The following is a 42959-nucleotide window of genomic DNA, read 5'->3' on the forward strand; positions in this document are numbered from 1 at the left end:
GCCGCCGCGAACGGAGCGATCTTCGCCTCCGCCAGCGCACGCACCGACTCCCGGAGCATCTCGTGCTCCTCGGAGGTCCGGTACAGGTCGAAGTCAGCCGATCCCGCCACGTTCGTTCACTCCCACGTCTGCTAACTACCGTTAAGTAACCCAAAGGGTAGGGCGTGACCGGGGCCCCTGTCAGGGCCCGACTATGCTCGGGCAGGCAGTTTCGCCCGACGTCACTGGAGTCCCGCATGGCCCTGAAGATCACCGTGATCGGCACCGGATACCTCGGCGCCACCCACGCCGCGGCCATGGCGGAGATGGGCTTCGAGGTGCTCGGCCTGGACGTGGTGCCCGAGAAGGTCGAGCTGCTGGCCTCCGGACGCGTCCCGATGTACGAACCCGGCCTGGAGGAACTGCTCGCCCGGCACGTCGCCGGGATCGAGGGCTCCACCGGCCGGCTGCGCTTCACCACCTCCTGGGAGGAGGTGGGCGCCTTCGGCGACGTCCACTTCGTGTGCGTGAACACCCCGCAGAAGCACGGCGAGTACGGCTGCGACATGAGCTACGTCGACGCCGCCTTCGCCTCGCTCTCCGCCGTCGCCCGCGAGGGCTCCCTGGCCGTCGGCAAGTCGACCGTCCCGGTCGGTTCGGCCGAGCGGCTGGCCGGCGTGCTGCCGGAGGGCGTGGCACTGGCCTGGAACCCGGAGTTCCTCCGCGAGGGCTTCGCCGTCCAGGACACCCTGCACCCGGACCGGATCGTCGTCGGCGTGCGCGGCGACGACGACGGGCGGGCCGAGAAGCTGCTCCGCGAGGTGTACGCGGTCCCCGTCGCCGAGGGCTCGCCCTTCGTCCTCACCGACTTCCCCACCGCCGAGCTGGTCAAGACGGCCGCGAACTCCTTCCTCGCCACCAAGATCTCCTTCATCAACGCGATGGCCGAGATCTGCGAGGCGGCCGGCGGCGACGTCGCCAAGCTCGCCGAGGCCATCGGCCACGACGACCGGATCGGCAACAAGTTCCTGCGGGCCGGCGTCGGCTTCGGCGGCGGCTGCCTGCCCAAGGACATCCGGGCGTTCATGGCCCGGGCGGGCGAGCTGGGCGTCGACCAGGCGCTGACCTTCCTCCGCGAGATCGACTCGATCAACATGCGGCGCCGCGGCCAGATGGTCGAGATGGCCCGCGAGGCGCTCGGCGGCGACTCCTTCCTGGGCCGCCGGGTCGCCGTCCTCGGCGCCACCTTCAAGCCGGACTCGGACGACGTCCGCGACTCCCCCGCGCTCAACGTCGCCGGCCAGATACACCTCCAGGGCGGCCAGGTCACCGTCTACGACCCCAAGGGCATGGAGAACGCCCGCAAGGTCTTCCCGACCCTCGGCTACGCGGACTCGGCCCTGGAGGCCGTCCGGGGCGCGGACGTGGTCCTGCACCTGACGGAGTGGCGCGAGTTCCGCGAGCTGGACCCGGCGGAGCTGGCCGCGGCCGTCTCCTCCCCGGTCCTCCTCGACGGGCGCAACGCCCTGGACGGCGAGCGGTGGCGGGCGGCCGGCTGGACGTACCGCGCGATGGGCCGCCCGCGGGCCTGACGCACGGGGGAAGGGGCGCACCGGACGGATCCGGTGCGCCCCTTCCTCCTCGTGGGCCCTTCACGGGCGTACGGGTGCGGCTCAGGCGGCCACGGGCCTGATCCGGTTCGTCCGGGACAGGAACTCGGTCTCGCGCAGGGCGCGGGTCGTGTTCCCGTGGGCCAGGCCCACCAGGTCCCGGGCCGGCCAGCCGCGCCGCAGCAGCTCCGCGAAGAGCGGTACGTAGCCGGTGCCCGGAGCCGTCAGGTGCGAGAGGCCCGTGGAGGCGGGCCCTGCCCCGTCGCGCACCCGGTCGAGGAGGTCGGCGGCGGCCCCGGGGTCGTCGCCGACGGTGACCATGCAGACCGCGCCGTTCTCGCCGAGGAGCCGCAGCACGTCGTCCGCCAGGGTCTCCGGGGCGGCCCGGGTGAGCAGGACGGGGGCGCGGGTGACGGCGAGGACCTTGCGGACGGTGTCCTGGTCGGCGCCGGTGAGGTCGACGGCGAGGCCGATGCGGTTCATCTCGCGGACCGCCTCGCGGGCGAAGCGGTCGAAGCGGGTGAGGTTCACGGCCCGCACGCCGAGGGCGTGGTAGGCCCGCAGGGTGGCGGCGGAGCCGCCGAGGGCGGTCCAGCTCACCGGCCCGAGGAGGGCGGCGACCCGGCCGCAGTTGCGGGCGTGGACCATCTCCGAGGTGGTGTGCGCCAGGCGCAGGTCCTCGGGGCAGGCGGCGACGAGCGCGCGGACGGTGTCGAGGCGGCGCAGGGTGCCGATGACGTCGTCCGAGTCCACGCGCAGCGACCAGAACTGGGCGCCGGCCTCCTCGGCCCGGGCGGGCGGCAGGTCCTCGGGGTCGAGGAGCACGGGGAGTTCGGCGTACCCCTCGATGACGGGCTGGGCGGCGAGGATCGCCCGGGCGCGGGCGGTCTCGTCGAGCGGCGGGGGTGGTGGCTCCGGGGGTTCCAGCGCGCCGACCGCGCCGGAGGCGGCAGAGAAGGGGGGATGATCGTCTAGATCTGCCATGGCACTACTCACACTTCCGAACTCGGTGATGCAGTACTACCCCGCCGAAGGAGGCGGGGCAGTACCGTCCACCGTGCCAGCGGGGCCCTTCCGGGGCCCGCCGGACTGCGCCGTACGGGTGAGGCCTCAGACGCCGTCGAGCTGCGCGATCGTCGCGTGGGAGGCGGGGGTGCGGGCGGTCAGGTCGCGGGCGACGGACTCGGCGTCGCGCAGTGCGCGGAGCGCGTTCGACCAGGTCAGCTTGGTGAGGTCGGCCCGGGACCAGCCGCGGTCGAGGAGTTCGGCGATCAGGTTCGGGTAGCCGGCGACGTCGTCGAGGCCGGCCGGGGTGAAGGCGGTGCCGTCGTAGTCGCCGCCGATGCCGATGTGGTCGACGCCGGCGGCCTCGCGCATGTGGTCGAGGTGGTCGGCGACGGTGGCGGCGGTGGCGACCGGGCGCGGGTGCTCCGCCTCGAAGGCGGCGTGCAGCTCCTTCGCCCGCGGGGTGGTGTCGAGGTGGTGCAGGCCGTGGGCGCGGAGGTTCGCGTCGGCGCGCAGGGTCCACTCGACGGCCGCGGGGAGGATGAACTTCGGGACGAAGGTCGCCATCGCCACGCCGCCGTTGGCGGGCAGCCGCTCCAGGACGTCGTCCGGGACGTTGCGCGGGTGGTCGCAGACCGCGCGCGCGGAGGAGTGCGAGAAGATCACCGGCGCGGCGCTCTCGTCCAGGGCGTCCCGCATGGTCGTCGCGGCGACGTGCGAGAGGTCGACCAGCATGCCGCAGCGGTTCATCTCGCGGACGACGGCGCGGCCGAAGGCGGTGAGGCCGCCGTGCCGGGGCTCGTCGGTGGCGGAGTCGGCCCAGTCGTTGTTCTCGTTGTGCGTGAGGGTCATGTAGCGCACGCCGAGGGTGTGGAAGGCGCGCAGGGTGGCCAGCGAGTTGTCGATGGAGTGGCCGCCCTCGGCGCCCTTGAGGGAGGCGATCCGGCCCTCCTCGCGGGCCTTGGCGACGTCGTCGGCGGTCCGGGCGGGCGCCAGGTCGGCCGCGTACCGCTCGACGAGCCGGTCGACGGCGTCGATCTGCTCCAGGGTGGCGCTCACCGCGTGGTCGCCGGTGAGCCGGCCCGGCACGTAGACGGACCAGAACTGGGCGCCGACCCCGCCGGCGCGGAGCCGGGCGAGGTCGGTGTGGAGGGAGGCCGAGCGGTCGCCCGCGATGTCGAGCTTGTCGAGGTCGTAGCCGCACTGTTCGCGCAGCGCCCACGGGAGGTCGTTGTGCCCGTCGACGACGGGGGCCTCCGCGAGGAGGGCGCGGGCCTCGGCGAGCCGCTCGGCCGCGCTCACCGGGCGAACCCGAAGGAGTCCGTGCCCTCGACCTTGGCGCGCAGGCGCTTGCCCTTCTCGGTGGCCTGGGCGTTGAGGTCCTGGAGGAAGTCGCTCATCCGGGCCTGGAGCTCGGGGTCGGAGGCGGCGAGGATCCGGGCGGCGAGCAGGCCCGCGTTCCGGGCGCCGGCGACGGAGACCGTGGCGACCGGGATGCCGGCGGGCATCTGGACGATCGAGAGCAGCGAGTCCATGCCGTCGAGGTACTTCAGCGGCACGGGGACGCCGATGACCGGGAGCGGGGTGACCGAGGCGAGCATGCCCGGGAGGTGGGCGGCGCCGCCGGCGCCCGCGACGATCGCCCTGAGGCCCCGGCCGGCGGCCTCCTCGCCGTACGCGATCATCTCGCGCGGCATCCGGTGCGCGGAGACGACGTCGACCTCGTAGGGGATCTCGAACTCGTCGAGCGCCTGGGCGGCGGCCTCCATGACGGGCCAGTCGGAGTCGGAGCCCATCACGATGCCGATGAGCGGGTTGCTCGCCTGGTTACTCAACGATCGTCCCTCGCAGGTAGTCGGCGGCGTGGCGGGCGCGCTCCAGCACCTCGTCCAGGTCGTCGCCGTAGGTGTTGACGTGGCCGACCTTGCGGCCGGGCTTCACGTCCTTGCCGTACATGTGGATCTTGAGCTGCGGGTCCCTGGCCATGCAGTGCAGGTAGCCCTGGTACATGTCCGGGTAGTCGCCGCCGAGGACGTTGCACATCACGGTCCACGGGGCGCGCGGGCGGGGGTCGCCGAGCGGCAGGTCGAGGACGGCGCGGACGTGGTTGGCGAACTGGCTGGTGATCGCCCCGTCCTGGGTCCAGTGGCCGGAGTTGTGCGGGCGCATCGCCAGTTCGTTGACGAGGATGCGGCCGTCGGTGGTCTGGAAGAGCTCCACGGCGAGGTGGCCGACGACGCCGAGTTCCTTGGCGATCCGCAGGGCCAGCTCCTGGGCCTGCCCGGCCAGCTCCTCGTCGAGGTCGGGGGCGGGCGCGATCACGGTGTCGCAGACGCCGTCGACCTGGCGGGACTCGACCACCGGGTAGGCGACGGCCTGGCCGTGGGGGGAGCGGACGATGTTCGCCGCGAGCTCGCGGACGAAGTCGACCTTCTCCTCGGCGAGCACGGGCACCCCGGCGAGGAAGGCGTCGCGGGCGTCCTCGGCGGTGCGGACGAACCAGACGCCCTTGCCGTCGTAGCCGCCGCGCACGGTCTTGAGGATGATCGGGAAGCCGTCGCCCTCCTCGGCGAAGGCGACCGCGTCCGCCGGGTCGGCCACGATGCGGTGGCGGGGGCTGGGCGCGCCGATCTCGTCGAGCCTCGCCCGCATCACGCCCTTGTCCTGGGCGTGCACCAGGGCGTCGGGCCCGGGGCGGACGGGGATGCCGTCGGCCTCCAGGGCGCGCAGGTGCTCGGTGGGGACGTGCTCGTGATCGAAGGTGATCACGTCGCAGCCGCGGGCGAACGCGCGGAGCGTGTCCAGGTCGCGGTAGTCGCCGACGACGACCTCACCGGCCACCTGCGCCGCCGAGTCCTGCGGGGTGTCACTGAGGAGCTTGAACTTGATGCCGAGGGGGATGCCCGCCTCGTGGGTCATACGGGCGAGCTGACCGCCGCCGACCATGCCTACTACCGGGAACGTCACCCTCTTAGGGTATCCGCACCATCCGTGAACACTCTTCCGGCTGTGGATTGACACAAGGCGTGACGGGGCCCGGCCGGGTTTTCCACAGGTTTCGCGGCTACCCGGGCGGGTGACAGGGGAGGCTGGTTAGCATGAGTGGGTTGACGTCGCCCGGACGTCACCCGACGGACGGACCGACCCCACCATGAGCGAACCCGGCGCGCTGCGCATGCGACTCGCCCTGCTCGGCCGCGAGGTCGCCAAGTTCGGAGTGGTCGGCGGCCTCGGCGTCCTGGTCAACCTGGTCGTCTTCAACCTGGTCCGGCACACCACGGAGCTTCCGGTGGTGCGGGCCAGCCTGATCGCCACGATCGTCGCCATCGCCTTCAACTACGTGGGGTTCCGCTACTTCACGTACCGCGACCGCGACAAGTCGGGCCGCACCAAGGAGATGACCCTCTTCCTGCTGTTCAGCCTCGTCGGGCTCGTGATCGAGAACGGCGTGCTGTACGCGGCGACGTACGGCTTCGGCTGGAACGGCTCGCTGGCGAGCAACTTCTTCAAGTTCTTCGGAATCGGCCTCGGGACCCTGTTCCGCTTCTGGTCGTACCGCACCTGGGTGTTCCGGGCGCTGCCGGCGAAGGAGGCCGTGCAGACGGCCGAGTCCTTCCTGGAGCAGACGGAGCCGGTCCCTTCGCCCCGGCAGGTGCGCCGGCGCCAGCCCGACCGGGTCTGACCCGGGCCCTCACCGTACGGGGCGCTCCCGCGGCTCCTCGTCGACGCCGCGGGCCTCGCGGCTGAGGAAGAGCGCGAAGACCGGCGGCTGCTGCTGGAGCAGTTCCAGGCGCCCGCCGTCCGCCTCCGCGAGGTCGCGGGCGACCGCGAGGCCGATGCCGGTGGAGCTGCGGCCGCTGACCGCCCGCTCGAAGATCCGCGCGCCGAGGTCGGCGGGGACGCCGGGGCCCTCGTCGGTGACCTCGATCACGGACTGGTTGCCGATGACCCGGGTGCGCAGGGCGACCGTGCCGCCGCCGTGCATGAGCGAGTTCTCGATGAGCGCGGCGAGGACCTGGGCGACCGCGCCGGGGGTGCCGATCGCCCGCATGCCCTGCTTGCCGGAGCGGACGATGGCGCGGCCCGCGCTGCGGTAGGCGGGGCGCCACTCCTCGATCTGCTGCTTGACGACCTCGTCGAGGTCGAAGGCGACGGCGGAGCCGGAGCGGGGGTCCCGGGAGTTGGTGAGCAGCCGCTCGACGACGTCGGTGAGCCGCTCGACCTGGGTGAGCGCGATCGTCGCCTCCTCCTTGACCGTGTCCAGGTCGTCGGCGAGGGCGACCTCCTCCAGGCGCATGGAGAGCGCGGTCAGCGGGGTACGGAGCTGGTGGGAGGCGTCGGCGGCGAGCCGGCGCTCGGCGGTGAGCATCCGGGCGATCCGTTCGGCGGAGGCGTCGAGGACGTCCGCGACCCGGTCCAGCTCGGGCACCCCGTACCGCTTGTGGCGGGGCCGGGGGTCGCCGGAGCCGAGGCGCTCGGCGGTCTCGGCGAGGTCGGTGAGCGGGGAGGCGAGCCGGTTCGCCTGGCGCACGGCGAGGAGGACGGCGGCGAGGACGGCGAGGCCGGCGACGGCGCCGATGATCAGGGCGGTGCTGCCGACCTCGGAGGTGACGGCGGAGCGGGACTCCTCGACGACCACGGTCTCGCCGCGCTCGCCCTCGGCGTAGCCGCGGATGACGCTGCCGGTGGGGCGGGTGCCGATCTCGATGGGCGGGCGGCCGGGGATGGTGACGAGCGCGTACCGCTTCGCGCCGCTCTGCTCCGCGAGGATGCCGGGGTTGACGGGCTCGCCGCCGATGAGCCGGCTGTCGACGATCGAGACGATGCGGAGGGCCTCGGCGTCGACGCTCTCCTGGGCGCTGCTGGTGATCGTCCTCGTCTCGACGAGGACGAGGGAGACGCCGAAGACGGCGATCACCACGAGGACGACGGCGAGGGTGGAGGTGATGAGGCGGCGGCGCACGTGCCCTCCCGGGCGGGGTGGGGTGGGGGTCTGGGGCGCGGGGCGCGGGGCCCTTGTCGGTGCGGGCTGCCCGGGGCGGGGCCTTGTCGGTGCGGGCCGCCCGGGCTGCGGGCGCTGGAGCCGGGCCCGGCGGTCCGGGCGCGGGAGCCCGGGCCCGGAAGCCCGGGGGCGGCTGGGCTCCCCGCCCCCCCGCGCGCCCGCCCTCCCCCGAGCTCTCCGCTTCGCTCGAACAGGGGTCCCGTCGCCCTGCGGGACGCCTGCCCGCACGGGGGGGGCGGGGCGCGGCCCGCAGCCGGGGCGGGCGCGTGCCCCGTGAGGGCGGCGTGCCCGCGCGGGGGCGCCCGCCTGGGGGCGCGGGCCCGCGGGGCTAGCTCTTCTCGAAGCGGAAGCCGACGCCCCTCACCGTGGCGATGTAGCGGGGGTTGGCCGCGTCGTCGCCGAGCTTCTTGCGGAGCCAGGAGATGTGCATGTCGAGGGTCTTGGTGGAGGACCACCAGGTGGTGTCCCAGACCTCGCGCATGAGCTGGTCGCGGGTGACGACCCGGCCCGCGTCGCGGACGAGGACGCGCAGGAGGTCGAACTCCTTCGCCGTGAGCTGGAGCTCCTCCTCGCCCATCCAGGCGCGGTGCGACTCGACGTCGATGCGCACGCCGTGGGTGGCGGGCGCGGGGGCCGGCTCGGTGGCGCCGCGCCGGAGGAGGGCCCGGACGCGGGCGAGCAGCTCGGCCAGGCGGAAGGGCTTGGTGACGTAGTCGTCGGCGCCCGCGTCGAGCCCGACGACGGTGTCGACCTCGTCCGCGCGGGCGGTGAGGACCAGGATCGGGACCGTGTGGCCGTCGGCGCGCAGCCGGCGGGCGACCTCCAGGCCGTCCATGCCGGGCAGGCCCAGGTCGAGCACGACCAGGTCGACGCCGCCCTGGAGGCCGGTGTCGAGCGCGGTCGGCCCGTCCTCGCGGACCTCGACCTCGTACCCCTCTCTCCGCAGGGCGCGGGCCAGCGGCTCCGAGATGGATGCGTCGTCCTCGGCGAGCAGTACACGGGTCATGGGGTGATGGTAGTCCGCGCGGGTGGCGGGCCGGGGCGGGTTCGGGGGGCGGTGGCGGGAGCCTCCGAAGCTGGGTGCGTAACCTGTACATCACCTTGGAATGGCGCCCGTTGGTTCCTTCGTCACCTGTGATCCATCTCTCAAGTCCTTCCATATCCGGCACTGTCGTGTCGTATGGTGGCGAGACGTCTGTAGCGGTAATCGGGGACCTTTGGCCTGCTTCGTCAGCCAAGGTCCTCTTCTCTGCTGGAGGTTGGCCCTGCCACCCTCGGACGGTGAAAGACCTGTGGGCCGGGTCCCGCCGCGTGACGACGCGCGGCGGGGCGTGGATCCCGGCCGGGACGCGAACGCCCCGGCCGGTGCCGGCCACCCCCCACCGGGCGCATCACGCTCACGAGGCGTCGCGTCCCGACAGAGCAAGGATCGACATGGCGGCAACGACCGTTTCCGCGGGTTCGGAGAAGACCTTCTTCGGGCACCCCCGCGGCCTCGCCACCCTCTTCATGACCGAGATGTGGGAGCGTTTCTCCTACTACGGCATGCGGGCGCTTCTCGTCCTGTACCTGGTCTCCGGCGGCGCCGACGCGGCGGTCGGCAGCCAGGGTGGCGGACTGGCCATGACGGCCGCCACGGCCACGGCGATCTACTCCGTGTACGTGTCGATGGTCTACCTGATGGCCATGCCGGGCGGCTGGTTCGGCGACCGCGTCTGGGGCGCGCGCAAGACCGTCGCGATCGCCGGCTTCGTGATCATGGCCGGTCACCTGTCGCTGGCGATCCCGGGCCAGGCGATGTTCTTCGTCGGCCTGGCGCTCGTCGCGGCCGGTTCCGGTCTGCTCAAGGCCAACATCTCGACGATGGTCGGCCACCTCTACGACGGCCCGGACGACCCGCGCCGCGACGGCGGCTTCACCCTCTTCTACATCGGCATCAACCTCGGCGCCTTCGTCGCCCCGTTCGTCGTCGGCACCGTCGGCGAGAAGGTCAACTGGCACCTCGGCTTCGCCCTCGCCGCGCTCGGCATGGGCGTGGGTCTGCTCCAGTTCCTGGTCGGCACGAAGCACCTGAGCGCGAAGAGCAACGTCGTCCCGAACCCGCTGTCCCCGGCCGAGCGCAAGAACATGCTGGTCAAGGTCGCGCTGGTGCTCGTCGTCGCCGCCGCCTTCTACGGCGTCGTCGTCGCCATGGGCATGTACACCCTGAACTGGGCGCTCGTCCCGATCACCCTCGCCGGCCTGATCATCCCGGTCGCCGTCCTCGTCCGCATCAAGCGCGACAAGGACCTCTCGTCGACCGAGCAGTCGAAGATGACCGGCTACATCTGGTTCTTCGTGGCCGCCGCCGTCTTCTGGATGATCTACGACCAGGGCGGTTCGACCCTGTCGCTCTTCGCCGACGACAAGACCGCGGACACCGTCTTCGGCCTCGGCTTCCCGGCCACCTGGTACCAGTCCCTGAACCCGCTCTTCGTCATGGCGCTGGCCCCGGTCTTCGCCTGGCTGTGGCTGTGGCTGGCCCGCAAGAACCAGGAGCCGAACACCATCGTGAAGTTCGCGATGGGCCTGGTCCTGGTCGGCGCCTCGTTCTTCGTCTTCATCGTCCCGATGAACATGGCGGGCGACGGCACCAAGGTCTCCCCGATGTGGCTGGTCTCGATCTACATGATCCAGACCATCGGCGAGCTGTGCCTCTCCCCGGTCGGCCTCTCGGTGACCACGAAGATGGCGCCGCAGAAGTACGCCTCCCAGATGATGGGCGTCTGGTTCCTCGCCGTCACCGCCGGCGACTGCACCACGGGCCTGCTCTCGCTGGCCGGCGTGGACCTGAACGGCACGGGGGTGATCGCCCTGGAGGCGTCCCTCGCGGTCGTCGCGGGCCTCGCGGTCTACATGTACCGCAAGAAGGTCCAGACCCTCATGGGCGACGTGCACTGACGCACGGCAGGACGCACGGGGAGGGCCCCGGGACACCGCACGGTGTCCCGGGGCCCTCCCCGTGTGCCGCGGGGTCCTATCGGGTGCGGCGGCCCAGGCGCCGCCACGGGGTGAAGGTGAAGACGGCGCCGCCGAGGAGGATCGCCGTGCCGGCGACCAGGCCGAGGGCGCGCAGCGCGCCGTCGTCCTCGGCGCCGGTCTGGGCGAGGCCGCCGCCGGAGCCGTTCCCGGAGCCGTTGCCGGAGCCGGAGTCGTTGCCGCCGGAGCCGTTTCCGCTGCCGTCCGAGCCGCCGTTGTCGCCGGAGCCGTTGGCGCCGCCGGGCTGCTCGGCGGTGTCGAGGGTGAGGGACGCGGCGGTGGCGCCCTTCACCGTGCAGGGGATCTTGATCGGCTCGGCGTCCTTCGAGAGGACCACGGTGATGGTGAGGTTGCCCGGGGTGAGCGTGGCCCTGCCGGTGGTGCCGGGGCGGTAGGTGCCCTTCATGTCGGTGAGGCTGACCATCTCCTTCAGCTTGAGCGCGGTCGGGTTGGGCGCGCCGGTCACCTTGACGGTGCCTTCGTCGTCCCCGCCGATCTTGATGTCCATGCTGGGCGTGAGGGCCTTCGCGGGCAGCGGGGCCGGGGTCGGCATGACGCCCTTGGCGGTCTTGACCGTCAGGTCGTACCCGCCGCCGTTCTTCTTGGCGTCGACCGACACCTTGGTGGTGATGGAGGGCGGGGCGCCGGGGCCGGTGCAGGCGAAGGCCACGTCGACCGACTTGCCCGTGAACTCGGTCTGCCCGCCGGAGCCGGAGCCCCCGCCGTCGGAGCCGCCGGAAGCGGAACCGCCGCCGGAGCCCGAACCCGATCCGGAGCCCGAACCCGAGCCCGAACCTGAGCCCGAACCCGAACCCGAGCCCGAGCCCGAGCCGCCGCCCGACCCCCCGCCGCCGTCGGTCACCTTGATCGTGGCGCCGACCGGGACCTTCTCCTTCGGGGTGCACGCGGTGTTCGTGGACATCGGCTTCGACACGTTGATCGTGTACGCGTCGGGCGTCAGCGTGACGTCGCCCGCCCTGGTCAGCTTCAGGGTGCCCTTCATCTCGGGCAGCACCATGGCGGTGTTCTTGGGGATCGGCGGGTTCTGCCGGGGTCCCTCCATGGCGACCGTGCCGCTCTGCGCCCCGGCGACCTTCATGGTGCCCGTCGGTTTGACGGTGTTCGCGTCCAGGTCGAGCATGTCGGGGTTCTTGGAGGCCGGCTTCACGGTCTTCCACACGACCTCGACGGTGTCCCCGACCTTGGCCGTGGCGGGGGCGGTGACGAGCACCGTGGTGGTGCCCTGGACCGGCGGGAGGCCGGAGATCGACGGCGGGATGCACTCCGTCTTGAACGAGATCTGGGCGGCCTGGGCGGGACCGGCGGAAAGCAGGATCCCCGCGCCGCCGAGCATCAGCGCGATCCCGGCCGCGCTCATCCTCCGTTGCGTGCTCACGAATGTCCCTTCGTCGTCGGACTGTTCTCGGTGGGTGCGGAGTCGGGGAGGAACCACGGCAGCGCCGCGGCCGTCCCGGGGCCGCCCGCGTCCGCCGTGACGGGGACGGGGACGGAGTCGCGGTTCCGGCCGCCGGCCCGGTCGACGAGGACCATGCCGATCCGGAAGAGGGCGGCGGGCACGACCAGGGCGAGCAGGGCCCAGAAGAGGACCACGCCCCAGGGCCGGCCCACCCGCCAGGGCTGCTCGGCCAGGACCTTGCCGCCGTAGGAGACGGAGACCCGGTAGTCGCCGTGGGCGCCCGCGGAGAGTTCGACGTCCAGCTCGATCCGGGCCTTCTGGCCGGGCTTGATGGTGCCGCGCCACTGGCGCTCCTCGTCGCGCGGGGCGAGGACGCCGCGGGCGGTGCCGACGAGGAAGACCGGGTCGCGCACGGGGGCCGTGCCGAGGTTCCCGACGGTGAGGACGACGGTCCGGCCCGGCGGCGCCCCGAACCAGGTGAGGACGCCGCCCGACCCCTCCAGACGGGCGGCGGTGAGGACGGCGAGCCGTCCGTCGCCGGTGGCGTCGGGGAGCGGGGCGGTGGGGTGGCCGGTGACGGTGAGGGCGGCGTCGACGACGTCCTGCTGCCCGGTGACGCCCGAGACGTGGACGACGCAGGGACAGGGCTTCGGCGGGGCGGCGACCGGCAGCTTGACGCTGAAGGCGCCGCGCGGGTCGACGGTGGCGGCCCGGCCGTCGGTGTTGGCGCAGCTGTTGGTGCCGCCGACGACGCCCTTGTCGGGGGTGGCCTGGCCGCAGAGCAGGACCATCAGGAGCGCACCGGCCTTCCAGCCGGTGCCGCTGACGGTGATCTCGCCGCCCTTGGGCGCCTGGCCGTGCGAGACGGCCACGGCGGGGTCGCCCGCGGCGGGGGCGGCCCGCGCGGGGACGGCCGGGAGCAGGGCGAGGGCGAGGGCCGCGAGCAGCGCGGCCAGGGCCGTACGGGCACGGGCGGCCGGTCTCATGCGGGGGCTCCCTTCGTACGGGCCCGGCGCCGGAGCCGGTACGCGGCCGCGCCCGCCGCCGCGAGGAGCGGCACGGCGGCGCCGGCGAGGGCGGGCGCGGAGGCGAAGACGGCGCCGGTGGCGGCGGTGGCGGGGGCGGCTCCGGGGGCGGTGGCGGTGAGCCGGACGGTGACGGAGTCGAGGGCGGGCGGGTCGGGCCAGGGCTCGGTGCGGGCGGCGCGCTCGCCGGGGCGGAGGGTGACCGGCAGGGCGCGGCCGGGGAGGTCGAGGCGGGTGCCGAGGAGCCCTTCGGCGCGGACGGCGAGGAGGGGCCGGTCGAGGACGGTGCTGCCGCGGTTGACCAGGGTGTAGTGGAGGGTGCCGGTGGCCCGGTCGACGCGGGCGTCCTCGACGGTGAGGGCGGCGAGTTCGGGGCCGCTGACCTTGAGCCGCAGGTCGACGGCGGCGTTCCGGCCGCCGGCCGCGGCCCGTACCGTGCCGCGGTGCTCGCCGGGCGGGGTGGCGGCGTCGACGGTGACGGCGAAGGGCACGTCGGCGCGGGTGCGGGCGGGCACGGTGACGGTGCGGGCGGCGAAGGAGACGGCGGCGGGGCCGTCGCCCGTGAGGGTGACGGTGAGCGGGCGGGGGCCGGGGTTGGTGACGGAGAGGGTGTCCTCCAGGACGCTGCCGGCCGGGCCTTCGAGGTAGGCGTACGGCCGTCCGGCGGCGGGGGCGGCGGTCCACGGCGGGGCGGCGGGGGGCGCGGCGGCGAGGGTGCCGAGGACGGCGCCGGCGGCGAGGAGGGCGTACCGGGTCCTGGGCGGGACGGCACCGGCGGCGGGCGCGGGCCTGGTCACGGGCGGGCCGGGCGGGGGCGGCGGGTGAGCCAGAGGAGGCCGCCGACGCCGCCGAGGAGGACGGTGCCGCCGAGGGTGCCGAGGGCGGTGGTGGTGGAGAGGCCGCCCGTCTTCGGGAGTTCGCCGCCGGGCAGGGCCGTGTCCTCGTCCTCCCCGGAGCCCTCCGCGCCGGGCGCGGGTCCTTCCTCCGGGAGACCGGTGACGGTGAGGGTGAGGGAGGGACGGGGCGCGCCGGCGGGCTTGCAGACGGCGGCGTCCATGCCGAGGGCACGGACGGTGAGCACCCCGGCGGTGAAGGTGACCGTGCCGTTCTTCTCCGGCGTGTAGGTGCCGGTGAGGGTGCCGATGCGGACGGGGGTGAAGGCGGGGACGGCGGCGGGGTTGGGGACGCCCTTCACCTGGACGGTGCCCCGGCCGTCGCCGCCGAGGACGAGGTCGGCGCGGGGGGTCATGACGCCCTTGGGGAGTTCGACGGGGCTGTCGGAGACGCCCTTGTCGAAGGTCATGGTGATCGCGTAGGCGTCGCCCTTCCGCTCGGCCGTGACGTCCACGGGCGAGACGGCGGCGCGGTCGCCGATCTCCGTGGCGCACTCGTACCTGACGTCGACGACCTCGGCGTGGGCGGCGGGCGCGGCGGCCAGCCCGGCCGGGGCCCAGACCGCGACGGCGGCCGTGAGCACGGCGGCCGCCCTCCTCCGGTTCGGCTTCCTGTCCACCCGCGACCCCTCACCGCATTTTCCTGACGTGCCATCAGATTGGGCGTCAAGGTACGCCTGGGGCCGTACAGAAGGAAGAAGAGCGACGGTGAAAGTCCTGCGGCGGTCGCGCGGGGAGGGGGAGCGGGCGGGGCGACTGGCGGGCGGGCAATCCTCAGGCGGGAGAGGCGAGTTCGGCCCAGACGGTCTTGCCGGGGGCGCCCGGCACGCGCTCGATGCCCCAGTCGAGGCAGAGCCGCTGCACGATGAACATGCCGTGCCCGCCGGGGCGTCCGGCCCGGTGCGGGGTGCGGGGCGCGGGCTGGCCGGCGCCCCGGTCGGTGACCTCCAGGCGGATGGTGGTGGCGAGCCGGAGCACCCGGAGCCGCTCGGGCCCCTCGGCGTGCAGACAGGCGTTGGTGACGAGTTCGGAGACGACGAGCAGGACGTCCTCGGCGGCGGCCCTGCGGTCGGCGCCGACGGCGGGCAGCCAGCCCCACTCGGTCAGCGCGGTGCGGGTGAAGTCCCGGGCGAGCGGGACGGTGCCGCTGGTCTCGCCGAGCGCGAGGGTACGGACGTCGGAAGCCTGGTCCATCAGCACTTCACCTCACCGGTCGACGGGACAACAGGGGCAGGGGCAGGGGAGGGCGGCGGGGGTCAGCCGGAGTCGGGCAGGGCGGCGGCGAGGGTGTCGTGCACGGTGAAGACGGCCTCCGCCCCGGTGATCCGGAAGACCCGGGCCACGGCCGGCCGCATGGCCGCCAGGTGGACCGCGCCGCCGGCGGCCTCGGCGCGCAGCCGGGCCCCGAGGAGCACGTTGAGCCCGGTCGAGTCGCAGAAGCCGAGCCCCGCGCAGTCGACGACGAGCCGGACGCGGCCCGCGTCGAGGGCAGCGTCGAGCGGAGCGCGCAGGAGCTCGGCGGTGTGGTGATCGAGCTCACCCACCGGCACGAGAAGTTCGACGCCACCGTCCAGGGTCGTGGCCTCGACCCGCAGCCGCGCGGGCTGCGCGCTGCCGATGTGCTGGCGGTCCATGGCGGGGCCCCTCCTCGATCGACTCCGTCGAACCCTACTAGTGGGGCCCCGTTCGGCGCACACAAGCCCCCCGCAAAACCACCCATAACGGATTATTGCCACTTGCAACGATCGCCGCCGAGCAGGTAGGGCTAGTAAGGAACACCCGATCCAGCCGGCTTTGGAGGCGCCGCACACGCACCCGGACACCCGACCCAGGAGGAGACCCATGTCACCCCGGCTCGACGCCCCGCGCACCCCCACCGCGCCGTCGACACCAGCCCTTCCCCGTCCCGCCGACCCCACACCCACATCCCCCACACCCGCCGCGCCCGCGCTCCCCGCGGCGCTCGACGGCCCGCTCGACAAGGTCGCCCCCGCCGACGCCCGCGCGCTCTCTAAGGACCTCTTCGCCCGGCTCGCCGAGCTGGAGGAGGGCACCCACGAGTACGCGTACGTCCGCAACACCCTCGTCGAGCTCAACCTGGCCCTGGTCCGCTTCGCCGCCGCCCGCTTCGGGACCCGCAGCGAACCGATGGAGGACATCGTCCAGGTCGGCACGATCGGCCTCATCAAGGCCATCGACCGCTTCGAACTCGCCCGCGGGGTCGAGTTCCCCACCTTCGCGATGCCGACCATCATCGGCGAGATCAAGCGCTTCTTCCGCGACACGTCCTGGTCCGTGCACGTCCCCCGGCGCCTCCAGGAACTCCGGCTCGACCTGGCCCGGGCCGGCGACGCCCTGTCCCAGCGCCTCGACCGGGCGCCCACCGTCGCCGAACTCGCCGCGGAACTCGGCATCGCCGAGGACGAGGTCGTCGAGGGCATGGCCGCCAGCAACGCCTACACGGCCGCCTCGCTCGACGCCCAGACCGAGGACGACGACCACGGGCAGAACGAGTCCGCCCTCGCCGACCGGCTCGGCTACGAGGACCACGGCCTGACCGGCATCGAGTACATCGCCTCCCTCAAGCCGATGATCGCCTCGCTGCCCGAACGCGAGCGGCTCATCCTCTCCCTCCGCTTCGTCACCGGGCTCACCCAGTCGGAGATCGGCGCCGAACTCGGCATCTCCCAGATGCACGTGTCCCGGCTGCTCTCCCGCACCCTCGGCCGGCTGCGCCGCGGACTCACCCTGGAGGAATGACCCCGCCCGCGGTGATCCGGTGGAATGACCTCCACCGGCCCTCGCGAACCGCCAAGATGGCGACGGAAAGGGCCCGTTCACGGTCTTCGACCCGGACGGGCCCTTCCGTACGAGCACGGCGGGCGGCCGGGCGGGAGCCGGTTGACGGGCCGTCCGGAATGGGCGACATTGAGCCCGGGGACTGGGGGGAATCTGTCATGGTTTCTGCGTACGCGGACCTGGAGGAAGGCATGCGCGCGCGGCTGGGGGGCCGGGAGTGCCTCTACGTGCCGTCCTGCCGCCTCGGCCTCTACCTCGCGCTCCGCCACTGGTGCCCGCCCGGCGGCCGGGTCCTCATGTCCCCGGTCAACGACGACGTCATCTTCTTCGTGGTCCTCGCCGCCGGGCTCCGCCCCGTCCAGGCGCCGCTCGACCCGCGCGACGGCTCGATCGACCCGGCGGCCGTCCCCGACTCCGTGTGGTCCGGGCTCTCCGCCGTCCTCACCACCAACCTCTACGGCAACCCCGACCCGGCGCCCGCCCTGCGCGCCCGCTGCGACCGGCTCGGCATCCCGCTCCTGGAGGACGCCGCCCACGCCATCGGCTCCGCCGTCGGCGGCCGCCCGGTCGGCGCCTGGGGCGACGCCGCCGTCTTCAGCCTCTCCAAGCACACCGGCGCCAAGACCGGCGGCTTCCTCGCCGTCGCCGACCCGGCCCTGCGCGGGCAACTCGCCGCCGAGCGGGACGCGCTGCTCCGCCCGGCCGGCCCCGCCGGTGAACTCGCCTACCTGGCCCGCCCGTACGCCGAGGCGACCGCCCGCGCCCTGCGCCTCGCCCGGCCCGCGCACGCCGCCCTGCGCGCCCTCGGCCTGCACGAACGCCCCGCCATCCGGATGCCGTTGCGCCCCGGCGAACTCGCCCGGGCCCTCGGCGCGGCCCCCGCGCTCGACCCCTTCCACTCCTGGGTCCGGGTCGACATGCACGACTACCGGCTCCGCCCCGGCGCCGGCCGGCTCGGCCGCACCCGCCGGAAGCTCGCCGCCCTCGACGCCGTCCTCGACGCCCACCGCGCCGGCACCGCCCGCCTCCTCGCCAGCGAGTACTCCGCCCAGGGCCTCCCGGCCGACGGCCGGGTCCCGCCGCTGTTCCGGGTGCCGCTCCTCGTCGAGGACCGGGACGCCGCCGTCGCCGCGCTCGCCCGCCGCCGGATCACCGTCGGCTACCTCTACGACCCGCCGCTCGACGCCTACGCGGGCGAGCGCTTCACCGACCCCTCCCCCGCCCCCGGACCCGCCGCCTGGTTCGCCCGGCACGCCCTGCCCGCCGACCCGCGCCGCGCCGACGAGGTCCTCGCCGCGCTGCGCGCCTCCGGCGCCCGGCCCGCCGCGCCCTCCCCCGCCCTCGGCGGCGCCCGGTGACCGAGACCGTACGGACCCGGGGCGCCGACCCGGACGCCCCGCCGACGCCCGGCGCCGGGGCCTCCGAGGCGAAGGGCGGCTCCCCCGGCGAGGGCTCCGGCGACGACTCGCTCTTCCGCAACGCCTACGCCCTGATGCTCTCCACCGGCGTCTCCGCCGCCCTCGGCCTCGGCTTCTGGCTGGTCGCCGCCCGCTACTACACGGAGGAGGCCGTCGGCCAGGGCTCCGCCGCCATCGCCGCCCAGCGGATGCTCGCCTCCATCACCGCGACCACCCTCTCCGGCGCGGTCGTCCGCTACGTCCCCCGGGCCGGCCGCGCCACCGGACCGCTCGTGGTCCGCCTCTACCTCCTCAGCACGGTCGTGGTGGCCGCCGCCTCCGGGATCTTCCTGCTCACCCTGGACTGGTGGGGCCCCTCCTACGCCCCCCTCGGCACCCTCTCCGCCGGGATCTTCTTCACCCTGTCCTCCGTCGGCTGGGCACTGCTCACCCTCCAGGACGGCGTCCTCACCGGCCTGCGGAAGGCCTTCTGGGTGCCGGTCGGCAACGCCGTCTTCTCCGTCGGCAAGCTGGTGCTGCTCGTCGTCCTCGCCGCCGCCCTGCCCGTCCTCGGCGTCTTCGTCTCCTGGACGGCGGCCATCGCGCTCTCCACGGTCCCGCTGGCCTGGCTGGTCTTCCGCCGGCTCATCCCGCAGCAGGCCCGCGCCGACCGGGACCGCGAGCCGCCCACGTACCGCGAGATCGGGCGCTTCGTCGCCGGCGACGCCTTCGGCGCCTTCTTCAGCCTGCTCATGATCAGCCTGCTGCCGGTCATGGTCGCCGTCCGCTTCGACGCCGCGCACAACGCCTTCTTCTACACGGCGTACACCGTCGGCGGCACCATGGAGTTCATGGCCATCAACATGGCCTCCTCCCTCACCGCGCACGCCTCCCACAGCCCCGAGTCCCTCGCCGAGGGCGTCCGCGGCGCGCTGCGCCGGATGGTGCTGCTGCTCGTCCCCGTCGTCCTCGTCCTGGTCCTCTTCGCGCCGCTGATCCTCGCCCCCTTCGGGCAGGGCTACGCCGACAACGGCTCCACGGTGCTGCGGCTGCTCGCCGCCGGGGCGCTGCCCCGGGTCGCCGTCGAGCTGTACATCGGGGTGCTCCGCGTCCAGGGCCGCACCGGGATGCTCGCCGCCGTCCAGGCCGGCATGTGCGTCCTCGTCCTCGGCGGAGCCGCCGTCCTCCTCGGCCCCTTCGGCATCAGCGGCGCCGGGATGGCGGTCCTGGGCGGCATGACCGTGATGGGCCTGGTGTGCGTGCCGGGCCTGCGGGCGGTCCTCAGGGGCCGGACGGACGACGGTCCTGGGCCGTCGGCCGCGCGGCCCCCGGTCCCGGCCGACGACGGGTACGGCACGCAGTGGGCGCGCCAGTCCGCCTATCTGCGCGGCACGGCGGCGCAGGACACGGTGACCCCCGCGTACGGCATCCCGGTGTACGTCCCCCGGCCGCGACCGGCCGGGCCCGCCCCCGCCCCGGCGCGCCCCGCCCCGCCGCCGCCCCCCGCCCGCGACCGGTCGGAGCCGGTCCTGTGGGCCCTGCTCGCGGCGGCGGCCGCGGCCTGCTGGCTGCCGCTCTCCGTCGCCGCTCCGCTCGGGGCGGAAAGCCTCTCCGGCACGGAGCTGCTCGCCGCGCTGCCGGTGCCGACCCTGCTGGCCGTCCTGGCCCTCGTCCTCCTCCAGGGCGCGGCGGTCGCCCCGCGCGCCTTCCGCGGCGGTTACGCGGCGGCCGTGCTCCTCGCCACCTTCCTCGCCCTGCACACCGCCCCGCCGCTCCTCGGCCTCCTCCCGCCGCCCGCCGTCGGCCCCGGCACCGAACTCCTGGGCACGGGACCGGCGCTGTGGGCGGCCCCGATCGCGGCCCAGGCGCTGTGCCTGCTGGTGGCGGCGGCGCTGCTGCGGGTCCTGGGGGCCGGCGGCCGCGTCACCGCCGGAGCGGTGTGGGTGCTGGTGTGGGCCGGCTGGGCGGCTCAGCAGCCCTTCGCCACCGCTCCCCTCCCCGTCCTCCTGGGCCTGTCGGGCGTCACGATGGCCGCGTACGCGATCCGGGGGCTACGGGCCTGAGGGGGCCGGCTCCCCGGCGGCGCGGTCGGCGGGCAGCGGGACGCCGGGCAGCAGGGCGGCCACGGTGACGAAGCCGGCGAGGACGCCGAGGAAGGCGGTGACCGAGAAGGCGTCGGCGAGGAAGAGGCCGGTGGCCAGGAGCGTGGCCGGCGACAGGCTGAGCGGTGCGGCGAGCGCGAGCGTCTCCAGGCGGGCCGCGGGACGGCGGCCCGCCGGGCGCGGCAGCAGCAGGGCGAGGCCGGGCGCGATCCCGACGAAGGCGAGGACGGGGATCCAGCGCAGCGGCGATCCGCCGGGGAGGGCGGTGGCGGCGAGCGCGATCCAGCCGGAGGCGGCGAGGGCGGCTCTGCCGAGCGCGGGCGGGAGGGTCGGACGGGGGCGGGCCATGGCGTACCGGCTCCTTCGGTCGGGTCGGTGCGGGCGGGGCGGTGCGGGCGGGGCGGCTCGGCGGCGGGGCGCGGGCGGCCCCGGGGCGGGGCTCAGCCGGTGGTGGTGGGCCGGTAGCGCAGCACGGTCCCGAACCGGCCGTCCTCGACCACCGCGAAGAGCGGGGATCTCCGCAGGGCGGCGGTCACCGTGTCGAAGCCGCCCGGCGGGAGGTAGCCCTCGCCGATGACGGCCTCGGCCTGGGTGGGGGTGAGGATCACGTAGGCGGGCCGCCCGGCGGGGATGCCGCCGGCGAGGTAGCCGGCCGGGTCCTTGAGCATCCGCAGGTTCTCGTCGAGCTCCTGCTCGGTGAAGAACCAGCGCTCGTACCGGTCGTAGCGGTAGTACGAGTCGGTGAAGGCGCTGGTCGCCGCGAGGATCAACGCCCCTTCGGGGGCCCGGTCGTAGGCGCGGCGGGTGAGCGCGACCTCGCCGGGCTGGACGTAGTGCATGCCCTCCTTGCCGTAGTACGAGGGCAGGAAGCCGGCCAGCATGGCGGTCAGGGCGAGCGGCAGGGCGACGACGGCGGTCCGGCGGGCGGTGAGCGCGGCCCGGCTCGCGGCCCCGGCGGCGGGGACGAGGGCGGCGGCGGCGAAGAAGGCGGAGCCGGGCAGGCCGAAGAGGTAGACCCGGAAGATCATCTCGCCGCCGTAGTCGTTGACGGCGACCAGCGGGGCGGGCGCGGCGGCGGCGAGGATCAGCGGCAGGGCGCTGCGGGCCAGCCGGCGGCGGAGCAGGACGGCGGCGGCGGCGAGCCCGCCGAGCGAGAGGACCATCAGGACGTTGGCGCTGCCGACGAGTTCGGGCCCGGGGCCCGTGGGGTCGCCGGCGAAGCCGGGGCGGGAGTTGGCGAGCAGGTCGCCGAGCTTGTCCCGGAGGGTGGAGAGGGTGGTGAGGAAGAGCTCCCGGCCCATGGTCAGGTACCAGGCGAGCATGAGGGCGGCGCAGACCGCGAGCAGGCCGAGGTTCCGGTAGCGGCGGGTGAGGCAGAGCGCCGCCAGGGTCAGGCAGAGCATCAGCGGGGTGAGCTGGTGGGCGGCGTTGACGGCGGCGACGACCGGGACCAGGAGGAGGACGGCGACCGCCCGCTGCCGGGGGGTGGTGGAGGGCGGGACGGCGGCCGCGGCCGGGTCGAGGAGGGCGCGGTCGCGCAGCGGGCCCGCCGCGCCGGGGCGCACGAAGTGGCGGAGGACGACGGCGAGGACGGTGAGGTACAGCAGGTAGGAGAAGCCCTGCGGGGAGAGGTAGTCCTGGCCGACCCAGTTCGCGAGCTGGAAGATCCAGACGGCGGTCCAGACGAGCCGCCAGTCGTCGCTGAAGGTCCGGTAGACGAGGAGGAGCAGCGGCAGGGTGAGCAGCCCGAGGACGACCGGCGCCCAGTTGATGAAGGAGGCGGCGGCGTCCACGCCGAAGGCCCGGACGAGGGCGGCGTCGAGGGCGAAGAAGCCGGGCCACTGGTCGTAGGCGGCCATGCCGTTGGCGAGTTCGGTGCCGGGGTGGACGGTGCCCTCGGTGAGGAGCCGGCTGATGATCGCGTCGTGCTTGGACGCCCAGGCGTAGCGGACGGTGTCGTAGAGGAGCGCGGGCGGTGCCTTGAGGGCGAAGAGCATGGCCACGCTGTAGACGGCGGGCCAGGCGGGGGCGGTGCCGGCCCGGCGGAGGGTGAGGACGAAGCCGAGGGTGAGGACGGCGAGGGAGCCGTAGAAGGAGACCGGGAAGCGGTCCAGGAGGCCGAACTCGTCGATGTGGCGGAAGTCGATGCGGGACAGCGACCAGAGCCAGAGCGCCGCCCCGACGAGCAGCGGGGCGAGGGAGAGGGCGGCCGGGCCGCGGAGGCGGGCGAGGCCCCGGGACGCGGGGGTGGGCGGGGGCGGTGCGGCCGGCCGCGTGGGGCCGGCGGGCTCGTCGGGCGGGGCGGAGGGCTGGGGCGGCACGGCCCCGTCGGTCGCGGTTCCCGGCCCCTGGTGGTGCTGCACGGCGCGTTCTCCCCCCACTGTCCCCTGCGGCAAGGCAAGGGAACGTACTTCGGTTCCGTCCCGGTGCACAACTCCCGTACCGGGCGGGCGTCCTGTCGTTCGTGCCGGCGGTCCGGCGGTGCTCAGCCCGCGAACTCCGGTCCCCTCGCCAGGGCCCTGGCCCTGCGGTAGAGCCGCCAGCCGACGGTCGGCAGCGAGTCGGGGTACGGGGCGACGCGGGCGCCCCGGCCGTCCATCCACGCCTCGACGTCGGCGGTGGTGTGGGTGCGGCGGACGATGAGGCGGGCGATCCGGAAGGGTTCGTCGGACGCGGAGCTGAGGGCGTGGCGGACGGCGACGGCGGAGGCGTAGCCGGCGGCCCGGGCGGCGCGGCGGACGGCGGGGCTGTTGTAGCCGTGCGGGTAGGCGAGGTGCCGGACCTCGTGGCCGAGGACGTCCTCCAGCTCGGCCTTGGGTTCGGCGAGTTCGCGGCGGAGCGCGGCGGGGCGGAGGGTGTCGAGCTGGGGGTGGCTGAGGGTGTGGGCGCCGACCTCCATCCCGTACTCCTCCAGGCGGGGGGCCAGCGCCAGGGGCATCATCGGCGCGGGCGGCAGGAGGCACGGCCGGCCGGGGGCGAGGGCGCCGGTGGTGAGGTAGGCGGTGGCGGGCAGGGAGCGGGCGGCGAGCGCCTCCGCGGTGGGGCCGGGGAGGTCGGCGAAGCCGTCGTCGAAGGTGAGGACGACGGGCCGGGGCGGCAGCGGGGTGCCGGCGGTGAGGTGTCCGACGAGCGCGCCGACGGTGAGCGGGGTGCGGCCGCTGTCGGCGATCACGTCCAGGTGGGCGGCGAACTGCCTTGGCGTGACGGCGAATTCGGCGATCCAGGCGGGCGGGTCGTCCATCACGGGGTGGTAGAGGAGGACGGGGACGCGGGTCATCGGGAGGCCCCCGGGGAGAGGCGCGCCCTGAGGTAGCCGACCGGGCCGTAGAGCATGCCGCGCCGCTCCAGGCGGGAGAGGGCGGCGGGCCACGCGTGGTGGTGCGTGCCGTGCGCGCCGGGGACGCCGTCGCCGCTCGCGCCGCGCCGGGCGGTCATCGTCCGGGCGTGGGCGAGGCCGCGCGGGAGGCGGGCGAGGAGGGCGGGCAGCAGGGCGGGGCGGCGGAGCAGCGTGGCCGTGAGGTACGCGGTGAGGCCGGCGCCGTAGCCGTACGCCTGGTTCTCCAGGTCCCGCCAGGTCTCGCGGTGGTGGTGCCAGACGAGGGCGTCGGGGGTGTAGCGGAGCCGGTGCCCGGCGGCGAGGACGGCGACGAAGGCGTACAGGTCGTCGCCGCCGCGCGCGGCCGTCCCGGTGCCGGTGGCCGGGTCGAAGCCGCCCGCGCGGCGGAGCGCGGAGGCCCGGAAGGCCATGTTGGCGCCGGAGCCGAAGCTGCCGGCGGTGAAGGGGAAGAGGGGTTCGTCGGCGGGCGGCCGGGCCGGGTCGTACAGGCGGGGCGCGAAGCCCTTGGCGAAGCCGCCGTGGGATTCGAGGAGGACCTGCGCGGGGGTGGTGAGCCGGGCGGGCAGGATCAGGCCGGTGACGCAGCCGAGCCCGGGATCGGCGGCGAAGGGCGCGGCGAGGGCGCTGAGCCAGCGCGGGTCGGCGATCACGTCGTCGTCGGTGAAGGCGAGGACCTCGCCGCCGGCGGCGGCGACCCCGGCGTTGTGGGCGGCGGCGAGCCCGGGGCGGTCCTCGCGGACGTAGCGGACCCGGCCGGGGTACTTCCGGGTGACCAGGTCGTGGGTGGCGGTGGTGCGGGGCGCGTTGTCGACGACGATCAGTTCGTGGTCGGGGTGGTCCTGGGCGAGGAGGGAGTCGAGCGCGCGGGCGAGGGAGTCGGGGCGCTCGCGGGTGGCGACGACGACGGAGGCGGGGGGCGCGGGGCGCGGCGGTTCCGGTTCCGCCGCCGCGAGCCGTTCGGCGTCGGACCGGGGGGCGGCGTGCTCCGGCAGGCGCTTCGCCGCGAGCGCGGCCAGCACCTCCGCCGGGTCCTCGCCGTCCTCGTAGCGGCCCAGGACGGTGGCGGCGGGGCGGCCGTCCACCCGGACGAGGGCGTAGACGGCGCCGGGGACGGGCGCGGGGGCGCCGGGGGCGGGGCGGAACGCCACGGGGGCGCCGGACGCGTCGAGGTCCAGTTCCGCCACGGCCATCGGTGACTGCTGGTTCAACGGGTTTCTCCCGGGGGCGTCGCGCTCACGTGCCGGCGGTCGCCGCGCAGGGCGGCGACGGTGTTCAGGGCCCGGCGGGCGCGGGCCGCGACGGCGGGGCGGGCGCGGACGTAGGCGTGGGCCGCGCGGACGGGCTCGCGGCGCAGCCGGTGCAGGGCGGCGCGCGGGTCGCGGCGGGTGACGGCCCCCTCGTACACGGTGAGTTCGCCGGTCTTGAGGGAGTCCTTGTACTCGGCGGCGCCCCGCCCGAGGTCGAGCATCCCGATGCCCGCCTCGGCCGCGCCCTCGGCCATCCGCAGGTGGAGGACGAGGCCCGGGGAGTACTTGGCGTACGCGGGGTCGTAGGCGGGGAACCAGCAGGACAGCACGGTCGCCGAGCGCAGCCCGAAGTGGGCGGCGACCGGGCGGTCCCCGGCGTACAGCACGGACAGGACGCCGGAGCAGCCGGGCGCGCGCCGGGCGTGGAGGTGGCGGACCAGGGTGCTGATCCACTCCTGGGCGAAGCGGTCGCCGCGGCCGGTCCTGCGGTACTGCGCGGACTTCCACTCCATGAGGGTGCGCAGGGCGGCCGGGTCGCGCTCGTCGAAGACGAAGCGGAGCGCGCCGTCGGCCTGCCGGGCCAGCTTCCGCTCCTTGGCGAGGGTGGTCCTCAGGAACTTGGGCGACTGGACACGCAGCAGCGCCTCGTACGCCGCGTACCCCTCGCCGACGTCGATGACGGGCGAGGCGAAGGACTCGTCGGCGGCGCCCTCGAAGACGGGCTGCCCGGCCTCCAGGTTGTCGTACTCCCAGAAGACCAGCCCGCAGGCCCGCAGCAGCGCCTGGGGTCCGGGCCGCAGTCCGGGGCGGAAGATCCCGCCCTGGCTGTCGGAGACGCCGAAGCCGATGGCCCGGCCGCGCCCCAACGGGCCCTTCTCGTAAGGGAAGAAGCCGACCGGTTCGCCGTCCTCCCACCACACGGCGACCCGGGAGCGGGGCCGCACGGCTCCGACGGCGAGGGTGAACTCGGGCTCCATGAACGGGTTCGCGGGCGCCCCGGACTTGGCCCTCAGCTCCCGCCACGCCTCGATCTCGCGCTCGCCCAGCTCCCCCGGCCGCACGACCCGCACCCGCCACGCACTCACCTAGCCGACCCCCCGGTCGTTCCCCGGTCATCCCCCGAGCACTTGCCGGGACAGGACGCTACCGGTCCGAACCCCTCCCCGGCAGGCATACTCGCCCTTTCGATCACGGAGGGGAGCTTCGGCGCACAAGAGGCTTGTGGGTCGGGGGCGTTCGGCGGAGGCCGGCGCGCCCGGCGCGGCGGAGGAGTCGGTGGGGTCGCCGGCCGGGTGACGGTCAGGCGTCCTGCTCGCGGCGGATCTCGGTGATCTCCGGGGTGTCCGCCGTGGGGGCGCCGAAGGCGTCGACGCGGACGCCGGTGCCGGTGGCGGTGACCTCCAGGGCCAGGGAGTCGCCCGGGGAGAGCTCGCGGAGGTCGATCCGGACGGTGAGGGCGTCGCCGGGCATCCGGTGGACGGTCTCCGGCAGGTAGTCGAGGCCGGTCAGCGTCTTGCGCAGCGCGGCCTCGCCGGCCGGGGCGGTGGCGAAGGCCGCGCGGATGCGGTCGGCGTGCGCGTCCGCGACGCACCGGTCGACGTCGGTCAGCGGCACCTCGTCGAGCGAGACGGGGGCCTCGGGCCCGGGCGGCGGCAGGTCCGGGGGGAGGTCGGCGGGCACGCCGGCGGAGGCCGGGGGCTCGGCGGGGGTCGGCGGCTCGGCGGCCGGGGGCGTCCCCGGCACCGTCTCCGCGACGTTCGCGACCTCCGGCAGCGGGGGCAGCTCCATCGCCGTGCCCGGGGCGCAGGTGTTCGCGAGACGGACGGCGAGCGCCTCGGCCCGCACCACCGGGTCGGGGTGTCTCTCCAGCTCCTTGCCGGAGAGCATCCGCGGGGACGGGCTCGCGGTGACGGCCGCCGCGGCGGCGGGCTCGGCGGCGCCGCGCGCGGCGCCGGCGTTCTGCGTGCCGCAGGCGGTGAGGGTCAGCGCGCCGAGGGCGGCGGCGGTGAGGGCGAGGGACCGGAGGAGGCGCTTCGAAGTGGGCATGCCGGAATCATGCGGGCGGGCCCGGACCGCCCACCTGAGTACGGCTACTCAACGCCCCGTGCGCACCACTCAGTCGCCGGTGCGTCACACGACGCGCACGCCCCTGCGCCAGACCTCCGCCACCAGCGGCACGCCCGGCCGGTAGGCGAGGTGCACGTGGGACGGGGCGTCCAGGACCGCGAGGTCCGCGCGGGCGCCGGGGGCCAGGCGGCCGACGTCGGTGCGGCGGAGGGCCGCCGCGCCGCCCGCCGTCGCGGACCAGACGGCCTCGTCGGGGGTCATGCCCATGTCGCGGACGGCGAGGGCGACGCAGAAGGGCACGGAGGAGGTGAAGGAGGAGCCCGGGTTGCAGTCCGTGGAGAGCGCCACCGTCACGCCGGCGTCGAGGAGGCGGCGGGCGTCCGGCCACTGCGCGCGGGTGGAGAACTCGGCGCCCGGCAGGAGGGTGGCGACCGTGTTCCCGGAGGCCAGGGCGTCGACGTCGGCGTCGGTGAGGTGGGTGCAGTGGTCGGCGCTCGCCGCGTCCAGCTCCACCGCGAGCTGCACGCCGGGGCCGTACGAGAGCTGGTTGGCGTGGATCCTCGGCAGGAGGCCCTTCGCCTTGCCGGCGGTGAGGATCGCGCGGGCCTGGTCGCCGTCGAAGGCGCCCTTCTCGCAGAAGACGTCCACCCAGCGGGCGTACGGGGCGCAGGCGTCCAGCATCGGGCCGGTGACCAGGTCGACGTAGGCCGCCGGGTCGTCGGCGTGGTCCGGGGAGACGATGTGGGCGCCGAGGTAGGTCACCTCGTCGGTGTGCTCGGCGGCGATGCGCAGGGCGCGGGCCTCGTCCTCGACGGTCAGGCCGTAGCCGGACTTGGTCTCGAAGGTGGTGGTGCCCTGGCGGAGCGCCTCGCGCATGAAGCGGGCGACGTTGGCGGAGAGTTCGGCGTCGGTGGCGGCGCGGGTGGCGGCGACCGTGGTGCGGATGCCGCCCGCCTCGTAGGGCCGGCCGGACATGCGGGCGTTGAACTCGGCGGTGCGGTCGCCCGCGAAGACGAGGTGCGAGTGGGAGTCGACGAAGCCGGGGAGGACCGCGCGGCCCCCGGCGTCGACGTGGTGGTCGGCCGCGGGGGCCTGCGCCGCCGGGCCCGCCCAGGCGACGGTTTCGCCGTCCAGGACGAGGGCGGCGTGCTCGACGAGGCCGAGGGGGCCTTCGCCGAGGGCGGGGTCGTTCGTGACCAGGGTCGCGATGTTCGTGATCAGCGTCGTCGTCATGGGTGTGCTCCGGTGGGGCGGTTCGGGTGCGGGCCGGCGGTCGGGTCGTGCCCACCGCCCGTCCCGCCCTGCGGGACGCCTGCCCACGACCCTGCGGTCAGCTTCTGAGGGCGGCGATCGCGTCCGTCAGGGCGGTCGCCGTGTCCGGTACGGAGACGTGGACGCCGTCGCGGACGACGGGCCGGCCGCCGACGACCACGTGCCGGACGTCCGCCGCGGTCGCCGCGAAGACGGCCGTCTCCGGGGCGAGGCGCGGGACCGGGCCGGCCGTGCGGACCGAGTCGAGGGCGATCGTGGTGAAGTCGGCGAGGGCACCGGTCTCCAGGGCGCCCGCGTCGGCCCAGCCGAGGGCCGCGTGGCCGTCGGCGGAGGCGGCGCGGAGCAGCGCGGCGGCGGTCCAGTGGCCCCGGACGTGGGTGCGCAGCCGCTCGTTCAGCTCCATGGCGCGGGCCTCCTCCAGGAGGTCGACGACCGCGTGGCTGTCGCTGCCGAGGGAGAGCGGGGAGCCGGCCTTCTGGAGGGCGACGGCGGGGCCGATGCCGTCGGCGAGGTCGCGTTCGGTGGTGGGGCACATGCAGGTGCCGGTGGAGGTGGAGCCGACGAGCGCGATGTCGGCGTCGGTCATGTGGGTGTTGTGGACGCCGGTGGTGCGCGGGCCGAGGACGCCGTGGTCGGCGAGGAGCCGGGTCGGGGTGGTGCCGTGGGCGGCCTGGCAGGCCTCGTTCTCGGCGGTCTGCTCGGAGAGGTGGACGTGGAGGGGGGCCCGGCGTTCCTCGGCCCAGCGGGCCACCGTGGACAGCTGGTCGGCGGGGACGGCCCGGACGGAGTGGATCGCCGCCCCGATCCGTACGCCGTCCCGGTCCTTGAGGGCGCTCGCCCGCTCGGCCCACTTCTCGGCCGTGCCGTCGGAGAAGCGGAGCTGGTGGTGCTCGGGGGCGGCGCCGAAGCCGGCGGAGAGGTAGGCGGTGTCGAGGAGCGTGATGCGGATGCCCGCCTCCCGCGCCGCCGCGATCAGGGCCTCGCCCATGGCGTTGGGGTCGTCGTAGGGGGTGCCGCCGGGGGCGTGGTGGAGGTAGTGGAACTCGCCGACGGCGGTGATGCCGGCCAGCGCCATCTCGGCGTAGACGGCCCGGGCGAGCGCGAAGTAGCGGTCCGGGGTGAGCCGCTGGGCGACGCCGTACATGACCTCGCGCCAGGTCCAGAAGGTCCCGGAGCCGACCTGGACGGTGCCGCGCAGGGCCCGGTGGAAGGCGTGGCTGTGGGCGTTGGCGAGGCCCGGGACGGTGAAGCCGCGCAGGACGGTCGCGCCGGGCGGCGGGGCGTCCGCGCCGGTGCGGACGGCGGCGACGCGGCCGTCGGAGTCCACGTCCAGGGCGACGCCCGGCTCGGCGTGGGTGCCGAGCCAGGCGTGCTCCAGCCAGTACGTCGTCGTCAGCGGCACGCCAGCTCCTCCAGTACGTCGGCGAGTGCGCGGACCCCGGCCACGCAGTCGTCCTCGGCCGCGAACTCGGCCGGGGAGTGCGAGACGCCGGTGGGGTTCCGTACGAACAGCATGGCGGTCGGGATCGACTCGGACAGGATGCCCGCGTCGTGTCCGGCGCCGGTGCCGAGGACGGGGGTCTTCTCGCCGAGGACGCGGCTCAGCTCGTCGCGCAGGGCGTGCGAGAAGTCCACGACCGGGGTGTACGACTCCTGGACGACGGCGAGGTCGATGCCGTGCCGGTCGGCGTACGCCCGGGCGGCGGCCTCGACGCCGGCGGTGACGGCGTCCAGGGAGCCCTGGTCGGCGGCGCGGGCGTCGAGCCAGCCGCGGACCAGCGACGGGATGGCGTTGACGCCGTTCGGCTCGACCGCGATCTTGCCGAAGGTGGCGACGGCGCCCGCGAGTTCGGCCTCGCGGCGGGCGGCGAGGACGGTCTCGGCGTACGTCAGCATGGGGTCGCGGCGGTCCACGAGCCGGGTGGTGCCCGCGTGGTTGGCCTCGCCGGCGAAGTCGTACCGCCAGCGGCCGTGCGGCCAGATGGCGGAGGCGATGCCGACGGCGTCGCCGGAGAGGTCGAGGGCGCGGCCCTGCTCGACGTGGAGCTCGACGAAGGCGCCGATCCGGGCCAGCCGCTCGGGGTCCGGCCCGATGGCCTCGGGGTCGTGTCCGGCGGCCTCCATGGCCTGCGGCAGGCTGACGCCGTCGGCGTCGCGGAGCTCGTACGCCTGCTCCTTGGTCAGCCGGCCGGCGGTGAGGCGGGAGCCGACGCAGGCGAGGCCGAAGCGGGCGCCCTCCTCGTCGCCGAAGTTGACGAGGGCGAGGGGCCGCCGGAACGAGGCGCCGCGGGCGCGGAGTTCGTCGAGGGCGGCGAAGGCGGAGACGACGCCGAGGGGGCCGTCGAAGGCGCCGCCGTCGGGGACGGAGTCCAGGTGGGAGCCGGTGACGACGGCGTCTCCGGCCGTCGGGTCGCCGAGCCAGGCCCACTGGTTGCCGTTGCGGTCGGTCTCGACGTCCAGGCGGCGGGCCTCGGCCTGCATCCGGAACCAGAGCCGGCAGTCGGCGTCGGCCCCGGTCCAGGCGTAGCGGCGGTAGCCGCCGGTGGCGGCGCTGCGGCCGAGGGGCCGCAGCGACCGCCACATGGCGTGGAAGGTCTCGCTCACGCGGAGGCACCGTCCGCGTCGCCGCCCTCGCGCATCGGGACGCGGACGCCCTTCTCGTCTGCGACCCGCTCGGCGATGTCGTAGCCGGCGTCGACGTGGCGGATGACGCCCATGCCGGGGTCGTTGGTGAGCACGCGGCGGATCTTCTCGCCGGCGAGCTTCGTGCCGTCGGCGACGGAGACCTGGCCGGCGTGGATCGAGCGGCCCATGCCGACGCCGCCGCCGTGGTGGAGGGAGACCCAGGAGGCGCCGGAGGCGACGTTCACCATGGCGTTGAGCAGCGGCCAGTCGGCGATGGCGTCGGAGCCGTCGAGCATGGCCTCGGTCTCGCGGTACGGGGAGGCCACCGAGCCGCAGTCGAGGTGGTCGCGGCCGATCGCGAGCGGGGCGGCGAGGGTGCCGTCGGCGACCATGTCGTTGAACATGGCGCCGGCCTTGTCGCGCTCGCCCTGGCCGAGCCAGCAGATGCGGGCCGGGAGGCCCTGGAAGTGGACGCGCTCGCCGGCCATCTTGATCCAGCGGTGCAGGGACTCGTTCTCGGGGAAGAGGTCGAGGATCGCCTTGTCCGTCTTGTGGATGTCCGAGGCCTCACCGGAGAGGGCGGCCCAGCGGAACGGGCCCTTGCCCTCGCAGAAGAGGGGGCGGATGTACGCCGGGACGAAGCCGGGGAAGGCGAACGCGCGGTCGTAGCCGGCCAGCTGGGCCTCGCCGCGGATGGAGTTGCCGTAGTCGAAGACCTCGGCGCCGGCGTCCATGAAGCCGACCATGGCCTCGACGTGCTTGGCCATCGACTCGCGGGCGCGGGTGGTGAAGCCGGCCGGGTCCTTGGCGGCCGCGTCGGCCATGTCCTCGAAGGCGACGCCGACGGGAAGGTAGGAGAGCGGGTCGTGGGCCGAGGTCTGGTCGGTCACGATGTCGACGGGGGCGCCCTCGGCGAGCAGCTGCGGGAGCAGCTCGGCGGCGTTGCCGAGGAGGCCGATGGAGAGCGGGCGGCGGGCGTCGCGGGCCTCGACGGCCAGCCGGAGGGCGTGGGCCGGGTCGTCGGCCTTGACGTCCAGGTAGCGGTGCTCGATGCGGCGCTCGATGGCGCGCGGGTCGACGTCGATGCAGATCGCGACGCCGTCGTTCATCGTCACGGCGAGGGGCTGGGCGCCGCCCATGCCGCCGAGGCCGGCGGTGAGGGTGATGGTGCCCGCGAGGGTGCCGCCGAACCTCTTCGCGGCGACGGCGGCGAAGGTCTCGTACGTGCCCTGGAGGATGCCCTGGGTGCCGATGTAGATCCAGGAGCCGGCCGTCATCTGGCCGTACATGGTGAGGCCCAGCTGCTCCAGGCGGCGGAACTCCTCCCAGTTCGCCCAGTCGCCGACCAGGTTGGAGTTGGCGAGGAGGACGCGGGGGGCCCACTCGTGGGTCTGCATGACGCCGACGGGGCGGCCGGACTGGACGAGCATCGTCTCGTCCTGCTTGAGGGTGCGCAGGGTGCGGACCATGGCGTCGAAGGAGCGCCAGTCGCGGGCGGCCTTGCCGGTGCCGCCGTAGACGACGAGCTTGTCGGGGTGTTCGGCGACCTCGGGGTCCAGGTTGTTCTGGAGCATCCGGAGGGCGGCCTCCTGCTGCCATCCCAGGGCGCTCAGTTCCGTACCGCGGGCCGCTCGCACGGGGCGGGGTCCTGACATGGCGGTGCCTCCTCGAATGTCGTTCAGATATTCACATCCTGACTTGCTGAATACTTGTAGTCAACAGGGCGCGGCCCCCGCCCCCGGCGGACGGCCCCGCGCACCCGCCGCCCCGCGCCCCGCCCGCCCGCCGCCGGGACCGGGGCGGACCCCGGGCGAACCCCGGACGGAAGCCCGCGCGAACCCCGGGCCGAGCGCCCCCTCCGGGCACCACCGCGCCCGCGTCGCGCCCCCGCATCCGCCCGCGCACGCCCCCGTGACGCCCCGCGCCCGCCCCGCCAGGATGGGGCCCATGGCCTCCTACCGCCGTGACCTCGCCGTCCGAGCCGCCGTCGCCCAGGGCCTCCTCGCCGCAGGAGCCCCCGAAACCGCGGGAGCCCCGGGGGCCCCCGATCCCGCCGAAACGCCCGGGCCCGCCGGGACGCCCGGTCCCGCCCGCACCTCTGGCACCACCGGGCCCGCCAGCAGCACCAGCACCACCGGCCCCACCGGCACCACCGCCCCCGCCCGGCCCCTCGGCACCCCCGGGCCCCCCGTCGTCGCCCTCCTCGACACCGCCGGCATCCGCGCCTCCGCCGCCGCCCTGACCCGCGCCTTCGCCGCCGTCACCCGGGCCGAGGTGCTGCACGCCTTCGCCGTGAAGGCGTGTCCGCTCGTGCCCGTGCTGCGGCTCCTCGCCGACGCCGGGATCGGCGCCGAGGTGGCCAGCCCCGGCGAGCTGGCCCTCGCCCGCGCCGCCGGCCTGCCCCCGTCCCGCACGGTCCTCGACTCGCCCGCCAAGACGCCCGCCGAGCTGCGCGAGGCCCTCGCCCTCGGGATCGCGGTCAACGCCGACAACCTCCAGGAGCTGGCCCGGATCGACGCCCTGGTCGCCTCCGCGCCCACCGCCTCGCCGCTCGGGCTCCGGGTCAACCCGCAGGTCGGCGCCGGGACCATCGGCGCCCTCTCGACGGCCACCGCCAGCTCCAAGTTCGGCGTCGCGCTCCGCGACGAGGGCGCCCGCGAGGCCGTCGTCCAGGCGTACCTGGACCGCCCCCGGCTCACCCGGCTGCACACCCACACCGGCTCCCAGGGCGTGCCGCTCACCCTGATGGCGGAAGGCGTGAGGGCCGCGTACGAACTGGCCGAGGAGATCAACGCCAAGGCGGGCCGCCGGCAGGTCGACACCCTCGACATCGGCGGCGGCCTCCCGGTGAACTTCTCCTCCGAGGAGGAGACCCCCTCCTACGCGGACTACGCCCGGCTGCTCGCCGACACCGTCCCCGGCCTCCTCGACGGCCGCTACCGCCTGGTCACCGAGTTCGGACGCTCCCTGCTGGCCAAGCACGGCACGGTCCTCGCCCGCGTCGAGTACACCAAGACCTCCGGCGGCCGCCGCATCGCCGTCACCCACGCCGGCGTGCAGCTCGCCACCCGCACCGTCTACGCCCCCGAGGCCTGGCCGCTGCGGATCCTCGCGTACGACTCCGAGGGCCGCCCCCGCGCCGGCGGGGTCACCGTCCAGGACGTGGCGGGCCCCGCCTGCTTCGCCGGCGACCTGCTCGCCACCGGCCGCGCGCTGCCGCTGCTCCACCCGGGCGACGTGATCGCGGTCCCGGACACCGGCGCGTACGCCTTCGCCCACCACTACGCCTACAACAGCCTGCCCCGCCCCGCCGTGCACGGCTTCACCGTCGCCGACGACGGCACGGTCTCCTTCGCGACCGTCCGCCCCGGACAGACCCCGGAGGAGATCGTCGCCGAGGCCGGCGGCGCGCACGCCGACGCGCTCGTCCGGTAGCGGCGGGCCGGGACAGCCCCTTCGATGGAGCCATGACCACCACCACCGTCGTCGTCGAGCGCCGGGTCGCCGCCTCGCCCGGCCGCGTCTGGGAGTCGATCACCGACCTGCCGGACCTGCCCCGGGTGCTGTCCGGCGTCCAGCGGGTCGAGGTGCTCACCGAGGGCGGCTTCGGCGTGGGCACCCGCTGGCGGGAGACCCGGAGGATGCTGGGCAAGGAGGCCACGGAGGAGATGACCGTCACCGAGTGCGAGCCGCCCGACCGGTACGTGACGGTCGCCGGCTCGCACGGCATGGACTACGTCTCCGAGCTCTCGCTGCGCCCCGACGGGCCCGAGGGCAGCGTGCTGCGGATGGCCTTCTCCGCCCGGCCCGCGCACGGGCGCCGGCCCAACCCGGTGGCCCGGCTCCTCGCCCGCCTGGGCGCGAAGGCCGTCTCCAGGGCGCTCGCGAAGGACCTGGACGACATCGCGCGGGCGGTCGAGAGCCGCTACTGACCGGCGTCCGCCGGACGCCTCTCTATCCGATTCCGGCCGCCCGTGGGCATGTTCCGATGGAAAATGCCAGAACTCCCTCCCTGGAGCGCGCCGTTCAGTAACGTCACCGTCACTGCCGTTGCTCGCACGCCGTATCGGGAGGGGAACCCGCGTGCCCGGAATCGACGAGTGCCTCATGGAGGCCATGACCCTGCCGGGTGCTCGCGGTGCCTCCCTGGTCGACTGGAACAGCGGCCTCGCGCTCGGGACCGCGGGCGAGTCGCCGGTCGGCGACCACGAGACGACCGCCGCCGAGACCGCCGAACTAGCCCGCGCCGCCGCCGAGTTCGACTCCTTCACCGCCGCGGCCGAGGGCGCGGAGGCGGACGGCCCCGAGAGCGTGCCACCGGTCGAGGACCTGATCGTCACCACCCGGGCCGGCTACCACGTCCTCCGCTTCGTCCGGACCTCCTTCGACAGCAGCGTCTTCCTCCACCTCTGGCTCGACCGCGACACCGGCAACCTCGCCCTCGCCCGCATCCGCCTCGGCGACCTCGCCGAGCGCCTGGTCCTGGGATGAGCGGATGAGCGTCTCCCCCATGCTCGTCCGGCTCGCCGCGGAGCGGGCCACCGGCGCCCTGCTGCGCGACCACGGCACCCTCTACCTCGTCGACGGCCGGGTCGTGCACGCCGAGAGCCCCGCCTCCCCCGGCATGGACGTCCTGCTCACCACCGCCGGCCGGCTGCCCCGCGAGGGCTGGGACGAGGCCGTCGACCGGGCCGGCGCCCACCGCGCGGTCGGCCGCTTCCTCGTCGACAGCGGCCGGCTGCGCGACGGCGAGCTGGAGATCTGCCACCTCGGCGCCGTCTTCGACGCCGCCTTCTTCGCCCTCTCCCCCACCAGCGGCCCCACCCGCTTCCGGTACGGCGTCGGCCACTGGTTCGGCACGGTCCGCCCGGTCTCCGCCGAGGCCGTCGAGCGCGAGACCCTGCGCCGCCGCGAACTCCTCGACGCCGTCTGGCCGTACGCCTCCGTCGACACCGCCCCCGTCGTGCCCCGCCCGGCCGCCCCCGGCCAGAGCGTCGGCGCCCGCCGCCGCGCCCTGCTCGCCGCCGCCGACGGGGTCCGCACCCCCGCCGAGCTGGCCAGGCTCCTCGGCCGCCCCGCCTTCCACACCCTCCTCGACGTCCGCAGGCTCGCCGCCGCCGGACTCGTCGAGACCCCGCTCGACGCGGCCCCCGACGCCACCCCCGCACCGCCCTCCCCGGTCTTCCCGCCGGCCCTGCCGGTGGCCGACCCCGACATCGCCCTGCTGCGCCGGCTCCGTGACGCCCTGGAGGCACACCTGTGATGAGGCGTGCTCTGCGCCTGCGCGCCGAGAGGAGACAGTTGATGACAGCCGAAGCCGAGGTGCTCGGCGAGCTCAGACGCCTGCGCGCCCGGCTGCCCCAGCTCACCGGAGCCCTCGCGGCCAGCGCCGACGGCCTCGTGCTCGCCCACGACACCGTGGACGGCGCCGCGGAGAGCGTGGCCGCGCTGACCGCCGCCGCCCTCGGCGTCGGCCGGCGGCTGACCGAGTCCACCGGCCAGGGCGGCTTCCGCGAACTCCTCGTCCGCGGCGAGACCGGCTACGTGGCCACCTACGCGGCCGGCGGCTCCGCCGTCCTCACCCTCCTCGCCGAACCCCGCATCAACGTGGGCCGGCTCCACCTGGAGGCCCGCCGCTCCAGCGTCCGCATCGGCGAACTGGTCGACGGCGCGCTGGAGCGCCGCGACCCCCACTGACCCAGCCACCCCTCACTCGGAGAAACCGAACCGACCAGAAGGAAGCGACACCATGGCGAACACCGAGACCTCCCTCAAGGAAGCGGCCGCGATCGAGGGTGCGATCGGCGCGGCCCTCGTCGACTACACCAGCGGCATGGCGCTCGGCACCATCGGCGGCGGCAAGGAGCTCGACCTGACCGTGGCCGCCGCGGGCAACACCGACGTGGTCCGGGCCAAGGTCCGGACGATGGAGATGCTGGGCATCCAGGAGGAGATCGAGGACATCCTGATCACCCTCGGCACCCAGTACCACCTCATCCGGCTGCTCAAGTCACGCGGCAGCAACGGCCTGTTCCTCTACCTGGCCCTGTCCAAGGACCGGGCCAACCTGGCGATGGCCCGCCACCAGCTGAAGAAGATCGAGAGCGAACTGGACATCTGACCCGCACCGGGCCTCCCCGGCCCGGGTCACTCCACGAAGAGTCCCCGCTCCGCCGCCTTCGCGTCGAACTGCTCCAGACGCGCCTGCGCGTCCGGCAGCTCGTCCGCCATGGCCTCCAGGAGGACCCGGCCGAGGAGCATCGGCGCGCAGGCGGTGTCGAAGGCCAGACCGGTGCCGACGGCGGCCGGGATGAGCAGGTCGGAGTGGGCGGCGACGGGGGCGAAGGCGGACTCCGCCACGGTCACCACCGTGAGCCCGGCCGCCCGCGCGTACTCCAGCGCCTCCACGACCTCGCGCGGGTGCCGGGGCAGCGCGAAGCAGAGCAGCGCGCCGGCCCCGGCCCGTACGGCCGCGTCGATCCGGTCGGTGAGCATCGAGCCGCCCTCGTCGAGCAGCCGGACGTCCGGGTGCACCTTGGCGGCGAAGTAGGCGAAGCCGCGGGCCTGCGAGGAGGCGGCCCGCAGGCCGAGGACGAGCAGCGGGCGGGAGCCGGCGAGCAGCCGCCCGGCGCGCTCCACGGGCGCGGGGTCGGCGAGCAGCCCGGCCAGGTGCCGCAGGTTCTCGATCTCGGCGAGGACGGCCTGCTGGTACTCGTTGTGCCCCGCGTCCTCCCCGGACGCCGCCGCGGACCGCTCGGGGGGCGCGACCTCCCGCAGGTGGCGGCGGAGCGCCGGATAGCCGTCGAAGCCGAGGGCGACCGCGAAGCGGGTCACGGAGGGCTGGCTGACGCCGGCCAGCTCGGCGAGCTCGACGCTGGAGAGGAAGGGCGCGTCGGCGGCGCGCCGGACCATGCAGTGGGCGATCCGCCGCTGCGTGGGCGTGAGCCGGTGCCCCTCGAAGAGCGCCTGGAGCCGCCCGGCCGGGCTGTCGCTCATGCCGTCCCCCTTCGTCCATTCATCCCTGACCCCGTCTGCATAAGGATATGCAGAGGCGGCGGGGAGCGGGACGGGAGCGGCGGCCCCGGCGACCGTGGTCACGCCCGGACATCCGGTTCGTGCGAGAGCTGTAACAAAGGCCGGACGCCGGTGAACCGGCGGCACCGGGTGGCAAGAATAGCCGTGTCGCAGACATGACGACCGGCTCCGGGCCGGTCACGGGGGAAGAGGAAACGACATGAACTCCACGACGTCCGGAGCCGGTTCACGGCGGCGGCGCCTGCGCGGCGTCGTCCTGGGCGCGGCCGTGGCCGCGGCGCTGCTGACGACCACCGCGTGCCGGAACGACGAGCCGGCCGCCACCGACCCGGACCTCACCGCCCCGCCGGCCGCCGCCCCCTCGGGCTCCGCGTCGGCCGGCGGGAGCGCGCCGGAGACCGCCTCGCCCTCGAACGACGCGGGGACCGGCACCGGAAGCGGCAGCCCGACGGCCGCGGGCGAGGGCGACAGCGGCGAGACCGGCGGCGGCAACGGCACGCGGTACGAGGACTGCGAGGCCGACGGGCTCACCACCGCGGTCGAGCTCCAGGACCCGGCCGGGGAGACCCCCCGCCACTTCCTGCTGACGGTCACCAACGGCTCGAAGACGCCGTGCGTCCTCAACGACGCGCCGATCCTCCGCCTCACCGCAGGGAACTCCGCCCCGATCGTGGAGACGCTCGGCGAGCCGGACAGCGAGCCCGTCGTCGTCGAGGGCGGCGGCAAGGCCTACGCCGGCCTGTACGTCTTCGGGAACGACGAGGGCGGCGAGGCGGAGTACGACCAGTCCGACCGCTTCACCGCCACCCTGGTCGCCGGCGAGGGCACCGAACTGAGCGGCACGCTCGTCTTCGACCTGCCCGACGGCCTGGACACCGTCTCGGTCGACGACGCGGCGCGCGTCAACGGCTGGGCCGGCACCGAGGGCCTGGCGATGCGCCCGATCACCCAGCTCTGACGCGGGGGGCCGGAAAGGACTGACGCGGGGACCGCCGCACCCCCATCGCTGGGGGGCGGGACGACGGCGGTCCCCGCGGGGGACACGGGCCCGGGTCAGGGCCGGTCTCCGCGTCCGCGGCGTCGTCAGGAGGTCCGGGAGCCGCTCCGGAGGTTCCGTGACGCCGACGGGGAACACTCTGCCGGAGGCGTGTTAAGCGGGTGCTGCGCGGACGTGACGCGCTCGTACCGTTTGCGCGAACGCCCCCGGCGGGGCGTCACCTGCCGCCGTTGGCCAGGAAGGCCAGCAGGTCCTGGCGGCTGACGACGCCGGTGGGCTTGCCCTCCACGAGGACGATCGCGGCGTCGGCGTCCCCGAGGACCGCCATCAGGTCGGCGACCGGCTCGCCCGAGCCGACCTGCGGCAGCGGGGCGGACATGTGCCCCTCCAGCGGGTCCTCCAGGGAGGCCTTCTTCGTGAAGAGGTGGTCCAGGAGCTCCCGCTCGACGACCGAGCCGACGACCTCGGCGGCCATCACGTCGGGGTGGCCGGCGCCGGGCTTCACGATGGGCATCTGGGAGACGCCGTACTCGCGCAGCACCTCGATGGCCTGACCGACGGTCTCGTCCGGGTGCATGTGGACGAGCGAGGGCATGACGCCCTCCTTGTGGCGCAGCACGTCGGCCACGGTGGCGGTGGAGGTGTCCTCCAGGAAGCCGTAGTCGGCCATCCACTCGTCGTTGAAGATCTTCGACATGTAGCCGCGGCCGGAGTCCGGCAGCAGGACCACGACGACGTCGTCGGGGCCGAGCTCCCTGGCGACCTCAAGGGCGGCGACCACGGCCATGCCGCAGGAGCCGCCGACCAGGAGGCCCTCCTCCTTGGCGAGGCGGCGGGTCATCTGGAAGGAGTCCTTGTCGGAGACCGCGACGATCCGGTCGGTGACGTTCCGGTCGTAGGCGGTGGGCCAGAAGTCCTCGCCGACGCCCTCGACCAGGTACGGGCGGCCGGAGCCGCCGGAGTAGACGGAGCCCTCCGGGTCGGCGCCGATGACCTTCACCTTGCCGCCGCTGGCCTCCTTCAGGTAGTTGCCGGTGCCGGAGATGGTGCCGCCGGTGCCGACGCCCGCGACGAAGTGGGTGATCCTCCCCTCCGTCTGCTCCCACAGCTCGGGACCGGTGGTCTCGTAGTGCGAGCGCGGGTTGTTCGGGTTGGAGTACTGGTCGGGCTTCCAGGCACCGGGCGTCTCGCGGACGAGGCGGTCCGAGACGTTGTAGTACGAGTCCGGGTGCTCCGGGTCGACGGCGGTGGGGCAGACGACGACCTCGGCACCGTAGGCCCGCAGCACGTTGATCTTGTCGAGGGACACCTTGTCCGGGCAGACGAAGATGCACTTGTAGCCCTTCTGCTGGGCCACGATCGCCAGGCCGACGCCGGTGTTCCCGGACGTGGGCTCGACGATGGTGCCGCCGGGCTTCAGCTCGCCGCTCTGCTCGGCGGCCTCGATCATGCGCAGGGCGATGCGGTCCTTGACCGACCCGCCGGGGTTGAAGTACTCCACCTTGGCGAGGACGGTGGCCTGAATGCCGGCCGTCACGTTGTTGAGCTTCACCAGCGGGGTGTTGCCGACGAGGCTGATCATCGAGTCGTGGAATTGCACCGTGTTCTCCGGGGTCTCCGTAATGGTGTGGCCAGCGTATGCGTAGTCGGGACGCCTTTCGGGGCAGTTAGACCCTGAACGGCTTGAAGGACCTGTACGGCTCGAAGGAGGTGACGCCCCCGATGTCCAGGGCGAGGGTGGCACGCCGGATCGCGGCGGGAGCGGCGTACGGCGGCGGGAGCATCGGTCTGATCGGTGTGGCCGCGGTCGGGGTGCTGCTCGCGGAGGCGCAGCTCGCGAAGCGGACGGTGGGCACGGGGACGGCTCCCCTGCCGCCGGCGGTGGACGGTCTGTACGGCAGGGGCTTCGGCACGGAGGACCCGCTGCGACTGGCCCTTCTGGGTGATTCCACGGCCGCCGGCCAGGGGGTGCGCCGGGCGGGCCAGACGCCGGGCGCGCTGCTCGCCTCGGGGCTCGCGGCGGTCGCGGAGCGCCCGGTGACGCTCAGGAACGTGGCGCTGTCGGGGGCCCGCTCGGACGACCTGGAGCGGCAGGTGTCGCTGCTGCTCGCGCAGCCGCTGGGCCCTCCGGACGTCTGCGTGATCATGATCGGGGCGAACGACGTGACGCACCGGATGCCGGCGACGGAGTCGGTGCGGCTCCTGGCGGCGGCGGTGCGGCGGCTGCGGACGGCCGGGGCGGAGGTGGTCGTCGGCACCTGCCCGGATCTGGGCACCATCGAGCCGGTCTACCAGCCGCTGCGCTGGCTGGCCCGCCGGGCCTCCCGGCAGCTGGCGGCGGCGCAGACCATCGTGGTGGTGGAGCAGGGCGGCCGGACGGTGTCGCTGGGCGACCTGCTGGGGCCCGAGTTCGCGGCGAACCCGCGGGAGATGTTCGGGGTGGACCTCTTCCACCCGTCGGCGGAGGGGTACGCGACGGCCGCGATGGCCGTGCTGCCGACCCTGTGCGCCTCGCTCGGCGTGTGGCCGGAACCGGACCGCCCGGAGCCGGAGCGCCGCGAGGGCATGCTGCCGGTGGCCAAGGCGGCGGCCGAGGCGGCGAAGCAGGCCGGTACGGAGGTGACCGGGGCCCGGGCGCCGTGGGCGCTCCTGAAGCACCGGCGCCGGCGGCGCCTGACGGAGGCGGCGGAGGCGGGGGCCGCAGCGGAGGCGGGGGACGCGGCGGGGAGCGGGGCGGCCGGGGACGTACGGGAGGGGCGGGGGGAGCCGCTGCCCCAGGACTCCCCGCGCACCTGAGCAAGCGCTTAGAAAAGAGGCCCTCGTCACATGCCGCTTCCGGTGACCCCGCGCGGTACGTGCAGGTAACTTCCCTTGGAGTCCGACCGCCACCAGCCCCCTGGAGCCGTGATGCCCGAAGCCGTGATCGTCTCGACCGCCCGTTCCCCCATCGGCCGGGCCTTCAAGGGCTCCCTGAAGGACCTGCGCCCCGACGACCTCACGGCCACGATCATCCAGGCCGCGCTCGCCAAGGTCCCCGAGCTGGACCCGCGCGACATCGACGACCTGATGCTGGGCTGCGGCCTCCCGGGCGGCGAGCAGGGCAACAACCTGGGCCGCATCGTGGCCGTGCAGATGGGCATGGACCACCTGCCGGGCTGCACGATCACCCGCTACTGCTCCTCCTCGCTCCAGACCTCCCGGATGGCGCTGCACGCGATCAAGGCGGGCGAGGGCGACGTCTTCATCTCGGCGGGCGTCGAGATGGTGTCCTCCTTCGTGAAGGGCAACTCGGACTCGCTGCCGGACACGCACAACCCGTTCTTCGCCGAGGCCGAGGCCCGCACCGCCGAGGTCGCCGCGTCCGAGGGCTCCTCCTGGCACGACCCGCGCGAGGACGGCCTCGTCCCCGACGCGTACATCGCCATGGGCCAGACCGCGGAGAACCTCGCCCGGCTGAAGGGCATCAGCCGCCGGGAGATGGACGAGTTCGGCGTCCGCTCGCAGAACCTCGCCGAGCAGGCCATCAAGAACGGCTTCTGGGAGCGCGAGATCACCCCGGTGACGACCCCGGACGGCACCGTCGTCTCCACCGACGACGGCCCGCGCGCCGGCGTCACCCTGGAGGGCGTCTCCGGCCTCAAGCCGGTCTTCCGCCCCGACGGCCTGGTCACCGCCGGCAACTGCTGCCCGCTGAACGACGGCGCCGCCGCGCTCGTCATCATGTCGGACACCAAGGCGCGCGAGCTGGGCCTGACCCCGCTGGCCCGGATCGTCTCCACCGGCGTCTCCGGCCTCTCCCCCGAGATCATGGGCCTGGGCCCGGTCGAGGCGTCGAAGCAGGCCCTCAAGCGCGCCGGCCTGACCATCGGCGACATCGACCTCGCCGAGATCAACGAGGCCTTCGCCGCCCAGGTCATCCCGTCCTACCAGGACCTGGGCCTGGACCTGGACAAGGTGAACGTCAACGGCGGCGCCATCGCCGTCGGCCACCCCTTCGGCATGACGGGCGCCCGCATCACCGGCACCCTGATCAACAGCCTCCAGTTCCACGACAAGCAGTTCGGCCTGGAGACCATGTGCGTCGGCGGCGGCCAGGGCATGGCGATGGTCATCGAGCGGCTGAGCTGAGCCG

General features: G+C 74.8%; 39 protein-coding genes. 15 read left to right on the plus strand and 24 right to left on the minus strand.

What is annotated here, in order from left to right:
• Nucleotides 1-236: 236 nt before the first annotated feature.
• On the plus strand, nucleotides 237-1571 hold the full coding sequence (locus tag ACFW6A_RS06515) for a UDP-glucose/GDP-mannose dehydrogenase family protein (protein ID WP_351843700.1): 1335 nt from the start codon (nucleotides 237-239) through the stop codon (nucleotides 1569-1571).
• 81 nt (nucleotides 1572-1652) lie between these two features.
• Here the strand turns inward: ACFW6A_RS06515 and ACFW6A_RS06520 are convergent, their stop codons facing one another.
• The 4 genes from ACFW6A_RS06520 to ACFW6A_RS06535 form a co-directional block, all read right to left on the minus strand.
• Nucleotides 1653-2573 (minus strand): membrane dipeptidase, encoded by a 921-nt coding sequence (locus ACFW6A_RS06520; RefSeq protein WP_351843698.1) that lies wholly within the window; start codon nucleotides 2571-2573, stop codon nucleotides 1653-1655.
• A gap of 126 nt (nucleotides 2574-2699) precedes the next feature.
• Nucleotides 2700-3896 (minus strand): dipeptidase, encoded by a 1197-nt coding sequence (locus ACFW6A_RS06525; protein WP_386639138.1) that lies wholly within the window; start codon nucleotides 3894-3896, stop codon nucleotides 2700-2702.
• On the minus strand, nucleotides 3893-4390 hold the full coding sequence (gene purE / locus ACFW6A_RS06530) for a 5-(carboxyamino)imidazole ribonucleotide mutase (protein ID WP_351843713.1): 498 nt from the start codon (nucleotides 4388-4390) through the stop codon (nucleotides 3893-3895). The genes ACFW6A_RS06525 and purE overlap by 4 nt, the downstream gene beginning before the upstream one ends.
• A gap of 31 nt (nucleotides 4391-4421) precedes the next feature.
• A complete protein-coding gene (locus ACFW6A_RS06535) occupies nucleotides 4422-5615 on the minus strand; it encodes a 5-(carboxyamino)imidazole ribonucleotide synthase (protein WP_386639141.1) in 1194 nt (397 codons plus the stop codon).
• A 130-nt stretch (nucleotides 5616-5745) separates the two neighbouring features.
• Here ACFW6A_RS06535 and ACFW6A_RS06540 point away from each other — a divergent pair, with 130 nt between their 5' ends.
• Nucleotides 5746-6276, plus strand: a complete 531-nt coding sequence (locus ACFW6A_RS06540; RefSeq protein WP_351843692.1) for a GtrA family protein — start codon at nucleotides 5746-5748, stop codon at nucleotides 6274-6276.
• A 9-nt stretch (nucleotides 6277-6285) separates the two neighbouring features.
• On the opposite strand, the gene ACFW6A_RS06545 is transcribed toward ACFW6A_RS06540, so the two are convergent.
• Both ACFW6A_RS06545 and ACFW6A_RS06550 read right to left on the minus strand, forming a co-directional pair.
• Complete coding sequence (locus tag ACFW6A_RS06545) at nucleotides 6286-7557, minus strand: ATP-binding protein (protein WP_351843690.1); 1272 nt, start codon at nucleotides 7555-7557, stop codon at nucleotides 6286-6288.
• 367 nt (nucleotides 7558-7924) lie between these two features.
• Nucleotides 7925-8602 (minus strand): response regulator transcription factor, encoded by a 678-nt coding sequence (locus tag ACFW6A_RS06550; protein WP_043232119.1) that lies wholly within the window; start codon nucleotides 8600-8602, stop codon nucleotides 7925-7927.
• Between the two features lie 428 nt (nucleotides 8603-9030).
• Between ACFW6A_RS06550 and ACFW6A_RS06555 the strand changes: the two genes are divergently transcribed.
• Nucleotides 9031-10536 carry an oligopeptide:H+ symporter gene (locus ACFW6A_RS06555; RefSeq protein WP_351843687.1) on the plus strand — a complete coding sequence of 502 codons (1506 nt, stop codon included), beginning with the start codon at nucleotides 9031-9033 and terminating at the stop codon, nucleotides 10534-10536.
• A 76-nt stretch (nucleotides 10537-10612) separates the two neighbouring features.
• Here ACFW6A_RS06555 and ACFW6A_RS06560 read toward each other — a convergent pair whose 3' ends face one another.
• From ACFW6A_RS06560 to ACFW6A_RS06585, 6 genes are all read right to left on the minus strand, one after another.
• Complete coding sequence (locus ACFW6A_RS06560) at nucleotides 10613-11992, minus strand: hypothetical protein (protein ID WP_351843711.1); 1380 nt, start codon at nucleotides 11990-11992, stop codon at nucleotides 10613-10615.
• 14 nt (nucleotides 11993-12006) lie between these two features.
• Complete coding sequence (locus ACFW6A_RS06565; RefSeq protein ID WP_351843685.1) at nucleotides 12007-13017, minus strand: hypothetical protein; 1011 nt, start codon at nucleotides 13015-13017, stop codon at nucleotides 12007-12009.
• On the minus strand, nucleotides 13014-13853 hold the full coding sequence (locus tag ACFW6A_RS06570) for a hypothetical protein (RefSeq protein WP_351843682.1): 840 nt from the start codon (nucleotides 13851-13853) through the stop codon (nucleotides 13014-13016). Before ACFW6A_RS06570 ends, ACFW6A_RS06565 begins: the two co-directional genes overlap by 4 nt.
• The gene (locus tag ACFW6A_RS06575; protein ID WP_351843680.1) at nucleotides 13850-14533 is read right to left on the minus strand and encodes a peptidase; all 684 of its coding nucleotides are present in this window, start codon (nucleotides 14531-14533) and stop codon (nucleotides 13850-13852) included. The genes ACFW6A_RS06570 and ACFW6A_RS06575 overlap by 4 nt, the downstream gene beginning before the upstream one ends.
• Before the next feature lie 190 nt (nucleotides 14534-14723).
• Nucleotides 14724-15143, minus strand: coding sequence for an ATP-binding protein (locus ACFW6A_RS06580; protein WP_351843678.1), 420 nt, complete (start codon nucleotides 15141-15143; stop codon nucleotides 14724-14726).
• A gap of 62 nt (nucleotides 15144-15205) precedes the next feature.
• The gene (locus ACFW6A_RS06585) at nucleotides 15206-15583 is read right to left on the minus strand and encodes an STAS domain-containing protein (RefSeq protein WP_351843676.1); all 378 of its coding nucleotides are present in this window, start codon (nucleotides 15581-15583) and stop codon (nucleotides 15206-15208) included.
• A gap of 208 nt (nucleotides 15584-15791) precedes the next feature.
• Between ACFW6A_RS06585 and ACFW6A_RS06590 the strand changes: the two genes are divergently transcribed.
• The 3 genes from ACFW6A_RS06590 to ACFW6A_RS06600 all read left to right on the plus strand — a co-directional run bounded on the left by ACFW6A_RS06590 (nucleotide 15792) and on the right by ACFW6A_RS06600 (nucleotide 20208).
• Nucleotides 15792-16709, plus strand: a complete 918-nt coding sequence (locus ACFW6A_RS06590; protein WP_351843674.1) for an RNA polymerase sigma factor SigF — start codon at nucleotides 15792-15794, stop codon at nucleotides 16707-16709.
• Nucleotides 16710-16906: 197 nt separating this feature from the next.
• On the plus strand, nucleotides 16907-18106 hold the full coding sequence (locus ACFW6A_RS06595) for a DegT/DnrJ/EryC1/StrS family aminotransferase (protein ID WP_351843672.1): 1200 nt from the start codon (nucleotides 16907-16909) through the stop codon (nucleotides 18104-18106).
• On the plus strand, nucleotides 18103-20208 hold the full coding sequence (locus ACFW6A_RS06600; RefSeq protein WP_386639148.1) for a lipopolysaccharide biosynthesis protein: 2106 nt from the start codon (nucleotides 18103-18105) through the stop codon (nucleotides 20206-20208). The genes ACFW6A_RS06595 and ACFW6A_RS06600 overlap by 4 nt, the downstream gene beginning before the upstream one ends.
• On the opposite strand, the gene ACFW6A_RS06605 is transcribed toward ACFW6A_RS06600, so the two are convergent.
• From ACFW6A_RS06605 to hutU, 10 genes are all read right to left on the minus strand, one after another.
• Nucleotides 20197-20595, minus strand: coding sequence for a hypothetical protein (locus ACFW6A_RS06605; protein ID WP_351843667.1), 399 nt, complete (start codon nucleotides 20593-20595; stop codon nucleotides 20197-20199). The two genes, ACFW6A_RS06600 and ACFW6A_RS06605, sit on opposite strands and share 12 nt — an antisense overlap.
• 92 nt (nucleotides 20596-20687) lie before the next feature.
• Entirely contained in the window at nucleotides 20688-22610 is a 1923-nt protein-coding gene (locus ACFW6A_RS06610) for a hypothetical protein (RefSeq protein ID WP_351843665.1), read from the minus strand.
• 122 nt (nucleotides 22611-22732) lie between these two features.
• Entirely contained in the window at nucleotides 22733-23524 is a 792-nt protein-coding gene (locus ACFW6A_RS06615) for a polysaccharide deacetylase family protein (RefSeq protein ID WP_351843664.1), read from the minus strand.
• Entirely contained in the window at nucleotides 23521-24774 is a 1254-nt protein-coding gene (locus tag ACFW6A_RS06620; protein ID WP_351843709.1) for a glycosyltransferase, read from the minus strand. The genes ACFW6A_RS06615 and ACFW6A_RS06620 overlap by 4 nt, the downstream gene beginning before the upstream one ends.
• Before the next feature lie 14 nt (nucleotides 24775-24788).
• Nucleotides 24789-25916, minus strand: a complete 1128-nt coding sequence (locus ACFW6A_RS06625) for a GNAT family N-acetyltransferase (RefSeq protein ID WP_351843661.1) — start codon at nucleotides 25914-25916, stop codon at nucleotides 24789-24791.
• Between the two features lie 214 nt (nucleotides 25917-26130).
• The gene (locus tag ACFW6A_RS06630) at nucleotides 26131-26877 is read right to left on the minus strand and encodes a hypothetical protein (RefSeq protein ID WP_351843659.1); all 747 of its coding nucleotides are present in this window, start codon (nucleotides 26875-26877) and stop codon (nucleotides 26131-26133) included.
• A gap of 84 nt (nucleotides 26878-26961) precedes the next feature.
• A complete protein-coding gene (gene hutI, locus ACFW6A_RS06635; protein ID WP_351843657.1) occupies nucleotides 26962-28131 on the minus strand; it encodes an imidazolonepropionase in 1170 nt (389 codons plus the stop codon).
• A gap of 97 nt (nucleotides 28132-28228) precedes the next feature.
• Entirely contained in the window at nucleotides 28229-29572 is a 1344-nt protein-coding gene (locus tag ACFW6A_RS06640) for a formimidoylglutamate deiminase (RefSeq protein WP_351843655.1), read from the minus strand.
• Nucleotides 29563-30753: an allantoate amidohydrolase gene (locus ACFW6A_RS06645; RefSeq protein WP_351843706.1), complete on the minus strand. Its 1191-nt coding sequence runs from the start codon at nucleotides 30751-30753 to the stop codon at nucleotides 29563-29565. The genes ACFW6A_RS06640 and ACFW6A_RS06645 overlap by 10 nt, the downstream gene beginning before the upstream one ends.
• 17 nt (nucleotides 30754-30770) lie before the next feature.
• Nucleotides 30771-32450, minus strand: coding sequence for a urocanate hydratase (hutU, locus tag ACFW6A_RS06650; protein WP_351843653.1), 1680 nt, complete (start codon nucleotides 32448-32450; stop codon nucleotides 30771-30773).
• A 292-nt stretch (nucleotides 32451-32742) separates the two neighbouring features.
• On the opposite strand from hutU, the gene ACFW6A_RS06655 reads away from it, so the two are divergent.
• From ACFW6A_RS06655 to ACFW6A_RS06680, 6 genes are all read left to right on the plus strand, one after another.
• Nucleotides 32743-34230, plus strand: a complete 1488-nt coding sequence (locus ACFW6A_RS06655) for a diaminopimelate decarboxylase (protein WP_351843651.1) — start codon at nucleotides 32743-32745, stop codon at nucleotides 34228-34230.
• 32 nt (nucleotides 34231-34262) lie between these two features.
• Complete coding sequence (locus tag ACFW6A_RS06660; RefSeq protein ID WP_351843649.1) at nucleotides 34263-34727, plus strand: SRPBCC family protein; 465 nt, start codon at nucleotides 34263-34265, stop codon at nucleotides 34725-34727.
• A 151-nt stretch (nucleotides 34728-34878) separates the two neighbouring features.
• Complete coding sequence (locus ACFW6A_RS06665; RefSeq protein WP_351843647.1) at nucleotides 34879-35286, plus strand: hypothetical protein; 408 nt, start codon at nucleotides 34879-34881, stop codon at nucleotides 35284-35286.
• 4 nt (nucleotides 35287-35290) lie between these two features.
• The gene (locus tag ACFW6A_RS06670; RefSeq protein ID WP_351843645.1) at nucleotides 35291-36058 is read left to right on the plus strand and encodes a transcriptional regulator; all 768 of its coding nucleotides are present in this window, start codon (nucleotides 35291-35293) and stop codon (nucleotides 36056-36058) included.
• A 41-nt stretch (nucleotides 36059-36099) separates the two neighbouring features.
• A complete protein-coding gene (locus ACFW6A_RS06675; protein WP_351843643.1) occupies nucleotides 36100-36492 on the plus strand; it encodes a roadblock/LC7 domain-containing protein in 393 nt (130 codons plus the stop codon).
• A gap of 52 nt (nucleotides 36493-36544) precedes the next feature.
• On the plus strand, nucleotides 36545-36916 hold the full coding sequence (locus ACFW6A_RS06680) for a hypothetical protein (RefSeq protein WP_351843640.1): 372 nt from the start codon (nucleotides 36545-36547) through the stop codon (nucleotides 36914-36916).
• A gap of 26 nt (nucleotides 36917-36942) precedes the next feature.
• Here ACFW6A_RS06680 and ACFW6A_RS06685 read toward each other — a convergent pair whose 3' ends face one another.
• Nucleotides 36943-37791, minus strand: coding sequence for a MurR/RpiR family transcriptional regulator (locus ACFW6A_RS06685; RefSeq protein WP_351843638.1), 849 nt, complete (start codon nucleotides 37789-37791; stop codon nucleotides 36943-36945).
• Between the two features lie 238 nt (nucleotides 37792-38029).
• Between ACFW6A_RS06685 and ACFW6A_RS06690 the strand changes: the two genes are divergently transcribed.
• Complete coding sequence (locus tag ACFW6A_RS06690; RefSeq protein ID WP_386639155.1) at nucleotides 38030-38788, plus strand: DUF4232 domain-containing protein; 759 nt, start codon at nucleotides 38030-38032, stop codon at nucleotides 38786-38788.
• Between the two features lie 256 nt (nucleotides 38789-39044).
• Here the strand turns inward: ACFW6A_RS06690 and ACFW6A_RS06695 are convergent, their stop codons facing one another.
• Complete coding sequence (locus ACFW6A_RS06695) at nucleotides 39045-40427, minus strand: cystathionine beta-synthase (protein ID WP_351843634.1); 1383 nt, start codon at nucleotides 40425-40427, stop codon at nucleotides 39045-39047.
• Nucleotides 40428-40549: 122 nt separating this feature from the next.
• On the opposite strand from ACFW6A_RS06695, the gene ACFW6A_RS06700 reads away from it, so the two are divergent.
• Entirely contained in the window at nucleotides 40550-41623 is a 1074-nt protein-coding gene (locus ACFW6A_RS06700; protein ID WP_351843704.1) for an SGNH/GDSL hydrolase family protein, read from the plus strand.
• Nucleotides 41624-41734: 111 nt separating this feature from the next.
• A complete protein-coding gene (locus ACFW6A_RS06705) occupies nucleotides 41735-42955 on the plus strand; it encodes an acetyl-CoA C-acetyltransferase (protein ID WP_351843631.1) in 1221 nt (406 codons plus the stop codon).
• Nucleotides 42956-42959 lie beyond the last annotated feature (4 nt).

Source organism: Streptomyces sp. NPDC058758 (assembly GCF_042746075.1).
Classification (GTDB): domain Bacteria; phylum Actinomycetota; class Actinomycetes; order Streptomycetales; family Streptomycetaceae; genus Streptomyces.

What these genes read in the sequence shown, in the direction of transcription:
- ACFW6A_RS06540 (WP_351843692.1), top strand. Translation starts at nt 5,746, where the DNA reads ATGAGCGAACCCGGCGCGCTGCGCATGCGACTCGCCCTGCTCGGCCGC.
- ACFW6A_RS06520 (WP_351843698.1), bottom strand. Translation starts at nt 2,573, where the DNA reads ATGGCAGATCTAGACGATCATCCCCCCTTCTCTGCCGCCTCCGGCGCG.
- purE (WP_351843713.1), bottom strand. Translation starts at nt 4,390, where the DNA reads ATGGGCTCCGACTCCGACTGGCCCGTCATGGAGGCCGCCGCCCAGGCG.
- ACFW6A_RS06565 (WP_351843685.1), bottom strand. Translation starts at nt 13,017, where the DNA reads ATGAGACCGGCCGCCCGTGCCCGTACGGCCCTGGCCGCGCTGCTCGCG.
- ACFW6A_RS06560 (WP_351843711.1), bottom strand. Translation starts at nt 11,992, where the DNA reads ATGAGCGCGGCCGGGATCGCGCTGATGCTCGGCGGCGCGGGGATCCTG.
- ACFW6A_RS06670 (WP_351843645.1), top strand. Translation starts at nt 35,291, where the DNA reads ATGAGCGTCTCCCCCATGCTCGTCCGGCTCGCCGCGGAGCGGGCCACC.
- hutU (WP_351843653.1), bottom strand. Translation starts at nt 32,450, where the DNA reads ATGTCAGGACCCCGCCCCGTGCGAGCGGCCCGCGGTACGGAACTGAGC.
- ACFW6A_RS06550 (WP_043232119.1), bottom strand. Translation starts at nt 8,602, where the DNA reads ATGACCCGTGTACTGCTCGCCGAGGACGACGCATCCATCTCGGAGCCG.
- ACFW6A_RS06645 (WP_351843706.1), bottom strand. Translation starts at nt 30,753, where the DNA reads ATGTGGCGGTCGCTGCGGCCCCTCGGCCGCAGCGCCGCCACCGGCGGC.
- ACFW6A_RS06590 (WP_351843674.1), top strand. Translation starts at nt 15,792, where the DNA reads ATGTCACCCCGGCTCGACGCCCCGCGCACCCCCACCGCGCCGTCGACA.
- ACFW6A_RS06690 (WP_386639155.1), top strand. Translation starts at nt 38,030, where the DNA reads ATGAACTCCACGACGTCCGGAGCCGGTTCACGGCGGCGGCGCCTGCGC.
- ACFW6A_RS06630 (WP_351843659.1), bottom strand. Translation starts at nt 26,877, where the DNA reads ATGCCCACTTCGAAGCGCCTCCTCCGGTCCCTCGCCCTCACCGCCGCC.
- ACFW6A_RS06515 (WP_351843700.1), top strand. Translation starts at nt 237, where the DNA reads ATGGCCCTGAAGATCACCGTGATCGGCACCGGATACCTCGGCGCCACC.
- ACFW6A_RS06595 (WP_351843672.1), top strand. Translation starts at nt 16,907, where the DNA reads ATGGTTTCTGCGTACGCGGACCTGGAGGAAGGCATGCGCGCGCGGCTG.
- ACFW6A_RS06685 (WP_351843638.1), bottom strand. Translation starts at nt 37,791, where the DNA reads ATGAGCGACAGCCCGGCCGGGCGGCTCCAGGCGCTCTTCGAGGGGCAC.
- ACFW6A_RS06655 (WP_351843651.1), top strand. Translation starts at nt 32,743, where the DNA reads ATGGCCTCCTACCGCCGTGACCTCGCCGTCCGAGCCGCCGTCGCCCAG.
- ACFW6A_RS06705 (WP_351843631.1), top strand. Translation starts at nt 41,735, where the DNA reads ATGCCCGAAGCCGTGATCGTCTCGACCGCCCGTTCCCCCATCGGCCGG.
- ACFW6A_RS06660 (WP_351843649.1), top strand. Translation starts at nt 34,263, where the DNA reads ATGACCACCACCACCGTCGTCGTCGAGCGCCGGGTCGCCGCCTCGCCC.
- ACFW6A_RS06580 (WP_351843678.1), bottom strand. Translation starts at nt 15,143, where the DNA reads ATGGACCAGGCTTCCGACGTCCGTACCCTCGCGCTCGGCGAGACCAGC.
- ACFW6A_RS06585 (WP_351843676.1), bottom strand. Translation starts at nt 15,583, where the DNA reads ATGGACCGCCAGCACATCGGCAGCGCGCAGCCCGCGCGGCTGCGGGTC.
- ACFW6A_RS06615 (WP_351843664.1), bottom strand. Translation starts at nt 23,524, where the DNA reads ATGACCCGCGTCCCCGTCCTCCTCTACCACCCCGTGATGGACGACCCG.
- ACFW6A_RS06680 (WP_351843640.1), top strand. Translation starts at nt 36,545, where the DNA reads ATGGCGAACACCGAGACCTCCCTCAAGGAAGCGGCCGCGATCGAGGGT.
- ACFW6A_RS06555 (WP_351843687.1), top strand. Translation starts at nt 9,031, where the DNA reads ATGGCGGCAACGACCGTTTCCGCGGGTTCGGAGAAGACCTTCTTCGGG.
- ACFW6A_RS06620 (WP_351843709.1), bottom strand. Translation starts at nt 24,774, where the DNA reads ATGGCCGTGGCGGAACTGGACCTCGACGCGTCCGGCGCCCCCGTGGCG.
- ACFW6A_RS06700 (WP_351843704.1), top strand. Translation starts at nt 40,550, where the DNA reads ATGTCCAGGGCGAGGGTGGCACGCCGGATCGCGGCGGGAGCGGCGTAC.
- ACFW6A_RS06675 (WP_351843643.1), top strand. Translation starts at nt 36,100, where the DNA reads ATGACAGCCGAAGCCGAGGTGCTCGGCGAGCTCAGACGCCTGCGCGCC.
- hutI (WP_351843657.1), bottom strand. Translation starts at nt 28,131, where the DNA reads ATGACGACGACGCTGATCACGAACATCGCGACCCTGGTCACGAACGAC.
- ACFW6A_RS06605 (WP_351843667.1), bottom strand. Translation starts at nt 20,595, where the DNA reads ATGGCCCGCCCCCGTCCGACCCTCCCGCCCGCGCTCGGCAGAGCCGCC.